The following is a 57,671-nucleotide window of genomic DNA, read 5'->3' on the forward strand; positions in this document are numbered from 1 at the left end:
TGGATGAGCCGGAGCTGCACCTCGGCGCGGACGTGCTGGTTCCGGACCTGGCGGGCTGGCGTCGGGACCGGATGCCGGAAGTCCCGGATACGCCCTACTTCACGCTGTCACCGGACTGGGTATGCGAGGTGCTGTCGCCTTCCACGGCTGCCCTGGACCGCTCGCGCAAGAAGCGCATCTACGCGCGGGAGGGCGTCGGGCACGTCTGGCTTGTGGACCCCCAGGCTCGGACGCTGGAGGTGTTCCGGCTGAGCGGGGGCCAGTGGCTCGAGCAGGGCACGTGGTCGGACAACGAGCGCGTCCGCGCCGAGCCTTTTGAGGCGCTGGAGCTGGAGCTCGGCGTGTTGTGGCTGCCGGAGGCGAAGGTGACGTGACGTCGCCTCCGCTTCAGTGCACCACGCCCCGCGCGGACATGGCCTCCTGGGGCGAGGCGGAGGGCTCGCGCATCAACTTGTCGCCCGCGGCCTGGAGGACCTGGGTGGTGGCGCCCTCGGGGTCGCGGAAGAAGGAGGGCGTCCACATCCGCACGAGCTGCCAGCCCTGGCCCTCCAGCACGCCGGTGCGGAAGAGGTCCCACTCCACGCGGTCCGCGGCCTTCGGGTAGCGCGTGCCGTCACACAGCACGCCGACGGTGACGTCGCTCGGGCGGGTGGGGTGCCGGAGCGCGACGTCCACGCAGAAGCCGTCATTGCCCCAGTGGACCTCCGAGGACACGCGGTGCTGCGTGGCCAGGTGTCCGGCCAGGGCCTGCGCGAAGGCCGAGCCCGCGTCCGTGGGCCGCACGAACACCTCCGCTGTCTCGGCGGGCCGCTGCGTCTGGGCCAGGGTGTCTTCGGGCTCGCGGCGGGCCTCCTGGGTATAGGCCGATTCCAGGGCCTCCGCGAATCGCAGGTAGGCGAAGAGCAGCCAGCCGCCGTTGGGCTGCCGGCCCGCTTCCATGGGGGGCGCGGACTGGTAGGACTCGCGCGGAATCGAGGTGACGAGGTGAATCTGCTCCCGGGCTCGCGTCACCAGCACGTTGAGCCGCCGGCCTCCGCCCGCGCTGCCCAGCGGACCGAAGCGCCGGTAGAAGCGGCCGTGCCGGTCGGGGCCGTAGGTGGTGCTGATGATGAGGTGGTCGCGCTCGTCGCCCTGGACGTTCTCCAGATTCTTCACGAAGAGCCCCTCGAACGAGCCCGAGCCCCTGCGCACGCGCGCTTCGGCCAGCCTCGACGCGAAGGATGCATCGCTGGCGGCCATCTCATCGAGGACGTCGTTGATGGTGTCTCGCTGGCTGAGGTTGAAGCACGCGATGCCAATGGACGGTGGCTGCGGCCGTGAGAGCAGTTCCTTCACCAGAGAGCCCACGGCGCGAGCCTCCACCAGGTTGGTGCGCTTCTCGTAGGTGCCGCCCACGGGGAGCAGCCGCAATGGTGCGTGGGGCACGCTGTGGGACGGGTGCGCGGGAATGGCCTGGAGCCGCTTGTCGTAGAAGTGGTCGTTGCTGAAGGCGATGAGGTCCGCGTTCTGTGAGCGGTAGTGCACGTCCAGGTAGCACTGGTCGATGTCGAGGTTGAGCGCCGCCGACAGCAGGTCCTCCACCTCGGATTGCTGCTCCTCGAAGAGGCCCTGCTCGCTTTCGGCCTCCTGCTCCGCGTTCTGCACCACGGCGGATTCGAAGAAGCGCGTGGGTGGCAACTGCTTCGGGTCACCGGCGATGACCACGCGGTGGGCGCGGGTGAGGACGGGCAGGGCCTCCTCCAACCGGCACTGCGAGGACTCGTCGAAGATGACGACGTCGAAGATGGGGCGGCGGGGGAAGATTTGCGCCACGGTCTGTGGACTGGCCATCCACACGGGGCGGACGTCGAAGAGCGGGTCGCCCCCTTCGATGCCTTGACCGGTGGCGATGACCTGACGCACGCGCAGGGCGCGCTCTCCTCGCAGCATCAGCCGTCGGCGGAGCTCCGCGCCCTGCCCGTTGAGCCGGCCGCCCGTGCCCGCGAGCAGCCGCTCGCGCTGGCGCTGCGTCCAGCGGTGAACCAGGGCGTCGCGCACGAGGACCCGCTTCTTCTCCTCCAGCACGCGGTAGTGCGAATGGGTGGTGCGCACGCGCTCGGCGTCGATGTGCTGGAGCGCCGGAGCCTCCCTCAGTCGCGCGGAGGCTTCCGCCGCCAGCGTCGCCTTCAGCACCGCGCGCCAGCCGGCCTCTGCCTCCGCGCCCTGGCGTGCCAGCCGCTCCACGGCGGATTCCAGCGCCGGAGGCATGCCCGTCAGCACCGCGCGCATGCGCAGCAGACCTTCCACGGTGGGGAGTCGTGACACCAGGGCGGTGGTGACGGATGCCAAACGCTCGCCCGAGCGCAGCCCACGCGAGCGCGAGTCGAGCCACGGCGCGGAGAAAAGCCCCGCTTCGGCGAGCCGAGCTTCCAGCCGCGCGACGGCGTCTCCTCGGGCCGCGGACAGTCGCAGGCCCGCCAGCAGTGCCGCGCGAGACCCCGCGTCCGCCGTCAGGGCCGCCCGCACCGCGTCCCGGCACGACGCGAGCAAGGGCGTGCGCTCCAACTCCTGCAGCAGCTCGAAGAGCGCCGCGTGGGTGCGAAGCGTCTGGGACAGGGACTCGTCGGTGAGTGTCGCGGTGTCGCCCGGGACGAGCGTGGTGCGGTGGTACTCGGTGAGCAGCGCGCGGGCCTTCACGCCCGTGAAGAACCGCGTGACGCGCTCCGCAGCGAGGATGCTCAGCGTCAGACCGAACTGCTGAAGCACCCGGCGCGCCCCGGCCTTCCGCGCGAAACAGAAGAACGCGTACCACTTGCGAGCGATGTCCAGGTACGAGCCCAGCGCGGCCATCGCGGTGGCCAGCACACTCAAGGCCTGGGGTTGCTCGCGGTGGACCAGCGCCAGCTCCGCGTCCAGCGGCCCCTCCGCGAGCACCTGCCGCTGTGCCGCCAGCCCGTCGAGCTGTGTCCGCGCGGCCTGGACCCCGTCCGGTGTCGCAGCGGCCCAGCGCGCGAGGATGTCCGGACGGGCCGACTCCAGCAGCGGCGCCAGTTTCTCCGCGAAGGCGGCGCGCGCCGCGCCCTCTGCCCGAGGGTCCGCGCCGAAGACGGGCACGTCCGGTGACGCGAGCGCATCCGCGTCCCGCGCCGCGCTGTCGACGGCGCTCAGGCGCTCCCGGTAGGTGGCCATCGGCGTCGCCAGGTACGTGGCGAGGTCCGTGCCCAGGGCCTCGCGCCAGGGGTTCTCTGGATAGCCCTCCTTGCCGCCGCGCTCCAGCACCTCGCGCACCTCGCGCTCGCGCGTCGTCACGTCGCTCAACCGTGCGTCGGAGAGACTCGACACGGCGGGCGTGAGCGCGGCGGGGGCTTCCACGGAGAACCACTGGCCCACCAGTTCGTGGAAGGAAGGCGCGGTGCCTCCGTCGGGGCGCTCGGAGAGGGCGCGGTCGGCGGCCGTCAGTTCGTCATGGAGGGACTGGAGCTCCGCGTCGATGCGCGACAGTTCCCTGGCCACGGCCGCGTCGGTCCGTGTCTCCGGCAGCGTGTCGAGCTGCTCGCGGATGCCCATGTAGAGGTCGCGCTGGTCCCGCTGGGCGTCATGGACGACGGCGCACAGGTGTCCCAGGCCGAGGTGGTCCAGGCGGTGCTTCACCACGTCCAGCGCGGTGCGCTTGTCGCAGACGAGCAACACGCGCTCCCCGCGCGCCAGGTGGTCGCCAATGGCATTGGCGATGGTCTGCGACTTGCCCGTGCCCGGAGGCCCATGGATGACGAGCCCCCGGCTGCTGCGTGCCAGTCGCACCGCGCGCGCCTGGCACGGGTCCGCGAGCGTGACGAGCCGCTCCTCGCCCGCTCGCTTGAGTCCCTCCAGGTTGGGCTCGCCGCCGCCGTGTCCCGGGGGCAGGCCGAGAGAAACATCCACGCGGAGGAAGCTCTCCAGCGGGCCGGAGAGGGGCTCTCCGTCCAGGAGCGCGCGCATGTCGTCCACGAGGCTCTGGTTGGACAGGGGATAAAGACCCAGCACGGCGCTGGGGAGGATGGCTGCCTGGGGCTGGGCATCGTCGCCACGCGGAATGGCGGCCAGGAGGGTTTCCGGCGCGAAGGGGGCAGGCGCGGGCAGCTCCATGGCCTTGCACACGGCGGCCACCAGTTCGTTCAGCTCGCGCCACGGGTCCTCGCCGGCTTCATCCGCGAAGAGGTCGCCCAGCCGCTGGCCCGTCTGCTGCTCCAGCCAGGCGAGCAGCGCGGTGTTGGGGGCCACGCGGTCCACGCCGGCCTCGGCGCCTTCCAGCTCCACCGACGGCACGCGGCCCTTCTTGAGCGTGAGCCGCACGGGGATGAAGGCGATGGGGGCCAGGATTCGCCGGGTGCCGAAGCCGCGCTTGTCCTTGGCTCCCGGTGGCAGGTGGAGGAGGGGAAAGCCCACGTGAAGGACGTGCGCGCCGGTGTCCTGCTCGAAGGTACGGGCGTCCTCGACGATGGTGGCCAGCTTGCGGAGCAGGTCCTGCTGTTCCTCCTCCGCGCGGGAAGGCGCGGGGGCCTCATCCGGCGGAGGCGCGTTGTCGGGACGCGCGTGGCGGGAAGGCCCTTGGGGGTTGTCCAGCGGAAGCGCGGCGTCGGAAGCCACGTCGCGGGAAGGGAAGTGGTTTTCGTCCAGTGCGTGCGCGGCCTTGGGCGCCGTGTCCAGCATGTCGTCGGCATCCGTCCCCGTGGCATCGTCGTCCTGGGCGCGAGCGGCGCGGGCCTGGGCGGAGCCCTTGCGCGGGCGAGCCTCGGGAGGCGGTGGCTTCACCACGAGCCGGGCCTGGGCCTTCTCTCCGAGCAGGGCGGCCAGCAAGGTGTGGGGCGCGGTGCCATCCAGCCGGCTCAGCGTGGCGAGGTCCACGCGCTGGCGGCTGTTGTGCGGCCGGCTGTTGAGGCTGGGGCCGGATGCGAGCGCGGCGTAGAGCCGCTCAAGCATCTTCTCAAGGACGCGGTTGCGGGGCTCGGGCGACAAGGCGGCACCTCTCGACGGGAGGGGAGGCCGCTGTCTCTATCACGCGAGGGTGGCCCTGGGCCCGGGCTTCAGCCCGCCAGCGCGGCGCCGAGCGCCTGCGCCGCGGCCTCCAGTTCCTGCGCGGGGAGGTGGTCGGAGGCGGGGGCGTCGAAGGCGGCCCGGCCCCAGAGCCGCTGCGGCGTCTGCGAATAGCGGGGGACGAGGTGCAGGTGGAAGTGGCGCAGCACATCGCCAATGGCGAAGGCGTAGGCGTGTTCGGCGCCGAGCACCTCGCGCTGGGCGCGCATGACCCGGGCGGCGAAGGGGCCGAGCTCGCTCGCCGCGTCCGGCTCCAGGTCATACCAGGCGCGCACGTGCCGGGCGCTGGAGATGACGACCCAGCCGGGCACGGGGCTGGGGCCCGCCACGCCATGCAGCACCAGTCCCGGCGCGCGCGCGATGACGCCTCCCACGGGTCGTGTCTCACCGCGCACGATGGCGCAGCCGAGACATGGGGCATTCACATCCAAGACATCCGGCATGGGCTCACGCTAGCAGTCCGGGGAAAGCCCGGGTGGGTCACGTCATCGGGTCAACGGTGACTCATGTCCATGAGGGCATACTGGGTTCTCCGAGTGATCCGTGACACACCCGGCTCCGGGCGTCTCGGCGGATGAGAACCCGCTCTGAATCAGGGGGGGGCTTCTTGACGGAACGGGCAAGTGTCGGAGAGTGTCCGGCTGACGCCTCATGAAGTGTTGAGGCGGCGATACTTGGGGACTTTTCTTTCAAGGCGGGGATGATGAAGAAGCATCTGGTAATGGCCGTGGTTCCGTTCCTGGCGTTCGGTTGTGGAGACGACCTGGTTGACGCGGACGGAGACGGAATCGCGGACGGCGTGCGCGAACCGGACACTGTGACGGTAGTGACGCCGGCCAATCCCAAGGGCACGGTGTCCGGTCAGGTGCTGAGCACGGACCTGCGGCCGCTGACCGAGGTCACGGTGGAGATGACCATCGGCAGCTCGGCGGAGCCGGTGTCGGCCGTCTCGGATGCGAAGGGCAACTTCACCTACAAGAACGTCCCGGCCGGTTCGCACGTGCTGCTGACGTTCTCCAAGGCGGGCTATGCCACGCTGCGCGCGACGGCGCAGGTTCCCTCGTCCGCGGGCAACGTCCCCATCAACAACGGCAACGCGAGCTTCGGCCCCATCACCCTGGCGCGGCTGGACGGCACGCTGAACTTCCTGGTGGTGACGCCGCAGGGCCGTCCCGCGGCGGGCGTTCGGGCGACGCTGGAGGCCACGCCGGTGGGTGCCATCTCCAACGGCGATGCGTCCTCGTCGATGGTGAGCTCCGTGGTGGTGGAGGCGACCGCGAACGAGCAGGGCCTGCTCACCTTCACGGGCATCCCGAGCGCTTCTGAGCTGGCGCGCCTGCGCAACGGCGACGGCGAGTACAAGCTGTGGGTGTCGCCCATGGACGCCAACGGTGACGGCATCCCGGAGACGGGGGGCTACGTCAGCACGTATTATGGGGCCGAGGTGGTGGCCAACAGCACCACGCGGCTCATCAGCCTGCCGTACTCGCGGCCGCAGAACGTGCCGCTGAGCATCGAGAGCAGCAACGTGGCCAGCCTCCGTGGCGGCGGCGCTGACTTCCATCCTCTTCGCAACCTGGTCCGCCCGGGCGAGCTCATCCACCTGTTCTTCAACCAGCCCATTCAGCAGGGTTCGCTGCTCGTTCGCATGACGGATGAGTACGCGCGGGAGTCGCTGGGCGTGACGGCGACCGTGAACAACGGTGGCTACAGCGCGACCATCAATCCCGGGTCCACCGTGGAGGGCAAGGAGTACAACCTGGACGTGCGCGCGGTCTCCGCGGAGGGCGGTTCGCTCTATAGCACCGTGGGTTACTTCTTCGCAGGTGCTGCGACCGGTCCGCAGCAGGCGACGGCCATCGCGGAGGCTCGCTACCAGGAGACCTCTACCGTTGGAACGCCGACCCTCAATCCGGGTGAGATCGTCTACATCAACTTCACGCACCCCATCGCGCGCACGTTCTTCTCGGGACAGGCTGTCCAGGTGTTCTTCGACGCGGATATCAACAACAGTGGTGCCCCTGGAGATGCCGTGGGGGAGGTTGGGTACCCCATCGGGTTCGACCTTTACATCGACGAGCCTACTCGTCCGGTGCAGACCCGCACGCCTGCTGAAACCCCTGTTTTCGGAATCAGGCCGTCGAACTACAGCACCCGTTATTACTTCGTGTACGCGGGTTCGGTAGCACTGACTCCCAGCACGGCTCCGCTGCAAGTGAGTTTCTCGACGTTGGGTAGCCGTGGAATCAATGGCACCTACGAGAACATCTGGGGGCAGCCCCTCTCGACGGATCTGTCCGTCCGGGGCATGGCTGTGCAGCCGCCGGTCCCGTGAGCTTGCGATACATCGGTTGATGCTGGGCTGAGCCTCAGCACTGCACCCCTATGGAGCGCGTCTCCATAGGGGTGTCGTCTTTTGAAGCTTGGAGCGCACAGGGTCGGACAGGGAGTCCATCTATCTGGACCCAGGGTCCAAGGCGTGGCGTGCCTCGGGTTGGAGCGTCCTGTTCCCGCCCTGTAAGTCATCGATTATCCAGGCCTTTGGTGGCAGCAAAGTCCACTTTTGCTGGGAACGGCTGCTGCATCCGAAAGCCAGATACATGAGATTCATCCGACTCCTGTCAGTGTGGTTCTGTTCCTTGCTTTGGGCCTGTATCAACGTGCCGGAAGTCGATGTGGTCCCCCAAACGCCTGACGCAGGTCCTGTGGCTGATGCGGGGGTGTCGACTCCCTCGGTGATGCTTGAGTTGTCGCGGACCGTGACGAATAGAGACGTCTGGGTTCGTGCCTCCGTGTTGGGGGATGCACCAGACGCCGTTGAACTGTTCGTCGACGGGAATTCGTTCGCCTTGCTGCCTCCGCCTCGCTACGAGCTGCGCTGGAGCACGGAGGCCCTGGATGAGGGAATTCATAGCTTTGCCGCGAGAGTCACCATCGGGGAACTCCGGATCATGAGCGATGCGAGCACGCTCACCGTGGACCGGACGGCACCGAGGCTTGTTTCGCAAACCCCCTTGCCGGGGGCTCAGACAGCATTGGTTCGCCATCCCATCCAGGCCGTATTCTCCGAGCCCATTGAGCCCGGCTCTGTCACGACAGACTCCGTGAAGCTCTGGTCGAATGGCAGCGAGGTGCCCGTGGAGCTGCTGCTTTCTCCAGAGCGTACTTCGCTGACGTTGCGGCCTTTGGGCTCCGCACCGGTGGATACGACGATGTCCGTGACGCTCACGGATTCGGTGACGGACGTCGCGGGAAACGCACTCATTACCCCTGTGGACTCCTGGGAGTGGACGTTCCCTGCCTATCTCGCCATGGGCGGTGGTCTTGCTGCTGAGTCTTCAGGATTTTCCACTGTGAATTTTCCGTCGCTTGGGTTCGACGCAGCGGGTAATCCCATTGTTGCGTTTGTAGATGGCGCCAGGCCTGGGAATTGGGGCGTCCATGTCAAGCGGTGGAATGGGATGTTGTGGGAACCGTTGGGAGAGGTGTTGGATGCGAATGGCGGTGAGACATATGTCTACGCATCTGTGCTCCAGGGTTCTCCGGAAGGAAACCCAGTCGTAGCCTGGACGGAAGGGACAGAGGACGGGCATATCAACGTTCATGTCCGCCGCTGGTCAGGAAGCCAGTGGACCGCTGTAGGAGGGCCTGTCGAGAGGAGCCTGTCGCAAGGAATGATCGAGGCTTTCCAGTTCAAGGCAAACGCTCGTGGCGACATGGCGATGGCTTTTCGGGAGAAGAACTCGAATCAGGAGTCCCAGGTATCCGTCTTGTCTTGGAGAGGCACTGCTTGGGTGCCGCTCGGTGGGGCCCTCAAGGTCGACTCCACATGGGACGTCTCCAATGTGGGGTTGCTGCTGGATGTGCAGGGACGTCCCATTGTCGTCTGGTCCGAGTTCAACCCGGGCTGGAGTGTCTCGAAATCGTATATCCACAGGTGGAACGGTGGTGCGTGGGAGTCCCTGGTGACGCCCATTGAAGGGCCACATCGCAGATATGGCCTGGATGGGGATGACAACCTGGTTCGGGCCGTCGCGTATACGGACATCCATGGGGCACAGGCTGATGGAGTCCAGCGATTTGATGAGGCTCAAGGATGGGTCAACCTTGGTGCGCCTGCCGGCGGCCTGTTTCCGGGGGCCACGGATGCGCTGATCGGGGGGCTTGACGTCGATACTCAGGGCCGACTGGTTGCGTTGCTGGGCGAGCCTGAGATTCCGGATGGGCCTTGGGTGACCTATCTCCGCCGCTGGGACGGCATCGCATGGGGACCGTTGGGCGGTTTGCTGCGCCCGCTGCCAGGAAGGATCCCCTCGGGTCATGGTGTTGTTGCGCTGGACGCACAGGACCAACCTGTCCTGGCCCGCATCGAGGCGGCCGAAGGCACTCCCCACCAGCGCCTCCTCTACGTCTACCGCGCCAACTACTGAGCACCCACCGATACCCCACCGCCCGCCCCACCTGTTCTCCAATGAACACGCACCGGCACTTCGGACCGTATTCGTTGAAGCGCGGGGTGGGGTGGGCACGTCGGGAGGGGCGTGTATAGATTGTTCAACGCCCGTTCCAACCCGAGAGGCGTCTGTCCCATGAAGAGCACGGCGATGACAGTCCCGGCAGAAGACATGCCAACCGCCAAGGAGTCCACGGCGGGCGGGAACAAGAAGCGCGTGCTCGTGGTGGACGACTTCGATGATGCCCGGGAGATGTACGCGGAGTACCTGGAGTTCGTCGGCTTCGAGGTGGACACCGCCCGCAACGGCGTGGAAGCGGTGGCGAAGGCCAGCGAGGGCGAGCCCGACATCATCCTGATGGACCTGTCCCTCCCCGTCATGGACGGCTGGGAGGCGACGCGGCGCATCAAGCAGGACTCCCGCACCCGGGACATCCCCGTCATGGCGCTCACCGGCCATGTGCTCGCGGGGAACGCGGAGCACGCCCGGGACGCCGGCGCGGACGAGTTCGTCGCCAAGCCCTGCCTGCCGCAGGATTTGGAGAACAAGATCCGAAACATGCTCAAGCCGAGCAAGGGGAAGGTCCGGGGCGGCTGACGCCCAAGGACAACGCCACTGCTCGGCAACGGACACTCCAGCGGCCCTGGCGTCCTGGAGTCTCCTCCCTCGCGGCCCGTTCAGTTGACCCCTGGCGGACGGATGCATAGGCACCGGGTGTGGGCTCTCCGGCCGCCTCGCCGCCTCCTGATGCGTGGACTCCTCCCCAGGAGTTCGACGAGTACCGCCTTGTGCGGGCCATCGGGCGTGGGCGCATGGGGCGGGTGTTCCTGGCCCATGACACGCTGCTCGAGCGCCCCGTCGCCGTGAAGTTCATCCCCGCCCTGGGGCCCAACGCCCTGGCGCGGTTCCTCGTGGAGGCCCGGGCGGCCGCGCGCATCCAGCACCCCAATGTCGTCACCCTCTACCGGGTGGGACAGTTGGAGGAGCAGCCCTACCTCGTCTCCGAGTTCATCCGGGGGATGAGCCTGGACCGGCTGCCCAAGCCCCAACCCTGGGAGCGCGTGCTGGCCATGGGGCGGGACCTGGCACGGGGCCTGAGCGCCGCGCACCGGCGCGGGGTGTTGCACCGGGACATCAAGCCGGGCAACGCCGTGCTCACCGAGGCTGGCGAGGTGAAGCTGCTCGACTTCGGCCTCGCGAAGCTCCTGGACCGGGCCGCGGGGGCGGGGGATGGCGCGCCGCCCGCTTCCGGGACTCCGCCGCCGGAGTTGCCTCCTGACCTGGATCCGGAGGCCAGCCCCAACCTGGGCGCGCGCTCGCTGGACGGAATCTTCCTTCCATCGCTGCCGCGCGGCTCGCTGGTGGGGACGCCGTATTACATGTCCCCGGAGGCCTGGGCGGGCGAGGCGCTGACGGCGCGCAGTGACGTGTACTCACTGGGCGTCGTCCTGTACGAGCTGTGCGCGGGCAAGGGCCCCTTCCGGGACGTACCGTGGCGCGAGCTCCCGGAGCGGGTGCGCCACCAGGATGCGCGCCCCCTGGCGCAAGCGGTGTCCGGCGTGGATGCCGGGCTCGCCGCCGTCATCGACAAGTGTCTGCGTCGCGAGCCGTCCGAGCGTTACGCCACCGCCTCACAGCTGCTCGATGCCTTGGACGCACTGACGCGAGACGACACCGTCCAAGCGGTGCCGGAGGGCAATCCCTACCGCGGCCTCCAGGCCTTCGAAGCAGAGCACCGCGCCGTCTTCTTCGGCCGCCGCCGCGAGCAGCGCGCGGTGCTGGAGCGGATGCGCTCGGAGTCCTTCCTGCTCATCACCGGTGACTCGGGCGTGGGGAAGTCCTCCCTGTGCCTCGCCGGGCTGCTCCCCGCTGTCACCGAAGGGGCCCTGGAGGACGGACGTCGCTGGCGCAGCGTGCGGCTGGTGCCGGGCCGCAGGCCCCTGGCGGCCCTGGTCGCTGCGCTCGCGCCCGTGCTGGAGACGGAAGAAGAGACCCTGGCCGAAGGCTTGCGCGCCGAGCCCACGTCCCTGGTGCGCCGGCTCCGCGTGAAGCTGGGGGTCCAGGAGGGGCTGCTCGTCTACGTGGATCAGCTCGAGGAGCTGGTGACGCTGGCGCCGCCGCCCGAGGCGGAGCTGGCGGGACAGGCCCTGGGGGCGCTCGCGGAGGGCGCCAGTGGCGTGCGCCTGCTCGCCACGGGGCGCAGTGACTTCCTCACCCGGCTGTCCGCCGTGCCCGGGCTGGGCGCGGAGGTGCCGCGCGCGCTGTACCTGCTGCGCGCCTTGTCGCCCGAGGAGACGCGGGAAGCCGTGACGGGCCCCGCCCGCGTGAAGGGTGTGCGCTTCGAATCCGACGCGCTGGTGGATGCGCTCGTCACCTCCACCCTGTCCGCGGCGGAGGGCGGCCTCCCGGTGCTCCAGTTCGCGCTGGCCGAGATGTGGGAGGCGCGCGACGCGGCGGCCGGTGTCATGACGCAGGCGGTGCTCGACTCGCTGGGCGGCGTGGAGGGCGCGCTCGCGCGGCACGCGGATGCGGCGGTGGCCCGGCTGCTACCGGACCAGCGGGTAGCGGCCCGGGGCGTGCTCCTGCGGCTCGTCACCGCGGACGGCACCCGCGCGCGGAAGACGGACCGCGAGCTGGTGGGGGACGACGCCCGCTACCGCGCCGCCCTGGAGGCGCTGGTGCACGCGCGGCTGTTGGTGGCGCGCGAGGCCCAGGAGGGCACGTCCTACGAACTCGCCCACGAGGCGCTGCTCTCCGGCTGGGGCACGCTGGCGCGCTGGCTGACCGAGGCCTCCGAGCGCCGCGAGGTCCAATCCCGGCTGGAGGCCGCCGCCGCGCACTGGGAGAAGCTGGGCTTCCCGAGCGAATCCCTCTGGGGCCCGCGTCAGCTGGAGGAGACGCAGGTGCTCGACACGGGAGAGCTCACCCGCCGCGAGCGCGACTTCCTGAAGGCCTCGCGCCGCACCATGGTGCGCAGCCGACGGACGCGGCATGCGCTGGTGGTGGGCTTCGTCATGTCCCTGGGGCTCGTCTACGGCGGGCTCAAGCTGAGGGATCGTTGGAGCCTGGACCGGCAGGTGCGCGACGAGCTGGGCCAGGCGGCCCAGGCCCTGAGCGCCGTGCGTCAGGACTGGGGCACGCTGAGCGCCGAGCGCGACGAGGCCTTCCGCCTCTACGACACCGGCCGCCGCGCCGACGCGGACCGGCACTGGAACCGGGCTGGTGCGCAAGCGGGACAGTTGCGCGGCCGTTTCGACGAAGTGGCCGGACGACTGGAGCGCGCGCTGGCGTTGGCGCCCGGCCGCGCCGACGTGCGCGAGGCCCTGGCGGACTTCCTCTACGAGCGCGCGCTGTGGGCCGAGCAGGACGAAGACGCCTCGGCGCTGCCCGCGTTGCTCCAGCGTCTGCGGCTCTATGACACGGCGGGCACGCGCTGGCGGCGCTGGAACGCCGCGGCCAGCCTCACGCTGGAGACACCTGTCCCAGGGGCGGAGTTGGAGCTGCGTCCGCTGGCGCGCGATGCGCAGGGCAAGTATCAGCTGGGAGAGCCCCTGCAAGCGGACCCGGGGCGCTGGCTGGACGCAGCGGTGGCGCCGGGCACGTACCAGATTTCCGCGCGCGCTCTCGGCTACGAGCCGGTGGTGCAGTGGGTGCTGCTGCGGCGAGGCGAGTCGCGGCGGCTCGGCGTGCCGCTGCCGCGCATGGGCAGCGTGCCGGAGGGCTTCGTCTTCGTGCCGCCGGGTGAGGTGAAGTTCGGCAGCGCGGCCGAGGCCAGCGTGCGCGAGTTCTTCAACGCCGTGCCCCTGCACGCCGTGGCCGTCCCCGCCTTCCTGATGGCCCGGCACGAGGTGACGTATGCCGATTGGCTGGCCTACGTGGAGGCGCTGCCGCCCGCGCAACGCGCACAGCGGCTGCCGCGCGTGGGCACGGGCGGCTACGCGGGGCTGCTCGCGCTGGTGCAGGTGGACGGCGTCTGGCGGCTGCGCTTCCAGCCAGGGAACGAGCCCTACATGGCGCGGGCCGGGGCGCCGCTGCGTTACGCCCGCCGTACATCGCGCGCGGAGCAGGACTGGCTGCGCTTCCCCGTCAGTGGCATCACCTTCGCGGACGCGGAGGCCTATGCCGCGTGGCTGTCGGAGAGCGGCCGAGTCCCCGGCGCCAGGCTCTGCTCGGAGCTGGAGTGGGAGCGCGCGGCGCGCGGCGTGGACGGGCGTGAGTACCCCCACGGCGACACCCTGGCTCCGGACGACGCCAACATCGACACCACCTATGGCAAGCAGCCCGGAGGCTTCGGCCCCGACGAGGTGGGCAGTCACCCCGCATCGCGCAGTCCCTTCGGCGTGGACGACATGTCCGGCAACGTGTGGGAGTGGACCCGCTCCTGGCTGGAGCCGGGCAAGGCCGTGGCGCGTGGAGGCAGCTTCGCCTTCGCGGCGACCTCGGCGCGCGCCTCCAACCGCGAGCTGCCGGAGCCGTCCCTGCGCGACGTGACGGTGGGCATGCGGGTGTGCGCGGACGTGGCATTCAACGCGCACCCCTAAGCCCGCCTGCCTGCCCTACATCCGCTCCGCGCGCTACCGGACGGAGGAACCCTGTGTCCGCCCTGACGTCTTGGGGCGGTGATGCCCAGTGGACGAAGCAAGTGCCTGCGGGTCCTCGGGCGAGTTGCTGGGCGAGGGGCCGCTGCGGACATTGATTCCGTGGTCGGGCCGGGAGGGTGGTGGGTGATGGGTGCTTGGAAGCAGACGGTGGCGGCGCTGGTCAGCACGGTGAGCATGGTGGGCTGTGCGGGGAACGTGTCGGAGGCGGAGCCGGTGGCGCTGCGCGAAGGCGTGGCGGAGCTGGCGGCGCCGAACGGCCGCAACCTGAATGGCCGCAACCTGAATGGCCGCAACCTCAACACCCCCGAGTTGGGGCAGCTGCTCGTGTCCGTGGACCTGGTGGGCGCCCGCATCGCGGCGGAGGTGGTGGGCGCGGTGCGGCTGGAGGGCAGCGTCTTCCACGGCGTCGCCTCCAGCGGCCCGGTGTCCGGCCAGGCCTTCCTGGGCGCGCGCTTCACCGGCAACCTGGACAGTGGTGACACCGTGGAGCTGCGCGTCGACGGCATCGAGCCTGGAACGGGCGCGGACGCGGACGTCTGGGCGTACCAGGTCTCCTACTACGACGCGGCGGATGCACTCTGGAAGCCCGCGTGCGCGGCGGCGGATGGCTCCGCGCTGGGCGCCATCCCCATCGCGGGCCGGTGGGACTACCGCCAGGGCGTGCCGGGCGGCGGCGCGAAGGTGGATGACGCCGCGCGCTTCACCTTCGCCTGCGAGGGTGCGGCCATCGCCAAGTGCGTGCGCTTCGGCTACCGGCCCTGGGGCACCACGGCGGACGGCCTGAGCCTGGCGGACCACCACCAGGCGTGCACTCGCATGGTCCGCGCGGACTTCTGCGGCGACGGCACGTCGCACACCACGGATGGCCAGTGGGTGAACCTCCATGACGGCGTGGACGTGCAGACGGATACGGAGGCGTGGCTGCACGAGGCCGAGTGGGATGCCGATGGCGCGCGCTGCTTCACGCAGACGACGCGCGCGGCGCAGGCCGTGAGCTGCCCGGGGCAGACGCAGCGCACCCACTGCGGCAAGTGGGCCCATTTCCAGGCCGGCACGCTCATCATGAGCGAGGTCCCTCCCGCGCAGTAGGCACCTTGGACGCTGGCGAGCCTGAGAGGGCTCGCCAGCCCGTCAGCCCGGCCCGCTTGCTGGCGGTGGACCTTGTTGTCACCGGGTACCGGGGGCAGGGGGCCGACACCATGGTTAGCCGGCTCGCCTTGGGGGGCGGGGATGGGAGACGCGCTGTGAGACGGGCTCGAATACGACAGGTCTTCGGCGGAGCCTCGGCGGGGATTCTGATGGGGCTCTGCGCCCTGTCCGGTTGCCGCAAAGGGGAGGAAGCAGCGCCCGCGCCTCAACAAGAGGAGCTGGAGGTGACGCTGGGCCAGGAGAACGTGGCCCGCGCCGAGGTGCGGCAGCTGCGCTCCGGCCCTGGCATCTCCGGCAACCTGCAGGCGCGCACGGCGGCGGCGGTGCGCGCGGAGGTGGGCGGCACCATCCTCGACATCAAGGCCCAGCAGGGTCAGGTGGTGAAGAAGGGCGAGGAGCTGGCGCGCATCGAGGACGTCACGCTGAAGGACCAGCTCATCGCGGCGTCGGCGGCGGTCCGCACGGCCCGAAGCGCGCTCCAGGTGGCCGAGGCCGAGCAGGAGCGCGCCGCGAGGCTGTCCAAGGCGGGCGTCATCACCCAGCGCGACGTCGAACAGGCGGAACTCTCCGTGGAGCAGGCCAAGGGGCAGCTCGCGGAGGCGCGCTCCCGGCATGCCCTGGCGCAGGAGCAGCTCAACCGCGCGCGTGTCGTGGCGCCCTTCGCGGGCGTGGTGAGCGAGCGGCAGGCCAGCGCGGGTGACGTCGTCCAGCCCAGCGCGCCGCTCTTCACGGTGGTGGACCCGCGCACGTTGCGCCTGGAGGCCTCCGTGCCCGCCGCTCAGCTCGAACAGGTGCAGGTGGACACGCCGGTGGAGTTCCACGTGACGGGCTACGGGGACCGCGCCTTCCGCGGCACGGTGGAGCGCATCAACCCGGTGGTGGACCCGGCCACCGGCCAGGTCCGCATCTACGTGGCCATTCCCAATACGGACCTCCAACTGCTGGCCGGCCTCTTCGCGGAGGGGCGCGTGGCCTCGAAGGGCACGCAGGCGGTCGCGATTCCCATCGACGCCATCGACGACACGGGGACCGAACCCGCCGTGCTGCGCATCCAGGAAGGACGCGTGCAGCGGGTGAGCGTCAACTTGGGCCTGCGCGACGAGGTGGCGCGGCAGGTCGAGGTCCGCTCAGGCCTGGAGGACGGCGACGTGGTGCTGCTGGGCGCCGCGCGGAGCGAGGTGGCGGAGGGCGGGCGCGTGAAGGTGTCGCCCCCTCGGCCTGACTCGAAGCCCGTGGAGGAGGCGAGGCCCGGCGTTGGCGGCTCGGAGGCACCGCCGCCTTCGTCTGGAACGCGGGAGCTCACGCCGCGTCCCGCGTCCGCGCAACCACCGGAGGAGGGCGCTGCGCCCCCGGCGCCGTGAGGCCGCGCCGTCCCACCCCTGCTCCAAGCCTGGAGTCACGTCCGTGTTCATTTCAGACTTCGCCATCAAGCGGCCCATCATCACCATCACTTCGATGCTGGCGCTGGTGGTCTTTGGTCTCGTGTCGTTGGGACTCCTGGAGACCGACGAGTTCCCCGACGTCCAGCCCCCGGTGGTGAGCGTCACCATCCTCTATCCAGGCGCATCACCCGAGACGGTGGAGCGGGAAATCCTCGAGCCCATCGAGGACGCCATCTTCGCCATCAGTGGCGTGGACCCGAAGGAGACGACGTCCATCGCCACGGACGGCCTGGCTTCCTTCACGGTGTTCTTCGACTTCGAGAAGGACATCCAGGAGGCGACGCAGGACATCCGGGACGCCATCTCCAGCAAGCGCGCGGACCTGCCGCAGGAGATGGAGGAGCCCATCCTCACGCGCTTCGATCCGGCGGACCAGCCCATCGTGTCCCTGACGCTCACCTCGGAAGGTCTGGACGTCGCGGCGCTGTCGCTGGTGGCGGACCCGAAGGTGGTGGGCGAGCTGCGCTCGGTGCCCGGCGTCGCCCAGGCGGAGGTCGTCGGTGACGTGGCGCGGGAGATGACGGTGCAGCTCAATCCCGAGGCGCTCCAGGCCGCGGGCCTGTCCGTAGCGGAGGTGGTGGCGGCGCTCCAGGCGCTGAACCTGGCGGCGCCGGTGGGCCGCATCAACGCGCCGCTGACGGAGGAGTCCATCCGCCTCAAGGGCCGCCTGGAGAAGGTGGAGGACTTCCGGAACATGGTGGTGGCCTCGCGCAACGGCCAGGCCATCCGCCTGGAGCAGGTGGCGGACGTCTTCGTCGGCGCCGAGGAGCCGCGCACGCTGGCGCTCTTCAACGGCGCCCAGGCGGTGGGCATCGACGTGCTCAAGGCCCGGGGCTACAGCACCACCGAGGTCGCGGACGCGGTGCGTGAGCGGGTGCAGGCGCTCCAGGAGCGGCTCCCCGCGGGCGTGAAGCTCGAAATCGTGCGCGACGCCGGCGTCCGCGTGGAGAGCGCCGTGCACAACGTGCAGTCCGCGCTGGTGGAAGGCGCGCTGCTCACGGTGCTGGTCGTCTTCGTCTTCCTCAATTCGTGGCGCTCCACCGTCATCACCGGTCTGGCGTTGCCGGTGAGCGTGTTGGCGTCCTTCATCAGCGTGTGGGCCTTCGGCTTCACGCTCAACACCATGTCGCTGCTGGGCCTGACGCTGGCCATCGGCATCCTCATCGACGACGCCATCGTCGTGCGAGAGAACATCGTCCGCCACGTGGAGATGGGGAAGGACCACTACACGGCGTCGCGCGAGGGCACCTCGGAAATCGGCCTCGCGGTGTCGGCGACCACCTTCTCCATCGTCGCCGTCTTCGTGCCGGTGGCCTTCATGTACGGCGTGGCCGGCCAGTGGTTCAAGCCCTTCGCCCTCACCATCGCCTGCGCCGTGCTGGTGTCGTTGTTCGTGTCCTTCTCACTGGACCCGATGCTGAGCGCGTACTGGCCGGAGCCGCCCAAGAAGGAGAACCCGGGCTTCATCACCCGGACGCTGAACCGCTTCAACGCCTGGTTCGACCGGCAGGCGGAGCGTTACACGCACGTCATCGCCTGGGCACTGGACCACCGGCTGGTGATGGCGCTGGTGGCAGTGGGCTCGCTGGTGGGCGCGCTGGTGCTCCAGGGCACCGTGGGCGGCGCGGGCTTCGTGCCGGTGAGCGACCGCGCGGAGGTGGAGCTGCTGGTGGAGACGCCGCCGGGCTCCAGCCTGGAGTACACGCGGCGCAAGGTGGACGAGGTGACGCGCACCCTGCGCGCCCACCCGGAGGTGGACTACACCTATGCCACCATCGGCGTGCCCCTGGCGCTCAGCGCGCCTGGCGTGGACCAGGCCCTGGTGTACGTGCGGCTCAATCCGAAGGCGGAGCGCGACGTGAGCCAGGACGCACTGGGCGTCCAATTCCGCGAGGAGATGAAGCGCATTGGCGGCGCCACCGCCTCCGTCTTCACCTCGGGCTTCGGCGGCGCCTTCAAGCAGCTTCAGTACGAGCTGCGCGGCCCGGACCAGCGGGTGCTCACGCAGCTGGCGCAGCAGGTCCAGAAGGAAGTCGAGCAGGTGCCCGGCGCGGTGGACGTGGGCCTGTCCACGCGAGGGCAGAAGCCGGAGCTGGAGGTGGAGCTGAACCGCGGGCTCGCCGGACAGCTGGGCGTGACGGTGGGGCAGGTGGCTCAGGTGCTGCGGCCGGCCTTCGCGGGCCTGGACGTGGGCGACTGGGTGGACCCCATTGGAGAGACGCGAGACGTCATGGTGCGGCTGGCGCCGGGAGCGCGTGACAACCCCAACGACTTGTCGCAGCTGCCCATCTCCGTGGGCGCGGCGGCGGGCGGGCCGCCCCGGCTGGTGCCGCTGGGGCAGGTGGCGGACATCCGTCAGACGCTGGGCCCGGCGCAGGTGACGCACCTGAACCGTGAGCGCGTCATCAACGTGCAGGCGAACGTGCAGGGGCGCTCGTTGTCGGAGGTGGGCGCGGACATCCAGAAGCGGTTGGACGGCGTGAAGCTGCCGCCGGGCTACACGCTGACGACGGGCGGCGAGTCCGCGGACCAGGCCGAGGTGTTCATGCGCGTGTTCATCGCGCTCGGCATGGCGCTGATGCTGATGTACCTCATCCTGGTCATCCAGTTCGGCTCCTTCCTGGACCCGGTGGCCATCCTCATCTCGCTGCCGCTGTCGCTCATCGGCGTGGTGCTGGCGCTGCTCATCACCGGTGACACGCTCAACCTCATGAGCCTCATCGGCATCATGCTGCTGATGGGAATCGTCGCGAAGAACGCCATCCTCCTCATCGACTTCGCCAAGTGGTCGCACGAGAAGGGCATGCCCTTGCGCGAGGCCCTCATCGAAGCGGGCCGCATCCGTCTGCGCCCCATCATCATGACGACCTTCGCGCTGGTGGCGGGCATGGTGCCGGTGGCCATCGGCGCGGGCGAGGGCGGCGACTTCCGCGCGCCGCTGGGACGCGCGGTGATTGGCGGCACGATGACGTCCACGCTGCTGACACTGCTGGTGATTCCCACCGTGTACGAAATCCTGGTGGACGGCCGGACGTGGTTCATCCGCATGCTGCGCAAGCTCTTCCGGATGAAGCCTCCTGAACAGCGGCCACACATTCCGGGTGGGGGCGGCGGCCGTGGAGAGCCGCGGCCCGCCCCTCAGTCGCGGCACGATTGAGGGCTCGGCAACGAACGGGCGGGCTCGGGACGACAGGACGGTTGGCGCATCGCGCCAGGGGCCATAGGGTCAGCCCCTTCCGCCATGTCTCGCGCCTTGCTGCCTGAAAATCACCACCGACTCGTCACCGAAGCCCTGGCCGCGCTCGACGTCCGCAACTGGGTGCTCAGCATCCACGACCCGAGCTTCCCCAGCCTTCCAGAAGAGGACACGGGCTGGGGCTCGCCGTACTCGAAAGGAGCGGCGCGCTTCCTCGCGTTCTCCCGGGAGCTGGGCTTCAACGGCATCCAGTTGGGGCCGCAGGGGCAGGTGACGGAGTTCAACGCCTCGCCGTATGACGGCACGCTCTTCTCGCGAAACCTCCTCAACGTGGCGCTCGCGCTGCTGGAGGCCCCCGAGCCCTGGGGCGCGCTGCTGCCACCGGGCCGCGTGGCGCAGCTCGCCGCCAGCCGTCCCTCGGCGCTGCCCCCCGGGGAGCGCTTCCGTCACGCCTTCCGCGCGCAGACCACGCTGCTGAACGAAGCGTGGCGCACCTTCCAGCAGAAGCGTGCGGCGCCGGACGCCGCTCCGTCCATCCGGGCACTGGCTTCGCGCTTCGACACCTTCCGTCAGCAGCACCGGGCCTGGCTGGTGCGGGATGCCCTCTTCGACGTGCTGTGCGAGGAGAAGCGCGAGCCGGACTGGCGGCGCTGGGCGGACTCGCTGGACGGGCGGCTGTGGAATCCCCGCCCGGAGGAGGAAGCGGCCGCCGTCGCGCGCCTGACGCAGCTGGAGCTGCGCTACGCGGACACGCTGGAGCGCTACGCCTTCTGTCAGTTCCTGGTCCATGCGCAGCACCACGGCCTGCGTGAGCGCGTGGGCGCATGGCGGCTGAAGCTGTATGGCGACCTCCAGATTGGCCTGTCGCCGCGCGACGCGTGGGCCTGGCAGGGCCTCTTCCTGCGCACCTACCTCATGGGCGCGCCGCCCAGCAGGACGAACCCGGACGGTCAGCCGTGGAACTATCCGGTGATGGACCCGGAGCAGTACTTCGAGCCGGACGACGCCCGGGCGAACGCCGGGAGCCGCAACGGGCCCGTGCTGCGCTTCATGAACGCGCGCATGGACAAGATGCTCGGCGAATACGACGGGCTGCGGCTGGACCATCCGCACGGACTGGTGTGCCCGTGGGTGTACCGCGCGGACCTGCCGGACGCGCTGTGGTCCGTGCAACATGGCGCGCGGCTCTTCTCGTCACCGGACCTGCCGGACCACCCTGAGTTGGCGCGCTTCGCGCTCGTGCGCCCGGCGCAGGTGGACCGCGCCGTGCCGCGCTACGCGGACCGCTGGGTGAAGGACCTCACGCCCGAACAGGTGCGCCGCTACAGCGTCCTCTTCGACACGGTGGTGGAGGCGTCGCGCCGCAACGGGCGGCAGGTGGGGGACTTGCTCGCGGAGGTGCTCAGCACGCTGCCGTACCCGCTGGAGCGCGTGCTGGCGCAGTACGGCCTGGGCCGCTTCCGCGTGACGCAGAAGGCGGACCTGCACGACCCGTCGGACGTGTACCGCAGTGAGAACGTGGGCCCGGATGACTGGGTGATGGTGGGCAACCACGATACGAAGTCCCTGTGGCGTCTGGTGGCGGACTGGCAATGGAAGGGCACGTTGCGCGCGCAGGCGGAGTACCTGGCGGTCCGCTTGTGCCCCGAGCCCTCGGAACGCGAGGCCTTCGCGCGCGAGTTGTCCACGAGCCCGGGACGGTTGGCGCAGGCGAAGGTGGCGGACCTGTTCGCCAGTCGCGCGCGCAACGTGATGATGTTCTTCACCGACCTGCTCGGGATGCCGGAGACGTACAACGCACCCGGCACGGTGGACGAACGCAACTGGTCCCTGCGCGTGCCCCAGGACTGGGCGCGACAGTACCGCGAGCGGCTGAAGGGGGACGCCGCGGTGAACCTGCCCGCGGTGCTCGCCATGGCGCTGCGGGCCCAGGGTGCACCGGCCCGCGCGCGGCACCAGCGCTTGCTGGAAGGACTGGACGCACTGGCCCGCGAGCTGCGGGCCGGGTGACGTGTGGTCTTCAGTGCTTCACGTCCACCACGAGGCGGGTGGGGTCGTGCAGCTCCATGACGCGGAAGTCGTTGGGTGCCTTGGTGCCCAGCACCCACGTCACCTCGGCCTCGAAGTCACACGTGCGCACCAGCTCCAGCAGGGCGGGCAGCTTGGGCTTCATCTCCAGCGCGGCCACGGTGGCGCGGCCCTGGTCGTCATGGCCGCGCGCGGGTGACAGGGTGACTTGGAGAAAGCCCTTGCCGGCCAGAGGCGTCTCGTCGCCGGAGCCACACTGGATGATGGGCTTGTCCACGTACTGGAGCTGGTAGCCGGGGACCTGCGGCCCGTCGAACTCGAACACCACGCGGTCGAAGTCGGCATGCGTGCCAGCGCGCACCGAGCGAAGCGTCACCGACTGGGCCGGGCGCCGCTTCAGCGACACCGGGGTGGTGGTCCACTCGCGGTTCTTCGGGTCCTCGGCGGGAGCGTCTCCCGCGGGGGCGTCCGAAGGCGGCTTGGTCTCACTGTCACCCATCGAGGCCGTGTGCACGGGAGGCCTGGCGGCGGCCTCGCCCTCGCGTGGAATGGTGCCCGGGGGCGGCGAGGTGGGCGGCGCTTGGACTTCGGGCTGGGGCTGCGCGCCGGTAGTGGCCGCGGCGGGCTCCTCCTTCTTGGAGCACCCGGCGAACGCCAGACACCCGGCCAACCACAGCGACGTCATCCTGCGTCCGGACCGCGTCATCATTCCCCTCCTGGCAGGGCCTGCGAGTTCAGGACTGCGGCCCATCGTCTCGCACGGGCGATGGCCCGGGGGCCAGCGTCACGACGGGAAAGCGGGCAAAGGTAACACCCGTGGACGGACCCGGAAGCGCTGGAAATTTTCACGGAGGACCGGTTGCCCCGGAGGGCCGCCGTCACCACGAATGCATGACACAGGACAGCGGGGCCGCGACTATCGTCCGCGCCGCAAGTTGTCCGCGCGGCCCCCGAACGCGCACGAACCGGAGAGCACCCTCGCATGGCCCCCCTCGACCTGACCTCTCTTCCCCGTCCCTCCAAGGACGACGCCACCGTGGGAACGATGGCGCGTGGCATCGTCGGCAGCGAAATCCTCCGCATCGCGGCGGAGATTCGCGAGCGGGCCGCCAAGGGGCAGAAGGTGTGCAACCTCACCGTGGGCGATTTCAACCCGCGCGAGTTCCCCATCCCCGACCCGCTGCGGGAGTACATCACCGCCGCGCTCCAGGCGGGCGAGACGAACTACCCGCCGTCGGATGGCGTGCTGGAGCTCCGTCAGGCCGTGCAGCGCTTCTATGAGCGCTCGCTGGGCCTGAAGTATCCGCTGGAGGGCATCGTCATCGCGGGAGGCGCGCGGCCCATCATCTACGGCACCTACCGCAGCGTGCTGGACGCGGGGGAGACGGTCGTCTACCCGGTGCCCTCGTGGAACAACAACCACTACGCGCACATGATGGACGCGAAGAGCGCGGTGGTGGTGACGGACGCCGCGCGGGGCTTCATGCCCACCGTGGAGCAGCTGGCGCCGCACCTGGGCGCCGCGCGCCTCTTGTGCCTGTGCAGCCCGCTCAACCCCACCGGCACCATGATTGAGCCGGATGCGCTGGGCGCCATCTGCGAGCGCGTCGTCGCGGAGAACCGCGAGCGCGAGAAGCAGGGCCGCAAGCCGCTCATCCTCATGTACGACCAGATTTACTGGGTGCTGAGCTTCGGCGCGGCCAGGCACGTCACGCCGGTGTCGCTGGTGCCGGAGGTGGCGCCGTACACGGTGTTCGTGGATGGCATCTCCAAGGCCTTCGCCGCCACGGGCGTGCGCGTGGGCTGGGGCGTGGGACCGCCGACCATCATCGCGCGCATGCGGGACGTGCTCGGCCACGTGGGCGCCTGGGCCCCCAAGGCGGAGCAGGTCGCGGTGGCGCGCTACCTGGACGACACCGCGGCGATGGAGACCTTCCTGGTGGGGATGCGCAAGGCCGTGGAAGCGCGGCTGGAGGCCTTGCACAAGGGGCTCACGCGCATGCGCGAGGCGGGGCTGCCGGTGCAGCACATCGCGCCGCAGGGCGCCATCTACCTGTCGGTGCGCTTCGACCTGGTGGGCAAGGGCGGCCTGCGCTCCAACAATGATATCCGCAAGCTCCTGCTGGAGAAGGCAAACCTGGGCGTGGTGCCCTTCCAGGCCTTCGGGCTGGACGCGGACACGGGTTGGTTCCGCCTGTCGGTGGGGGCCACGTCGGTGAAGGAAATCGAGGAGGCGCTGCCCCGGGTGGAGGCGGCGCTCCGCGAGGTCCTCTCCGCCGGCGCGTAATCCTTGCGACATCTTCCCGCTGCGCTCGTTCCACTATGGAGGTCCTGGGAATACGTTGCCCGGGGCCTCGTTGGGCCGCTCACGTGAATTCCTCCATGCTCAGGCGATTCGTGGACGTTCGGGACGAGGAAGTCGGCGCCGTCCGCTGGTCGTTCCTGTATTTCTTCACGCTGATGTGTGGCTATGCCATCCTCCGGCCCATCCGCAATGAGATGGGCACGGCGGGCAGCGTGAAGGGCTTGGACTGGCTCTTCACCGCCACCTTCCTGGTGATGCTCGCGGCGGTGCCAGCCTTTTCCGCGCTGGTGTCGCGTTGGCCCCGGCGGGTGGTGATTCCTCGCATCTACCGCTTCTTCCTGCTCAATCTGCTGGGCTTCTTCGTGTTGCTGAAGCTCGGGGTGGCGCGGGAGACGGTGGCGCGCGTCTTCTATGTCTGGTTGAGCGTCTACAACCTGTTCGTCGTCTCCATCTTCTGGAGCTTCATGGCGGACGTCTTCGCCAGCGGACAGAGCAAGCGGCTCTTCGGCTTCATCGCCGCGGGTGGCACCACGGGCATGCTGGTGGGGCCCTTCCTGGTGGGGCGGCTCGCCGAGCCGGTAGGTCCGGTGAATCTCATCCTCATCTCGGTGGTGCTGCTGGAGGTGAGCGCGCAGTGCGTGCGCCGGCTGAGCGGCTGGGCCCAGGACGTCCAGCAGCAGCCCGCCGCGGCGCAGGGCCCGGTGGGCGGCGGCGTGCTCGCGGGGCTGCGGCTCATCGTGACGTCGCCGTTCCTGCTGGCGCTGGGGCTCCAGGTGTTGCTCTACGCGGCGACCTCCACGTTCCTCTACTTCCAGGAGGTGCGGCTCGTCGCCGCGATGGGCAACGACGCGGCCAGCCGCACCGCCCTCTTCGGGGACATCGACTTCTACGTGCAGTTGGCCACGCTGGGGTTGCAGACGCTCGTCACGGGACGCGTCATCTCCTGGCTGGGGCTGGGGGCGGGGCTCGCCGTGGCGCCGGTGGTGACGGGCCTGGGCTTCCTGGGGCTGGCCGCCATGCCGGTGCTGACCGTGCTCATCCTGTTCAAGGCGGTGCGCGGCGCCAGCCACTACGCGCTGGAGCGGCCCTCGCGCGAGGTCCTCTTCACCACCGTGGACCGCGAGGCGCGCTACAAGTCGAAGAGCTTCATCGACACGGTGGTGTACCGCGGCAGCGACACGGTGAGCGCCTGGCTCCAGGGTGGCCTCACGAAGCTGGGCCTGAGCATGACGGGCCTGTCGCTGGCGGCGGTGCCCCTGGCCGGGCTGTGGCTGGGCGTGTCGCTGTACCTCGCGCGCCACCAGCGGCGGCAGGCGGAGCCGGTGCCGTCCGCCGCGCCCGAGGCGCCGGTGCCTGAAGAGGCCGCGGCCCGCTAGCGGTCATCCACACGCAGTCAGTCCACACACGCAGGAGGAATCCCGCATGACGCTGTCTCGCAGGAGTGTGATTCAGGGAGTGGCCGCGGCCGGCTCGCTCTGGGCCATGGGGTGCGCCACCACGGGCACGTCCGGCACCGCGTCTTCCACCCAGGGGCAGGGGGAGCAGTCCTCCGCGCCCGCCGCGCCGCTGCGCATCCTCATCCTGGGCGGCACCGCGTTCCTGGGCCCGGCGCTGGTGGAGTTCGCGCGCTCGCGCGGCCACACCGTCACGCTCTTCAACCGGGGGAAGACGAAACCGGGTCTCTTCCCGGACGTGGAGAAGCTGACGGGCGACCGCGACCCGAACAAGGGCGAGGGCCTGAAGGCGCTGGAGGGCCGCAAGTGGGACGCGGTGGTGGACACCTCCGGCTACGTGCCGCGCATCGTGCGCGCCTCCGCGGAGCTGCTGGCGCCCCACGTCCAGCACTACACCTTCGTGTCCTCCATCTCCGTCTACAAGGAGCTGTCGCGGCAGGGGCTCGACGAGACGGCCGCCGTCGCCACGGTGGAGGACACGGCGACCGAAGATGTGGAGAAGCACTACGGCGCGCTGAAGGCGCTGTGCGAGCAGGCCGCCGAGGCCGCCCTGCCGGGGCGTGTCTTCAACGTGCGGCCGGGCCTCATCGTCGGGCCGGATGACCCGTCCGACCGTTTCACCTACTGGCCCCTGCGCGTGGCCCGCGGTGGTGAGGTCCTGGCGCCCGGTGACGGCGTGGACCCGCTGCAGTTCATCGACGCGCGGGACCTGGCGGCGTTCATCATCCGCTCCGTGGAGGCCCGCACCACCGGCATCTTCAACGCCACCGGCCCCAGCCAGGACCTGCTGATGCGGGACTTCCTGGAGGCGAACAAGACGGCCCTGGGCAGCGACGCGCGGTTCACGTGGGTGGACACCGACTTCCTCACGAAGCACAAGGTGGAGGCGTGGTCGGACATGCCCGCCTGGGTGCCGCGCAACGGTGAAGAGGGCGGCATCGGCAAGGTGAGCATCGCCAAGGCGCTGGCGGCGGGCATCACGTTCCGCCCTGCCGCGGAGACGATTCGCGAAACGCTGGCCTGGTTCAAGGCGCTGCCTCCCGAGCGTCAAGCGAAGCCGCGCTCCGGCTTGTCCGCCGAGCGCGAGAAGGAAGTGCTGGCCGCGTGGCACCAGGCGCGCGGCACCGCCAACGCGGGCTGAGCGAGCCTTCGAGCGCGGGGACGGGCGGCTGGGGGCAGGTGAAGCGCCTCCTCGCACTGCCCGTCCTTGCGTCTGTGGACGCGGGTTTGACAGGAAGGGTGGGGCAGCGCGGTTTGCTGCCTGGGGGAACAACTTCGGCGCGGTGGGCTTCCGCGAGTCCCCGCGCTACGGCGACGACGCCATGCTGTCCGGCTACCCGTACCACTGCTTCGCCTCCGTGGATGCCGCCGGCAACGCGCTGTGGCTCACCCTTCACCGCGCCGTGACGGGCTCGGCGGCGCTGCTCGTGGAGTGAACACACGCGCCAGGTGCCCCGCAAAGCAACGAGGGATGCCCCGATGGACTCGGAGCATCCCTCGGATTTCGACCCATATATCGGGTTCGCCCTCCCCCTCTGGCGAGCGTGACCCCGGGTCCCCCTTCCACAGACTTTGCCGCCCCCGCGGCGCCGTCTTCCTACCCGCCCTTGGTGTGTGTCCGGAGGGCCTTGGACCCCTCCAGCGAAGCTGCGTGTGACACCTTCCCCCTACACCGCTTACGGCCCCTTCAGGTGCGCTTGCCCGGTGCCCCCAGCACCGTCACTCGGGGGAGCCGAGGCCCCCCCTTCACCTGTCCTGCTGCGTCCCAGGGCACCGCGGGCCGTGAGAGGGCCCGCAGCCGTGCCTGCGTCTGAGCGCGTCCGAACGTCTGCGGGCGCATGGACGCCACCCGCGTTACGTCCCTCGACTGGATTTGGATGGCTGCCGTCACGGCTGAATTCGCCAGGACCGCCAGCTGTGCCCGCTTCGCCCCCGCGAAGGTGGCCAGCTCCGGAATGACGATGCCCTCCAAAGCCCCCCCAGTGGCCTCGAGCCACTCCCCCCGGGAAAAGCGCCCCGGCCGTTGAGCCGTGGCCCTGCTTCCCTTGTCGCCGTGCGACACTGCACCGAGCCTCGTGTTTCCCCCAGATGCCCCCCGGCCCGGTCCATACGCGACGTGCGACATGCGTCTTCCCCCCGTTCGGTCCGCCGAAGTGACTGGCGACAAGGGCATACTGGCTCAGACCCAGGACGGAGTTTTCCGCCTCCGCGCCAATTGCTTGCGCGAGCGCGCCAGCGTGTCTGGCGTGTTTCAGTGGGTGTTGGCGGGGTGGATTTTCCGCATCTTCTCAGAGACCTGGAAGGTGGCGGGTGGGACGTGGGGCGAGCAGGCGCTACGGGTAGGGCGAGGCGGGACTCGGAGATGTCAGCCTGACACGATAGGGGAGTGGCTCACACTGCGTCTCCAGGCTCCCTCCCTGGTGGGTGGTGTGGTGGGCGGGAGGGGACAGGGCACATGAGGTGGGAAGAGATGGGCGAGACGCCCCGGGAGGACAGGCGCGGAGGCTGGGACGGTGGTGCGAAGGCGTCTCCAGGCCGCTCCTCCCTGCTGGCCGTGCTGGCGGAGAAGCCCTCCGTGGCGCGCGACATCGCGCGGGTGCTGGGGGCGAACGAACGCGGTGAGGGCTGGCTGCGCGGCAATGGCTATGTGGTGACGTGGGCCATTGGACATCTGGTGGGACTGGCGCAGCCCCATGAGATTCGCGCGGACTGGAAGAAGTGGAGCCGCGCGCTGCTGCCCATGCTCCCGGCGGACTGGCCGCTGGTCGTCTCCAAGGAGACGCGCAGCCAGTTCGAGGTGGTGAAGCAGGTGCTCAACGCGCCGGAGGTGTCCTCGGTGGTGTGCGCCACGGACGCGGGGCGCGAGGGCGAGCTCATCTTCCGGTACATCTACGACGCGGCGAAGTGCCGCAAGCCGGTCCAGCGGCTGTGGGTGTCGTCGCTGACGGAGCGGGCCATCCAGGACGGGTTCCGCCGGCTCGCGGACGGCCGTGAATACGAAGCGCTGGCCGCCGCGGCCATGGGGCGCAGCCGGGCGGACTGGCTCGTGGGGATGAACCTGTCGCGCCTGTACACCCTGGCGCACGGGGGCCACGGAGAGATGCTGAGCGTGGGCCGGGTGCAGACGCCCACGCTGGCCATGGTGGTGGAGCGCGAGCTGGCCATCCGCGACTTCGTGCCGCGTGACTACCTGGAGGTCGTGGCCACCTTCGCGCCCAAAGCCAAGGGCGTGCCGTCGGACGCGCGGTACCAGGGCACGTGGTTCCGCTCGGGGCCGGACGGCAAGCCCGTGGCGCCCCCGGGCTTCGAAGGCGTGCGCGAGGCGCGGCGGCTGGACGCGAACGGCGTGGAGGCGCAGGCCATCATCGACCGCGTGAGCGCCGGGCGGGCCGTCATCGAATCGCTGGAGGCGGAGCAGAAGAAGATGGCGCCTCCGCTCCTCTACGATTTGACGGAGCTTCAGCGGCATGCCAACCGGCTTTATGGCTTCAGCGCGCAGCGCACGCTGGAGGTGGCGCAGGCGCTCTACGAGAAGCACAAGCTGTTGAGCTATCCGCGCACCGCCAGCCGGCACCTGTCGCGCACGGTGGCGGACACGCTGCCGGAGGTGGTGAACGCCATCCGCGCGCCCTATGAGGAGGACCTGGCCGTCGGCACGGGGGCTCGGGCGCTGGGCAAGCGCTACGTGGATGACGCGAAGGTGACGGACCACCACGCCATCATCCCCACGCCCACGTCGCCGGGTGGGGTGCGGCTGTCTCCGGACGAGCAGCGCGTCTATGACCTGGTGTGCCGGCGGTTGCTCCAGGCGTGGCACGAGGACCATGTCTGGCGTGTCACCACCGTCATCACCGCGGTGACGTCGGCAGGGGCGCCGCCGGTGGTGGACCGCTTCCAGAGCACGGGCACCCAGGTGGAGCGGGTGGGCTGGAAGGTGCTGGACATTGGCGGCGGGCAGAAGGCGCCGCGTCTGAAGACGGAGGGACGCAAGGGCGAGGACGGGGAGCGGGAGCCGGACGACGAGCCCCAGAACTTGCCGTCGGGGTTGGAGCGCGCGCAGCCGCAGTCGGTGGAGGACGTGGAGGCGGTGAAGAAGCGCACGCGTCCGCCCCCGCGCTTCACGGATGCGACGCTGCTGACGGCCATGGAGTCGGCGGGGCGGGCGCTGGATGAGAAGGAGCTCGCGGACGCGATGCGCGAGACGGGCCTGGGCACGCCCGCCACCCGCGCGGCCATCATCGAGGTGCTGCTGGACCGCGAGTACCTGCGCCGTCGGGGCAAGGTGATGGAGGCCACGGAGAAGGGCATCCATCTCATCCAGGTGGTGCACCCGGATGTGAAGACGCCGGCCATGACGGGCCAGTGGGAAGCGTGGCTCCAGCGCATCGAGCGCGGAGAGGGCCAGCTCGATGAGTTCATTCGCGGCATCGAGGCGTATGTCATCGAGGTGGTGGGCCATGGCGCCACCGCGCCGCAAAGGCCTCCGCGCAACGAGGTAATGGGGGCGCCACCTGGCGCGGGTTGGGGACAGGACGGCGCGGCGACGGTGGCGAGCGGAGTGGTGGGTGCGGGAGGTGCGTTTGCGGCGCACGGCGCTGGCGCGGGAGCGCGTGGCCCTGGCGGGCAGGCTGTGTTCGCGGAGTCCTCTGTCGAGCGCTCCGCGGATGCCACGTCGGGTATGTCGGGACGTGGCCGACAGGGGGCATTCGCGGAGTCCTCTGCTGAGCGCTTGGCGGATGCTTCCGCGGGCATGCCGGGACAGGGACGCCAGGGGGCGTTCTTGGAGCCTTCGGAGCCGCTCTTCGGGACGCGGCGGAGCAGGACCTCGGCCTCCGTCGGTCGCTCGGAGCCTCGTGACGAGCCTCCGTCCTCCGCCATGTCACCGGGCGGCGGACCGGCCTCACGTCTTCCGCGAGCGGATGGCGCGGGCTGGAACGCTGGGGCCTGGGGGGACGCTGGCGCCGCTCGCGCTCCAGCGAACCGCGCGAGGACCCCGGCGTCTGCCGCGTCCACCGGGCAGCGGCCGGAGCGCGTCCGGCGTGCGCCGACGGCGCCCGAGGCGCTGCGTCCGCTGTTGAAGGAGGCGTTCGGTTTCTCGGACTTCCGGCCGTATCAGGAGGCCGTGTGCCGCGCGGCCACGGCGGGAGAGGACCTGCTGCTCGTGATGCCCACGGGCGCGGGCAAGTCGCTCTGCTACCAGTTGCCGGGTCTGGCGCGCGCGGGCACCACGCTGGTGGTGAGTCCGCTCATCGCGCTGATGGAGGACCAGGTGGCGCGGCTTCAGTCGCTCGGCTTCGCGGCGGACCGCATCCACTCCGGAAGAGACCGGGCCATGTCGCGGCAGGTGTGCGCGGACTACCTGGAGGACCGGCTCGACTTCCTGTTCATCGCGCCCGAGCGGCTCGGCGTCCCGGGCTTCGTGGAGTTCCTGGCGCGCCGCACGCCCGCGCTCATCGCGGTGGACGAGGCCCACTGCATCTCCCAATGGGGACACGACTTCCGCCCGGACTACCGGCTCCTGGGCTCGCGCCTGCCGCTGCTGCGCCCCGCGCCCGTGGTGGCCCTCACCGCCACCGCCACGCCGGACGTGCAGCGGGACATCGTCCAGCAGCTCGGCCTGCAAGGCCCCGGGGGCAAGGCGCGCACCTTCATTCACGGTTTCCGTCGCACCAACATCGCCATCGAGGTGCGGGAGCTGAACCCCGGCGCGCGCGGCGACGCCATCCAGGGCCTGCTCCAGGACGAGGAGAACCGGCCCGCGATTGTCTACGCGGCCACGCGCAAGCACGCCGAGCAGCTCGCGGACCAGCTCGCGGGCGACTTCCCCGCGGCGGCCTATCACGCGGGGCTCCAGCCTTCGGAGAGAGACAGGGTGCAGGCCGAGTTCCTCCGGGGTTCGCTGGAGGTCATCGTGGCCACCACGGCGTTCGGCATGGGCATCGACAAGGCGGACGTGCGCACCGTCATCCACGCGGCGCTCCCCGCCAGCCTGGAGGGCTACTACCAGGAGCTGGGCCGCGCGGGCCGCGATGGAAAGCCGTCGCGCGCGGTGTTGCTGCATTCGTACATCGACCGGCGCACGCACGAGTTCTTCCACCGGCGCGACTACCCGGAGGCGTACGTGCTGGAGCGGCTGTTCAAGTCCACGGCGCCGCAGCTCGAGCCCAAGGCCGTGCTCCAGGGCCGCGTGCGAGGAGACCCCGAGGTCTTCGACAAGGCACTGGAGCAGCTCTGGATTCACGGCGGCGTCGTCATGACGCCTGACGAGACGGTGATGCGCGGGAAGCCGGGCTGGTCCGCGTCGTACTCGGCCCAGCGCGATCGCAAGCTGCTGCACCTGGAGCAGATGGGGCGCTACGCGGAGGCCCATGGCTGCCGCATGAAGCAGCTCGTGGGGCACTTCGGTGACACCCAGGATTCGGGTGAGCCGTGCGGCCTGTGCGACGTCTGTGCACCAGAGGCCTGCGCCACGCTGCGCTTCGCCGAGCCGACCTCCGCGGAGCGGCACTGGCTGGAGCGCATCCTGGAGTCGCTCCAGGAGCGGGACGGACAGGCCACCGGACGGCTCCACCGCGAGCTGTTCGGAGAGTCCCTGCCACGGCGCGACTTCGAGCGGCTGGTGGGCGGACTGGTCCGCGCCGGGCTGACGCGCTTGGAGATGGACTCGTTCGACAAGGACGGGCAGGTCATCTCGTTCCAGCGCCTCGCCCTGACGGACGAGGGCCGGCGCACGCGCGCGGTGGACCCCCAGCAGGTGGTCCTGCCGTTGCCCCTGGAGAAGGCCGCGAAGCGCAAGCGGGGCAAGGGCGCGGAGAAGGGCACCGCGAAGCGGTCCTCGGCCAAGAAACGCACGGTCCGCGCGAAGGCCGGGGCCGCGACGCGGCGCACGGCATCCGAATCCCATGAGGAAGACCCGTCGACGCACTGGCGCGCGAACGCTCCCTCGAAGAGCACCGCCGGGGCGCCGCGTGCGTCCCGGAGCACGGCGGCTCCGAGTGCCTCCTCGAGCCGCCGCGCCGCGGCCGAGCCTTCTCCGAAGATGGTGGAGGCCTTGAAGGCCTGGCGGCTCGCGGAGGCGCGCAAGCGGCGCGTGCCCGCCTTCCGCATCCTCACCGACCGGGTGCTGGAGGCCATTGCGTCGGCCTGTCCGGAAAATGGCTCGGAGTTGATGGCCATCCACGGGGTGGGGCCCTCCCTCACGGAGCGCTACGGCGCGCAGATTCTTTCCCTCGTGGCGCGCAGGAGCTGAGCCCGGAAGCCCGCGAGGAAGGAGGCGTCCTTCCCACGAAGGGAAGGGCGCTTCCCTCCGCGCGCCACGGAGATTCCAGCGCAAGTCCGCGGGACGGGCGCAAGGGGCCGTGTCCGCACGCCCGCAGGAACGGAGAGCGTGCGTCCAGGCAACGAATCTTCTTCACCGCGCTGGCGGGCAGTGCAGGCGGCGTCCGCCCATCGCCACGTTGGTCCGGCCAAGCCAGCGGACTTGTGAGCGGACGCAGGGTGAAGAGGGGGGCACGCGATGGAACTGGGCTTCGAGACGATTGGAAACGCCACGCTCATCTGCCACGACCACGGTCCGGTGCTGGTGACAGACCCGTGGACGGACGGCAGCGCGTACTTCGGGAGCTGGACGCTGTCGCATGAGATTCCGGCGGCGCAGCGCGAGGCCATCCAGGCCTGTCCCTACGTGTGGCTGTCCCATGGCCACCCGGACCACCTGAGCATGGAATCGCTGGGCGCGCTGCGCTCGCGCACGCTGCTGGTGCCCAACCATTTCGGCAACCGGATGCGCGATGACTTGCGCGAGCAGGGCTTCAAGGTGCACGTGCTGGCGGACCGGGTGTGGACGCAGTTGTCACCGCGCATCCGCGTCATGTGTCTGCCGGACGTGAACCAGGACGCGGTCCTGCTGGTGGACCTGGGCGGGCGGCTGCTGGTCAACCTCAACGACGCGGGGGACCGCGGTGCCGGCCACTTCGTGCGCAAGGTGGTCAGCGGGTATCAGGAGTCGTATCTCCTGGCCCTGTCCGGGTATGGCGACGCGGACATGATCAACTTCTTCACCGAGGACGGGCAGCGCATCGAGCCCTATGCCGCGGCGAAGACGCCCGTGGGGCGGAGCATTGCCCGGCAGGCGGAGTTCTACGGGGTGCGCTACTTCGTCCCCTTCAGCTCCATGCACAAGTACCAGCGGGCCGACAGCATCTGGGCCTCCGAGTACACCACCCGGCTGGAGGACTACGGCCGGGGCTTCGAGTCGCGCACCTGCTCGCTGCTGCCCGCGTTCATCCGCCACGACTTCATCCGCGGTCAGACGGAGCGCATCCAGCCCCGGGAGCGCGTCCTGCGCCCGGTGGACCCCAAGGCCTTCGGCGACGACTGGAGCGATTCACTGGACACGGACGAGGTGACGGCGCTCACCACCTACTTCCTCGGCGTGGAGCACCTGGGGCGCACGCTCGACTTCCTGCGCTTCCGCGTGGGAGGCCGGGAGCACGTCATCGAATTCCAGAAGCGTCGCTTCCGCCGGGGCATCACCTTCGAGGTGCCACGCGGCTCGCTGATGTCGGCCGTGCGCTACCAGGTCTTCGACGACCTGCTCATCGGCAACTTCATGAAGACGACGCTGCACGGCGACTTCGGCGCGGGGCGGCTCTATCCGGACTTCAGCCCCTACGTGGCCAAGTACGCGGACAACGGGCAGGCTCGCACGCGCAACGAGCTGCGGACCTATTTCGCGGACTACCGCAAGCGCGACCCGCTGGGCTTCCTGCGCGCCAAAGTGGAGACGCATTGCGTGCGGCCCCTGCAGACGCAGTCCGCGGAGCTGCTGCGCATGCTGCTGCCCCAGGACTCGCGGGGCTACCGTGCCGCCAAGGAGACCTTCTGGCGGGTCCGCCGCGCCCTGCTCTAGAGGTACGGCGACAGCAGCCGCGCCAGCCCATCCCGCAGGCGGATGGGCAGGGCGCGCGCGTCCACCTGCTCCAACGTGAGGGGCCGCGCGTTGCGCAGCCGCGCGGCCACCACGCCCTCCAGCTGCGTGGCCAGCGCGGCGTCGTAGCACTCCACGTTGAACTCGAAGTTGAGGCGCAGCGAGCGCGGGTCCCAGTTGGCCGAGCCGATGAGCGACCACACGCCGTCCACCACCATCAGCTTCGTGTGGTCGAAGGGCGGGGCGGTGAGGAAGATGCGGCAGCCCGGCCGCAGCACCTGCCAGAGCTGCGCGTAGGCGGCCCACTGCACCAGCGGAAGATTGCCCTTCTCGGGAAGGAGGATGTCCACCTGGACGCCGCGCAGCGCCGCCACGCTCAGCGCGGTGATGAGCGCCGTGTCCGGGAGGAAGTAGGGCGTGACGATGCGCACCGACGTCCGCGCCGTGGCCAGGGCCCCCAGCAGCACCGTGCGCAGCGTCTCGAAGTCCTCGTCCGGGCCGTCCGCGATGCCCCGCGCGAGCACGGTGCCCGCTTCGGTGAGCGGCGGGAACCAGGCCTCGCCTGTCAGCCGCTCGCGCGTGGTGAAGGCCCAGTCCTCCGCGAAGGTCTCCTGGAGCTGTCCCACCAGCGGTCCTTCGACGCGGAAGTGCAGGTCCACGGCGGCGTGCTCACCGGGCCAGAAGGCCTCGCGGATGTTCATGCCGCCCGTGAAGCCCACGCGCCCGTCCACCACCAGCAGCTTGCGGTGGTTGCGCAGGTTGGCGAAGGGCAGCCGGTAGGGCATCAGCGACGGCAGGAAGCGCGCGGCGCGGACGCCGGCTCGCCGCAGCCGGCCCAGGATGGGCGGCCACGTGTAGCGCGAGCCCACCGCGTCCACCAACACCCGCACCTCCACGCCCCGCTTCACCGCCGCGCTCAGTGCCTCCACGAAGCGCCGGCCCGCCATGTCGTTGTCGAAGATGTAGCTGCACAGCGACAGCGTCGTGCGCGCCGCGTCAATCGCCTCCAGCATGGCGGGGTAGGCGTCCCGGCGGGACTCCAGCACGGTGAGGCGGTTGCCCGGCAGCAGCGGCCGTCCCACCACCGCGTCCCCCAGCCGCACCAGGGGTGCCAGGGGGGCGGCCTCGGGGTGGGGGCCGCTCACCGTCTCCGCCTTCACGGGCGCCACCTGGGACAGTGGCGGAAAGCGGCCGTGCTCTTGTTTCAGCATCAACGACCGCGCCCGCCGCCGGATGCGGTTGATGCCCAGCAGGACGTACAGCACCCCGCCCAGCACCGGCACCAGCCACGCCAGCCCCACCCAGCCCACCGCGGCCCGCACGTCCCGCTTGTGCAGCACCGCATGGGCACTGGCCACCACGCTGATGAGCACGGTCAGCGCCGCCACCACGTGGGGCCAGGCCACCTCCAACCACGCGGGGATGTCGAACAGGTGCATAGCGAACGGCGGGGCCCTCCCGTTCCGCCTATCACGCCCGCATGGAGCGCGCAGTCCTCAGCGCCCCCGGGGCGTCGGGAATCAACCCCCGCGGCCGTTGGCCCCCGTGTGCCGGCGCTGGCTGAATGAATCCGGCCCTGCTGTGTTGAAGGGGTTGACGCAGGCTGTCTGGGAATGCATCTTGCCAATGTCTGGCATTTTGCAACGGGTGGTTTTCTCCCCGGGCGCAGCGGACCTGCCCCACGGGGCAGGTGACCGATAAACAGACAGCACTGTCTGGTTTGGATGCGACACCCTCGACGGACGCGATTCCTCCGTGCTGACGCCATGTTGCCGGGCGCGCCGTCAGGGATGTTTACATTCTTTGGCTTCAAACTTGGAATATCGAAAGTCCATGCAATGTCATGAAATCTTGCTTTGTCCTCTGGGCGTCAGATTGGCGCGGCGGTTGCTCAAGGGCGGAGCGCTCCAGGCCGCGGCTGGCGGAATCGCCGGGCGGCGGGGGCGTCCCCCGAAGTAGGCGTCAGAGGAAACCCCAAGATGCTCAAGTTCCGCTCCGTTGCGCTGGTGGCTGGTGTGGCCCTTCTCGGTTCCGCGTGCGGTGGCCCGGAGGCCTCCGAGTCCGAGCAGCCGAAGATGACGTGGGAGGAGTTCCGGGCCTCGGTGTACGAGGATCCCGAGGGCAAGCTGATTTTCGACGGTGACATGGCGCTGGACAGCGAGGAGGAGCTGCGGACCTTCTTCGACAACCACGTCGCGGCGGAGACGGGGACCAGCCGGGGCGGCCTGGCCGTCTACAACACCAGCCCCACCAAGGCCGTCAGCGGGGACGTGAAGTGGAACGCCACCCAGGCGCGCAACCTCACGTACTGCGTCAGCAGCACCTTCTCCGGCAACAAGTCGCGTGTGGTGACGGCGATGAACAGCGCCACGGCGGCCTGGGAGGCCACCGCGAACGTCAACTTCACCCACGTGACCGCGCAGGACGGGTCCTGCACCGCTTCGAACAACAACGTGCTCTTCGACGTGCGTCCGGTGAACGCGGGCGGCAGCTACCTGGCGCGCGCCTTCTTCCCGAACTCGGCGCGCTCGGGCCGCAACGTGCTGGTGGACAACTCCGCCTTCGGCAGCATCTCCCCCTGGACGCTGACGGGCATCATGCGTCACGAGCTGGGCCACGTGCTGGGCTTCCGTCACGAGCACACGCGTTCCTCGGGCAGCGGCTGCTTCGAGGACAACGCGTGGCGCGCCCTGACGACGACGTATGACCGCGCGTCCGTCATGCACTACCCGCAGTGCGCTGGCACCCAGACGGGTGACCTGGTGCTCACCACCCTGGACAAGCAGGGCGCTCGCGCGCTGTACCCGTAGTCCCACGATGCGGGACCGCCGCCCTGGCCGCGCCGTGAGGCCCGGCCAGGAAGGGCGCGCTGGCTGGAGGGCACCCCTTGCTCGGGCGGGTGCCTTCCGGCCTCATCGCGTTCGCGCGCTGCCCGCCGTCAGGACGGCGCGCCGACGCCCAGCTCCTCGGTCGCGTGGGGCGACTCGAAGAAGATGAGCGTCTTCACGTGGTCCGCGTCCTCGATGTCCAGGCACTCCAATTCGCCGCTCTCGCTCTCATCCGCGTAGATGTGGTCGGGCTTGAGGATGCGGTGGGTGACCTCTCCGCCCGGCCGACCGACGATGATTTCCACGGAGCCCTTGTCGCTCCCCTTCGGTTCAAGGGCGATTTCGACCAGCGGCAGCCTGCCGGCGAGCGGCTGGTCGCCGAAGTCGGCGCTCTCCGTCTCGATGCGCACCCAGTGGTCGCGCTCCAGGTTGCTCAGCAAGGCGAGGTAGTCCCCCCAGCCTTCCCTGGGTATCTCCCGAGTGTGATGCATGTGTCTGCCCTCCGGATTCCGTTGCTCAGCAAAACCGTAAGGCTTGTGAGTGCGGGGTGTGGAACGGGCCTGCTCCCCTGGCACGTCAGCTGGCCGGAAGGCGCGCGGCTACACCCGCCGCGCCTGGACCTCGCCGGCCTCCAGCGTCAGCCGGAGCGTGCCGTCGTTTCCACGGTGGCCAAAGTGCTCGTAGGCGGCCCGCTCCAGCAAGGGGGCGAGCGTCGTGCGCAGCCCTCGCGCGCCCGTCTCCCGCTTGAGCGCGCGGGCGACCACGAACTCCCGCACCTCGGTGTCCACCTGCAGGCGCAGCCCTTCCTGCTCGAACTCGCGCTCGTAGGCACGCAGCACGTTGTGCTGGAGGATGTCGCCCAGGGTGCCCGCGTCCAGGGGCGAGAAGGAGACCAGCCGGTTGAAGCGGCCAATGAGCTCCGGGATGAAGCCGTAGCGCGCGAAGGCGGTGGTCTGTTCCAACTGCTCCTCCGTCACCCGCGTGGCGATGCTCTCCGCCCGCGCCGGGAGCGGTTCGCGGCCGAAGCCCAGGTGTTCGCTCCGGGCCAGCCCATCCGCGGTGGCGCCCAGGCCACTGAAGGCGCCGCACGCGATGAAGGTGACGCAGGCCAGCTCCATGGTGTCGGGCCGCTGGCGGCTGGTGAAGCCGAAGTCGGGCGGGAAGTCCGCGCTGGGGGCGGACAGCATGTGCAGCAGGCTGCGCTGCACGCCGAAGCCGCTGACGTCCTTCGTGGTCTGCTGGCCGGCGAAGCGGCTGTCGGAGCGGCTGGTGGCGAGCTTGTCGAACTCGTCCATGCACACCACGCCGCAGCCGGCCCAGGCCGCGTCCCGGTCCGCGGCTTCGTACAGGCGCGACAGCAGCGTGCTCACGTCGTCGCCCACGTAGCCCGTTTCGGAGAACTGCGTGGCGTCCGCCAGCACGGTGGGCACGGCGAGGATTTCGCGGAACAGCAGCTCCACGAGGAACGTCTTCCCCGAGCCGGTGGGCCCCAGGAAGAGGCAGTTCTCCCGCATGCCCGGTTCGGGGGCGAGCCCCTCCAGGAACAGGTGGCGGATGCGGCGCAGGTGCCGGTACGCCAGCACGGATGCCGCGCGGCGCGCCTCCGGCTGCCCCCGGTAGCCCAGGTCCGACAACCGCTCGTCGATTTCGCGGGGGGAGAGGACCTCAATGGCGGCGACGCGCGCGCGCACGTCCTCGTCAGGCGATTCGGGCAGCGGCTCCAGGCCAGGGTGGGGGATGCTCATTCCAGGGGACTCCAATCAGGGGCGGGTGGCCGCCGGAGGGCGCATCATCCTGGCGGGGCGCGGGGCCGACAAGGCGGGCCGCGCGCCTGCTCACGGCCGTCTTCCAGCCCGGGGTGTCGTCACGAACACCGTCGGGCGGTTCCCATTCCTTCCGGGCGCCATGCCTACCCGTGAACATCCGCCGCGCGGCGGGCGCGTCCGGCCGCACGGAGTGCTCCTCAAGGGCAGGGGTGACGCATTACAGGGTCACGCCCATGGGTCCAGCGGATGAGTCTCGGGCAGCGCGGTCGAAGGCCCCTCTCTTGGGGGCGTGGGTGGAGGCGGACGGGCGGGTGCGGTGGCGTGTCTGGGCGCCCGGCCACCAGCGCGTGGAGGTGGTGCTGCACGACGCGCAAGGCAATCCCGGCCGCGTCTTGCCGATGGCGCAGGAGCCCGGCGACTGCTTCGGCGCGGTGCTGGAAGGGCAGGGCGCGGGGCTTCGCTACAAACTGCGCGTGGACGGCGAAGGCCCCTTCCCAGACCCGTGGTCGCGTTCGCAGCCCCAGGGCGTGCATGGGCCGTCCGAAGTGGTGGTGCCCGACTTCGCCTGGACGGATGCGGGCTGGAAGGGCGTGGCGCCGCAGGCGCTGGTCATCTACGAGGTGCACGTGGGCACGGCCACGCCCGAAGGCACCTTCGAGTCGCTCATCCCGCGTCTGGCCGGCCTCAAGGAGCTGGGCGTCACCGCGCTGGAGCTGATGCCGGTGGCGTCCTTCCCGGGACGCCGCAACTGGGGCTACGACGGCGTGAGTCTGTTCGCGCCCCTGTGGGCCTACGGCGGTCCGGAGGGGCTGCGCCGGTTGGTGGACGCCGCGCACGCGCACGGGCTCGCGGTGCTGATGGACGCCGTCTACAACCACTTCGGACCGGATGGGAATTACCTGCGGGTGTATTCGCCGCACTACTTCACCGGCCGCCACCACACGCCGTGGGGCGACGCGGTGAACTACGACGGCGAAGGCAGCGCCCACGCGCGAACCCAGGTGCTGGCCAACGTGGAGATGTGGATTGCCGACTACCACCTGGACGGCCTGCGCCTGGACGCCGCGCACGCCATCATCGACGACGGCACGCCGCACCTGCTCACCGAAATCGCCGAGCGTGCGCGGGCCTGCGCGCCGGGCCGGCAGGTGCATGTCATCGCCGAGGACGAGCGCAACGAGCGGCGCCTGATGCGCCCCGCGGCGGAGGGCGGCCTGGGACTGGACGGCGTGTGGGCGGATGACTTCCACCACCAGATGCGCCGCGCCTTCGCGGGGGACAGCGAGGGCTACTACCAGGACTACACGGGCAACACGGAGGACCTGGCGCGCACGCTGAACCAGGGCTGGTTCTACGAAGGGCAGGTGTCGAAGAACCTGGGCCATGCGCGAGGCACGAAGGCGGATGGGCTGGAGCCCTGGCGCTTCGTCCACTGCATCCAGAACCATGACCAGGTGGGCAACCGTGCCTTCGGCGAGCGGCTGGGGCACGACGTGAGCCCCGCGGCCTTCCGCGCCATGAGTGGGCTGCTGCTGCTGTCTCCCTACACGCCCATGCTCTTCATGGGGCAGGAGTGGAACGCCAGCACGCCCTTCCTCTACTTCACCGAGCACAACGCGGAGCTGGGCAAGCTCGTCACGGAGGGCCGGCGCAAGGAGTTCGCCGGCTTCGCGCGCTTCGCGGGCGCGGAGGTGCCGGACCCGCAGGCGGAGGACACCTTCACCCGCTCCCGACTGGACTGGGCGGAGGCGGAGAAACCAGGGCATGCGGGCGTGCGAGCGCTCTACCGGGAGCTGCTCCGTCTGCGCGCTTCTGAGCCCGCCCTGCGCGAGACGGGGCGGGGCTCCTACGAGGCCCGGGCCCTGGGGCCGGACGCCCTGGTGCTCGAGCGGCGTGGGGGCGGCCAGCGCCTGCGGGTGTTGCTCAGCCTGCGCGGCGCGCTGGATTATCCGGTGCCCGCCGGCTCGGAGCTGGTGCTGTGGACCGAAGATGCTTGCTTCGGCGGCTCCGAAAAATTGCAGCCATTGAAGACAGACACCGTGCAGCTGAAGGGTTCGGCTCTGGCTGTGATAAGACTTCCCGCAAAAGACTGAGAAACGCGTGATGTTTCATTGCACGTTTCACTGCAGGGCGAGCGGGCATGGCTGAAAACATGCTCAAGAAATGTCGTGGGAATTCCATATCGACTCAAAGGGTATTTGGGCCCGCAGTCCGTCGTTGAGTCGGTAACACCTCTGGTCGCTCCTGAAGAAAGCCCCCGCGCGTAGGTGTGGGTGCTTGCTTCCGGGGCGGTCAGGGAATGGAAGTCCACGCGCCGCGGGGGGAACGCGGCGCTCCGGAGGGGCTCTTGGCCGCTCCGATGTGTCGCGGAAGCTCGCGGCCTCACTTGAGGTAGTCACTTGAATCGACAGCACTCGACTTCGTCCCGGGGGGGATGGAAGCGCTTCCGTACGTCTGTCACCGCGTTCTCGCTGGCTGTCGGCGCGTTCGCGACGCCCGCGCTGGCCGCTGGAGGCTTCACGTCCGCCACCGCCAGTTCCGACGACGGCAACACGCCTGCCATGGCGGTTGACGGCAACAAGGCCACGCGCTGGTCGGCCTCCGGCGCGGGCCAGTGGCTTCGCGGCGACATGGGGTCGGTGAAGCCGCTGAACGGCCTGGACATCGCCTGGTTCCGTGGCAACGAGCGCATCAACCTCTTCGACATCTCCACGTCGACGGACGGGACCACGTTCACCCGCGTCTTCGTGGGCATCTCCTCCGGGAAGACGGCTGACTTCGACCGCGTCACCTTCCCCACGGTGAACGCCCGCTACGTGCGCGTCACCTTCTACGGCAGCACCCAGACGACCTGGGGCAGCATCACGGACATGGCGGCCCTCTCCGGCGCCACCATCCCGGACCCCGACCCGGACCCGGAGAATCCGGACCCGGAGAATCCGGACCCCGGCCCGGGCCCCTCGCCCACCCAGGACAAGTTCGGCGTGTCGATGATCTACCCGACCAAGTCGGGCGGCGAGCAGTGGTTCCTGGCGGACAACGCGACGTCCGACAAGCGCTTTGACCCGCAGAACACCATCAGCCGCAACTCGGACGGCTCCTGGAAGATGAAGAACAGCAAGGTGCGCATGTCCGTCTTCACTTCAACGGGCTACAGCGCGTCCAAGATTCCGACCTATGACCGTGACGTGCTGGCCAGCCGAGGCTACATGCAGGCGGCGAACGACTGGCGGAACGTGGAGATGACGGGCTTCATCAAGGTCAACTCCGCGTCCGACAACACGGACAACTTCGCCTGGTACGCGCGTGGCGGAAAGCACAACGACAGCCACTCGGGCTGCGAGGGCAGTGCCTACAAGGGCTCGCTGCACTATGACGGCCGGGTCCGCTGGCAGAAGGAGACGTGGCACGTCTCGTACGAACAAGCGGCGTACAAGTCCGGCACGTCCGCGCTCCGCGGCCGCTGGGTGGGCTTCAAGTCGGTGATGCGCAACACCAAGGTCAACGGCAAGGACGCCGTGCGCCTGGAGATGTACCTCAACGAGAACGCCGACAAGGTCACCTGGAAGAAGGTCTACGACATGGTGGACTCGGGTAGCTGGGGTGGCGACGCCAGCCACTGCGGCGGCGGGGTGAACGCCATGCCCATCAGCTGGGGCGGCCCCATCGCGGTCTTCCGCTGGGACAGCGCCACCGACGTGGACTTCAAGTGGCTGTCCGTGCGCGAAATCCCCGCGGAGCAGTGAGCGGCTGACGGCAGTTGGCGCCCCGCCCCGGTACTCCCAGGAGTGCCGGGGTGGGGCGTTTTCAGCGCATCCGATGGGGGCCATCAACGCCGTCCGGCCTCCTGGTGGATTCCCCCTGTGGACGGGGGCCCCTCTCCCGTGTTCTGGATTCGGCCCGACATGGCCATGAACGTCCAGACCGCCACCGACACGTCCGACCGCATCTGGGAGCAGGAAATCCTCCCCGCGCTCGAGCGCTACATCCGCATCCCCAACAAGTCGCCCGCTTTCGACCCGGACTGGGTCCGCTCCGGCCACATGGAGGCCGCCGTTCAGCTCGTCGCGGACTGGTGCCTCGCGCAGGCCCAGCACCTGCCCGGCCTGGTGCTGGAGGTGGTGCGCCTCAAGGACGAGAAGGGCCGCGAGCGCACGCCGGTCATCTACATGGAGGTGCCCGGGACGAAGGGCGACGACACCGTCCTCTTGTACGGCCACCTGGACAAGCAGCCGGAGATGACGGGCTGGCGCGAGGGCCTGACGCCGTGGACGCCGGTGCGCGAGGGCGACAAGCTCTACGGGCGCGGCGGCGCGGATGACGGCTACTCCGCCTTCGCGTCGCTCACCGCCATTCGCCTGCTTCGCGAGCAGGGCCTGCCGCACGCGCGCTGCGTGGTGCTCATCGAGGCGTGCGAGGAGAGCGGCAGCTACGACTTGCCGGCCTACATCGAGGCGCTGGCGCCGCGCATCGGCAAGCCGTCGCTGGTGGTGTGTCTGGATTCCGGCTGCGCCAACTACGAGCAGCTGTGGATGACCACGTCGCTGCGCGGCATGGTGGCCGGCAACCTGCGGGTGGACGTGCTCACGGAGGGCGTGCACTCCGGGGACGCGAGCGGAATCGTCCCGTCGTCCTTCCGCGTGCTGCGGCAGGTGCTGTCGCGCGTGGAGGAGGAGGGCACGGGCAAGGTGCTGGTGGAGGCCCTGCACACGCAGATTCCGGAGGCGCGGCGCGACCAGGCCCGCGCGGCGGCCAAGGTGCTGGGCGAGGAGGTCTTCACCAAGTTCCCCTGGGTGCCCGGCATCCGCCCCGTGTCGGACGACGGCGCGGAGCTGGTGCTCAACCGGACGTGGCGCCCGGCGCTGTCCGTGACGGGCGTGGACGGCATGCCGGCGCTCAACAGCGCGGGCAACGTGCTGCGGCCCTTCACCACGGTGAAGCTGTCCATGCGCATCCCGCCGCGCGTGGACCCCAAGGCGGCCATGGAGGCGCTGACGCAGGCGCTGGTGAAGGACCCGCCGTACGGCGCGACGGTGACGTTCGAGGGTGAGAAGTCCAGCACCGGCTGGGACGCGCCGCCGCTGGCCTCCTGGCTGTCGAACGCGGTGGAGTCCGCGTCCGCCACCTACTTCGGCCGGCCGGCCATGGCCATGGGTGAGGGCGGCACCATCCCCTTCATGGGCATGCTGGGCGAGCGCTTCCCGGAGGCGCAGTTCCTCATCACCGGCCTGCTGGGCCCGGGCAGCAACGCCCACGGCCCCAACGAGTTCCTCCACATCCCCACGGGCAAGAAGCTCACCTGCTGCGTGGCCAGCGTTATCGCCGACCACTTCAAGCGGTAGGCGGCTTTCGCCGGGCCCGCTTCCCATGCCGGGGAGCGGGCGCCTCGTCCAGTGTCTCGTCGGTGAGGCGCACGGTGCGGCGGTTCCAGGAGAACGTCAGGCGCTTGCCCGTCTCCGGCCAGTCGAAGGACACCGCGCCCGTGCGGCGGTCCTTCGCCAATGACAGACGCACACCCCATTGAGGCGCCTCCAGGACGCGGTGGCGCAGGTCCTGGGCGACGGCGTCCACCGCGTCCCGCAGGGCCACGCCCAGGTTCATCAGGCCGAGCTGTTCGCCGTTCAGGATGTGCGGGGCAGGGGGCGGCGTGGACTCCAGGAACTGTTGCTCGCCCACGGGCCGGAAGGCCGCGGACGTGGGCGGCGCATCCATCATCAGCAGGGGACCGCCGTCCGCCTTGCGGAAGAAGTACGGCACGTCGTAGCGGCCCAGCTGCTCGCGCTCCTCGGGGCTGAAGCGCACGCGGCCCCGGTCGCTGGCGCCGGGCACCTGCCCTTGGGGCGCCAGCATCATGTGCTCCAGCGGCGCGTCATACGCGTCCGAGGGTTTGACGAGCACGCGGACATGGTGCCGCCGCGCCGCGTGCGCGAGGAAGGCCGTCACGCGTTCGTGCTCCATGAGCAGCTTGGTCCACACGTCGAACATGCCGCGCAGGAAGGGCAGCAGGTGGGCCGCGTAGCCCACGTGGCCCTCGGTGTCCGCCACCACGGAGCGGGCTTCCTCCCGGGCCCACGCGCGCCTTCGCGGGCGAAGCTGGAGCGCGCCGTTCCGGGCGGGGAAGAAGCACAGCAGCGGGCCGCCGGTGGTGCACCACCAGGCGCGCCACTCGAAGCCGACGTGGTGGTTGCCGCGCCGGTTCCCCTCTGGAATCAGCCCTGTCTCCGGGAGCCGGCGCACGGGACAGAAGAACAGCTCCAGGTCCACCAGGTAGGGCAGCGGCTCGCGTTGCCCGCGCCGGACGCCCACCACCAGGTTGCTGCCCAGCAGGTCCGCCGCGCCCACGGCGAAGCACGTGCCGGTGAGGGCGCCCGCGTGGTGCCAGAAGCGCGCGGCCTGGGGCGGCGGCAGCTGGCAGCCGTGGAGCTTCAGCTGGGGCGAATCGCGGAGGACGCCCCACTGGCGGGGACGTTCAATCCAGTCCTGCCAGCTGTACGCGAAGGCGTCCCTGCCTCGTCCGCGCAGGACGCGCAGGGTGGGGAGCCGCACCGCTCCCGAGGCCGCCGGAAGGTGGTTGACCCAGTCGAAGAAGGCGCGTGGGCCACGCCGCTCCGGCTCCGCCAGGAAGAGGGCCTCTCCGCTCGCGGGCCGGGGCTTGTACGCCAGCGCGCCGCCCCGGCGGAACTGGACGCGCAGGACGTGCTGCCGCCCGTTGTGCGTCTCCTCGGGGTTGGCCCAGAGCCGGGTGACGGGGCCCTCGAAGCCCGCGCGGCGGAAGACGCCGGCCTTCAGGTCGCGTACGAGCCGCTTCGCGAAGAGGCCGAAGAAGGCCAGGAACCCATCCCTCAGTCGGAGCAGCCCCGGGTGGGGCCCCTGTGCCGCCGGGGTGGCGGCGCACAATGCGAAGGCGTCCGTCAGCACCGGGCCGAACAGCGCCGCGTTGGTGAGCCGCACGACGCGCGCGCCGAACAGGCCCGGGCGCCGCCGGGCAATGGCGTCGCACCCGTCGCCCAGGGCTTCATAGAAATCCACCAGCGGCTGGAAGGCGGGCTGTGAGAGCAGGGCGCCCAGCCGCGCGGCGTCACTGGCGCCTTGGAAGGCGCGGGCCACCTGCAGCACACGCTCGGGGCCGGGTCGGACAATGGGCGGGAAGCAGCCGCTGGCCTCGGGGCCCTTGCGGACGGCCTCCAGGAGGCGGCGGGTCTGCGGGGGGAAGCGGGGTGGGGCGGCTGGAGGTGTTGGTGCAAGGGATGGCAGCACATGCGCCCTTCGCGTCATCAGTCGGCCCTGTCCCGGTCGGGCGAAAATAGAAACGCGCGACCCGGCGAGGCCGGGACGCGCGTGTGAGGCGTCCAATCAAGCGTCAGCGGCGCGTGTCCTAGACGCAGTACATATAGCGCGAGCAGGTCTTGAACGCGTTGGTGGAACCCGCGGGCTTCGTCGTCTTGTCCAGCTCCCGAAGCACCTGGGTCAGCTTCTTGGTCTGCTTGGACGCCTTCGTCTTCGTCTTCGCCTTCACCATGGGAATCCTCCACACGTTGGGGTCAGACTGCTCAAGCATGGTAAAGTGTGTAATTCGATTGAGTCAAGTTGAGATGTCTTTGCTTGCTGCGTTATCGGCCTGCCAGCTGGATGGCTCGAAATGTCAGTAGAATTTCCAGCATCCGGCGCACGCCCGCGCGCGTCGCGGGCAGCGGTTTCAAGACGCGGAGTGGCATGTCGCCTCGCGAGGGAAAAGGGTGCAAGAGTTCACCCACGCTCACCGTGCGCGCCGTGTTCAATGTCGCGACAAGTTTATTCACCGGTTGCCGAAGGCCTGAGACATGCAACGCGTTGCCGTTGGCTGAACAACACCAACCCGTGCCTGTTTTCTCCAGCAGGATGGGGAAGCTTTTATTCCCGTGAAGGATGTCTGTGTCCTTGAGGGGCCGCCGCCTCGCGGGAGGCGGTGGGGGCTCGAAGCCGCCCGCGGAGCGCCGGTTGAGCCACAGGGTCCGGATGTGGGCCTGGGTTCGTGAGTCATGGCTGCTTTCGCGCAATGTGTTCGCGGCCTGCCGCAGGGCGGCGGGCAGCTCACGCGGCAGCACGCCGTCGCCGTCGAGCACGTCCGGTACCAGCGCACGGCCACGCGCCGTGTCGCGAGCGCGTGGTGCGTTACCGCGGCCTGTGCTCACGAGGTCCTCCACGTCATAGCGGGCCTGGTGTCCGGTGACGGGGACGCCCACGTTGACGCTGGTGGCGACGTCCCGGCTCGCGCTCTCTCCGACGTGGTAGTAGCTGGCGGGCCAGTAGAGGATGTCGCCGGGCCCCACTTCCGCGGTGAATGACTCCGCCAGGTAGGGTGCGTAGTCCACCAGGGTGGTGACGGGCATGCTCCAGGGGCGCCTGGCCCAGAAGCGCATCCGCTTGCGGCCCCGGATGGCGAAGAGGAACGTGGTGAAGCGGTCCAGGTGGACGCCCACCGGACTGTGCTCGTAGTTCCCATGGAACAGCGTGGTGATGCCGCCTGACAGGGGGAGCCCCACGCGCCGCCAGAGGTCGGAGAAGAAGGCCCGCTCGCGGGACCAGAGTCCGTAGCCGTGGGAATGCAGCAGGGAGATGATGAGCGCGTAGCGACGTGTTCCCAGCGCGTCCGCGAGCCGCGAGTCGTAGCCGTCCAGCGAGCCGTCGGTGTCGCGGGGAAGCCAGGGCCCGGGGTGGACGGGCTGCCCCTGGTCGATGGTGAACTGGACGTCCGTGCGCGCCTCGAGCGCCGTGGGCGGGTCCATGGCGCCGCGCGAGGCCCCGAGCGCCGCGTCGAACACGTCCGTGTCCATGAACGGATTGACGCCCGTCGCCTGGTAGAGCACCGGCCGCCGGTTCCAGTAGCGCGTGACGAAGGTGTCCCAGTCGAACCGGCGCTGGATGTCGATGCGGGCCATCCGTCAGGCCTCCTTCGAGGGCACGCGCTCGATACCGCGCAGCGCATGAAGGGTTTCCAGCAAGGCCCGCACCTGCTCGCGTTGGGACGCGCCTCGCCCCAGGCCGCACAGGGCGCCCACCCGCACGGGGACGCCCGGCGCCAGCGCGTCCAGTACGTGCGCCGCGAAGGGGCCTGGACCGGCGAAGGCGTGGCCGTTGACGGCCCACAGCCACTGCCCCGGGCTGTCCAGCATCCGCACCACGCGGCCCGGAGGCGTCTTCCGCACGTAGGCGTCTTCTTCGAGGGGTTCGTGTGCGCGCGGTGGAGGCACCGGTTCCAGCGCGGAGGCGCTGACGCGCTGGGCCCACGCGATGCGCAGCAGTTGCCGCAGGTCCGGGCCGTGCGTCACGGCCCGCAGCGCGCTCGCGGTGTGCGCCAGTCGTGGCACGGGCGTGCGTCCACGCGTCCCGGGAAAGGGCAGGTACGGGACGGTGTCATCCGCCTCGCCCTGGGCCTCCAGGAGCTTCACCGCCAGCGCCTTCACGGCCTCCAGGAGCTCGCTGCCGCGCACCGGAATCCACAGCCGCAGCACCAGGGCGCCCTCGTCGCTCGCCTCCTCTTGCCAGACGTGGGATGGCGCATACAGCACGTCCCCCGCCTGGGCCTCCACCGTCCGGGCCTCGTGGGCGTCCTTCGTCCACTGGCGCACGCGCAGCCGCCCGTGGAGCACCGCGGTGAAGCGGGCATGGTGTTCCCGGCGCGCGGCGCCCTGCGGCGGCTCGCTGAAGCGTCCCAGCCACAGGTCGCTGATGATGGGCAGCACGGGCACGCCGACCTGCGCCAGCGCGCCGTCGACGAAGGCGCGCACTCGCTCCCACTGCGCGTAGTCCAGCATGAGCGGCTGTTCCACGAAGCACTGGAAGCCGCGCGCCGCGCCGAGCTCGCGGCCGACGCGCTGGAGATACGCGGTGGCGTCCGCGTCCTGCTCCCCGGGCAGGAGCGTGCCGGGCGCGCGCATGCGAGCGGTGTCCGCGAAGAAGCGCACGTCGGGCAGGGCGCGGAAGCGCGTGCCGAAGCGGAAGGGCGCGCTGATGGAGACGAGCCCCTGGAAGGCCTGCTCGGGCGGAATGAGCGGGGTGCCCAGCCGCAGCCGCGTGGGGGACTGCTCCCAGTGCGTGCTCGCGAAGCGGGCCCAGTCGGGTGCGTGTCTCATCGGCAGGGATTCCACCATCGAAGTCTGACGGGTGGGCGAGCGTCCAGCGGTGGATTTCTTCACGCGCATGATGCCGTGCCCCGTGCCGGCGTTCTGGTAGGAGACAGCGCTGTCCTCCATCCGAAAGGTCAGGTCCGACGATGAAACTCTATTTCAACCCCAGAAGCCGCGCGGTCATTGCCAAGTGGATGCTGGATGAGTGCGGCGCGCAGTACGAAATCGTCCCCATCGACTTCGAGAAGAAGGAGAACAAGTCGCCTGAGTTCTTGAAAATCAACCCCGCTGGGAAATTGCCAGCCTTGGTGGACGGAGACGCGCGGCTGTTCGAGAGCGCGGCCATCTGTCTCTACCTGGCGGAGAAATTCCCGGACGCGCAGCTCGCGCCGAAGCCGGGTGACAAGGACCGGGGGCGCTACCTGTCGTTGATGGTGTACTCCACGTCGCAGCTCGAGCCCTCCATGGGGGACCACCTGATGAAGCTGCCGACGGGGCCCGCGCGGGGCTGGACGGACTTCGAGACGGTGCTGAACGTCGTCGAGGGCGAGCTGGGACAGGGGCCCTACCTGTTCGGTGAACGCTTCACCGCGGCGGACGTGATGATTGGCTCGATGTTCATCTGGATGCGCATCTTCGGCAGCCGGACGGGGCGTCCCGCGCTGGAGGCCTACATCGAGCGGCTGCTGGCCCGCCCGAAGGGCATGAAGCTGGGCTGAGCGGCGCCCCGCGCGAGGTCGAAGGCCCGGACCTTCCGATGGGGGACGTGTCCGGGCCTCCTGGCGGCCCAGGTGGGCCCGTGCGTCAGTCCAGAACGCCGATGGTCTTCGCGCGCGTGACGGCGGTGCCCACGCTGACGTAGCCCTTGTACCAGGACGTGTCCTTCGTCCCCAGCTTGTCCTGCTGGAGGTGCGCGTGGGGGCCGGAGGAGTTTCCGGTGCCGCCGATGTTGCCCACCTGGCAGCGGTCACACGTGCGGTTGCGGGAGTCCGCCGTCTTGATGAAGTGCCACTGACGGAACGTCCAGCCGCTCGCCCAGGCGTGGCGGGCCTCGTTCTGGTTGCCGCTACCGTTGCCGTTGCAGACGACGCCGGTGGTGCGGATGGTCACCGCCCAGTAGAGCGAGCCCACCACGCCCGTCTCCGCGCCCCAGTAGTTGCAACGGCCGCCCGCGCCGATGTCCACCGCGCCGTGGAACTTGCCGCTGCTGTAGTTGGTCAGGGCCGTCACCGAGCCGGTGTGGGTGCCCTTGACGGTGTGCGCCGTCACGGACGCGGGGATGAGCGCCAGCGCGGCCAGCGCGGCCAGGGAGTTCTTCCAGGTGCTGCTACGCATGAGGTGTTCCTTTCAATGGACTGCCTGTCACGGAGCCTGCTGCAACCGCTGCTTCTCCCTCAGGAGCAGGCTCCACTCCTGAAGGCCCATGCCGAGAACCTGAATCCACGCGTCGGCCTCCCGCGCCAGGCGCGGGTCCATGGCGCGCAGGCGTTGGAGGTCGGGAATCGCGCCCTCGAAGCCGAGCTGCGCGACGCTCTGGAGCAGCGCCTTGCGCACGCCGTCGTCCGTCTCCTCGCGGTACATGGCGAGCAGGGACTCGCGGGCGCCTTGCATCTGCTCCGCCGGGACGCCGCCCAGCGCGTTGACGGCGGCCTTGCGCACGCTCGCGTCGTCGCTGCGCAGCAAGGGCGTGATGCGGTCCGCGGACTCGGCGCTGATTTTCTCCGTGGAGAGGTTGTCCAGGATGCGCGCCGTCACCGCCGGGTCCGTGGAGGCCACCGCGGCCGTCACCGCCGTGTCGGCCGCCGGGCCGTACTGGCCGGCGTACACGTGTGCGTTGTCCTCGATGAGGTTGGTCGCCGCCTCCTGCCGCACCTGGGGCGACTCGTCCCGCACCATGCGCTCGTACAAATCGCCGGTGCGCTCCAGCGCGCCGGTGCGCCGCATCGCCCGCAGGGTGGCGGCGCGCACGGACGGGTCCGCGTCGTGCAGCGCGCGCTGTGCCACCACGTCCATGGCCTGGGTGTCCGCTTCACGTTCCGCGCGGGCCACCAGCGCCGCCGCCAGGTGTTCGGCCATGACGGGGTCCGGCTCCCGCGCGAAGGCGTCGCGAAGCTCAGCGTCCGGCAGCGTGACGGCGGCCTCGCGCAGCAGGGTGCGCAGGTAGCGCTGGTAGGACGGTGAGCCGGAGCCCAGTCCGCGGCGGATGTCATCCATCAGCCCGCGCACGGAGCAGGTGCTGGCCCGGAGCGCGGGCCGCGCGTCGGCGGAGGCCGCGTGCGCGTTGGCGGACAGCAGGGGGAAGAGGGGCAGCGTGAGCAGTAGGCAGAGGCGTTTCATGGAAGCTCCCGTGCTCAGTCGTGACCGACGAGACAGCCGAAGGGGTCCTGGTCGGGCAGGCTGTTCCAGAGCCGGACGAAGTCGTGGAGCCCGCTCGCGTAGAGCTGTTCGAAAATCTGGTAGATGGGCTGGAAGCGCGGGTCGGCCATCGCCATGTTGGCCATGACGGGCAGGGCCTCGCGGCCGGATGCGCGCGCGGCGAAGCGGAAGAGGGCCCACCGCACGCACGTCTCCTGCTCCCGGGCGAAGGCCTGGGCGAACAGCTCCAGCACCTGCTGGTTGTCTCCGGAGATGGAGAGGTTGTGGGCGGCGGCCTCGCGTCCGTCCGGGCTGCCCTCCTGCGTGAGCACCTTCGCGTACCGCGCGCGGGTGTGCTCATCCAGCACGGGCGTGGCGTGCATGGGCGTGGACAGCGCCAGGTAGCGAATCTGCTCGTCGGGGGACTCGGTGCCGATGGCGAGCAGCGCGTCCATGTAGGGCGCGGCGTTGCCCTTCGCCTCGAAGTCGCGCTTCATGACGCGGGCGATGGTGCGCGTGGCGGCCCAGCCTGCCTCGCCGGAGACGGGGTCCTTCGCGAAGGCCGTCAGGGTGTCCAGCGCCGCCGGCTCGAAGCGCTTCTGCGTGTCCAGCGCGGACAGGATGCCCGCGCGCCGTCCGCCGTCGAGCGTGGCGTCCATGCCCTGCGCCAGCAGCTGGGTGGCCACCTGGGCGTGGTGCACCGCCTCCGAGCCACGCAGCGCCGTCAGGAGGACGTCGAACTCGTCGGGCCCCGCGGTGCGCGCCCAGGACAGCACCTGGCTCGCTCGGCCCGGGTCCTGGCCAATCAGCTCCGTCAGGCGCTCCGCCAGGTAGTCCGCGACCAGCGAATCCCCCGACGCGAGCAGCGGCGCGGCCCACGCGCGGAAGTTCTCCAGCGTCACCGCCGCGTCGAAGCGCTCCAGCTCGCGCCAGCACACGGCCTCGTCGAAGCGAGGGGGCGGCGGCTCTTCGTCGTGCGTCCCACCCGCGCCCGCGCGCCCGTCGTGGCCTCTCCCGCCGGATGTGGCCTTCTGGGACGCCGCGGCGGTGCCGCCGGCTTCGGCATCGGACGGCTCGCCATCGCCGCCACGCGACGACAGCAGCGCCACGCCTCCCACGAGCAAGGCCGCGCCCGCGAGCCACGCCAGCGCCTTGGGCACGCGACGGCCCGGAGCGCCCGGAGCGGGGGCGGCGGAACGGTGGATGGATTCTGGAGTCATGGCGCCTGGGCCTGTGAGGGGGTCCAATCCCCCTGAGGGCCCAGCGCGCGCGCCGTCTCAGAAAATCATTTCGCGCGGATTTTCCCGCGCGAGGCTCAGCGGCCCGTCTTGATGCCCAGGCCGCCGCCCTGGCCGGGATTGGCGGGCCGCTTCGTCCCGGCGGCCGGCGTGCTCGGACTGGACTTGCCGCCTCCGGCGCGCCGCAGCTCCAGGCGCAGCTCCTCGTCCGTGGCGGACACCTGCCGTGTCACGGGCTCGTAGCCGTTGAGGGCCAGCGTCACCGACACCGGGGCGGCTCCGGCCTCCAGCTCCAGGCGCAGCGGTGTCTCGCCGCGCTCCTCGCCGTTGACGCTCACCCGGGCTCCAGGGGGCTCGGTGATGACGGGCAGCTTCACGTGGCGCGCCGGCTCGGGGTCCACGTGTGGAGGCGGCTGCACTTCAGGCGCGACTTCCGGCTGGTGCGGCACGGCCACTTCCACCGGCGGACGGACCGGGGTGGCGTCCGCGGGCGAACGGAAGAAGACGATGCCCGCGCCCGCGATGAGCAGGCCCAGCCCCGCCGTGGCCACCGGGAGCCAGGGGATGCGCCGGGCCGGCTCCGGTTGCTGACGGGCCAGGGGCGCGGTGCCTCGCGTCTGCTCCTTCGGCTGCGGCGCGGCGGCGGCGTGCCGCGAGCGCGTCCCGGGGACGGCGCCATGGGGGGAGCCGCGCATGGCCCGCGACGCGGAGGAGCGCCCCGCGGGGCCCAGCAGCCCCGGCACGCCGCTGAGCGACGAGTTGGAGCGCGAGTCCAGGTCCGCGTCCTCCGCGAGCTGGTCCAGCTTCGCCGGGTCCGTCTCATGGGCGATGCGGTCCGCGTAGAGCTCCCGCAGGAAGGCGGCCAGGTGCGCGCTGCTGGAGGGCAGCCGCAGGTTGAGCGCGTAGTCCTCCAGCGCCAGCCGGAAGGCGCCGCAGTCCGGGTAGCGCTGGTCCGGCGAGGGCGCCAGCGCCTTGAGCACCACTTCGTCCAGGCCCGGTGGCAGGCGCGGGTTGAGCTGCGACGGCCGTGGCACCTGGCAGTCCTTCACCAGCCGCAGCGTCATCATGTCCGACTCGCCCTTGAAGAGGCGCTTGCCGGTGAGCAGCTCCCACATGACGACGCCCAGCGCGAACAAGTCACTGCGCGCGTCGATGGAGAGCCCGCTGGCCTGCTCCGGGGACATGTACGGGTACTTGCCCTTGAGGACGCCGGTGGCCGTGTTCTGGCTGCTGGTGGCCGCCTTCGCCACGCCGAAGTCGATGACCTTCACCCCGCCGTCGAAGCCGACCAGGATGTTTTGCGGCGACACGTCGCGGTGCACCAGCCGCAGCGGCTTGCCCTGGGCGTCACGCGCCTGGTGCGCGTAGTCGAGCCCGGCGGCCGCGTCCGCGATGATGCGGAGGATGAGTCCCACCGGCAGCGTCTTGCCTTGCGCGCGGGACGTCTTGTCCAGGCGGCGCACGTCGTCGCCCTGCACGTACTCCATCGCCAGGCAGTGGCGGCCCTCAATCTCTGTCAGGTCGAGGATGGTGATGAGGTTGGGGTGCGTCAGGCGCGCTACGAGCCCCGCCTCGTCCAGGAACATGGAGAGGAACTCATCATCCTCCGCGAGGTGGGGAAGGATGAGCTTGAGGACGACAAGTCGCTCGAACCCCGTCCCATGTTCGCGGGCCAGAAACACCTGACCCATTCCCCCAGAGGCAATCTTGCGTAGTAGCTCGTACTTACCGAATGGCACAGCCATGTGTGCCCGCCAGGATATCGCTCTTTCTTACCTCGTGGGAATTGCTCAGTCGCGAATTACCCCACAGGGTTGGGAACGAGCAGGCAGGCAGGCGTGAACGGCCTGCCCGGCTTTCCGGGGTGAGTCAGGCTTTCATTTTGTAGCCGGAGCGCAGGACGGCGTAGGTGAGCGCGGTGGCCACCACGGCGACGGCGAAGAGGATGCTCCCGCCGCCCAGGGGCGAATAGATGCTGCGGCCGAGCATGCCGTAGCGCAGCCCTTCCACCATGTAGACCATGGGGTTGAAGAGGCTGACGGTGTTCCAGGGCGCGGGCAGCTCGCGCACGGAATAGAAGACGCCGCCCAGGAAGGTGAGGGGCAGCATGACGAAGGTGGGGAAGAAGTTGATCTGCTCGAACTTCTCCGCCCACACCGCGGCGAGCATGCCCAGCACACTGAAGACGTAGGACGACAGGATGAGGAAGTACGCGGCCACTCCCGCGTGCTCCAGGCTGAAGCCGGTGAAGAAGGTGGCCACGGCCCAGGTGAGCAGACCCACCGCGAGCCCGCGCACCATGGCGCCGCCGATGAAGCCCGCCATCAACTCACCGGGCCCCAGCGGGGCCACCAGCAAGTCCACCACGGTGCCCTGAATCTTGGTGATGAACAGCGACGAGGAGCTGTTGAGGAAGGCGTTGTTCGCGATGCCGAGGAAGACGAGCCCCGGCACGATGAAGTGCAGGTACGGCAGGCCCTCCACCGTCTGGACGCGGTTGGACATGGAGACGCCGAAGACGATGAAATACAGCGTGGTGCTGATGAGGGGCGACAGGACGGTTTGCCCCGGCACGCGCATGAAGCGCCGGACCTCCTTCGCCAGAAGGGTCTTCATCCCAAGGACGTTCATGATGAGGGCTCAGGCGGCCTGCTGTGGGCGGCCACGGAGGATTTCGATGAGCACGTCTTCCATGCGAGAGCGGCGCGTCTCCACGTCGGAGATGAGCTGCCCTTCGGCGTAGAGGGCGCGGAGCAGCTCGCCGGACGGGGCGCAGCCATCGCGCTCCACGTAGGTGAGGGTGCGGCCGTCCTCGCTGAGGCGGGCGGTGAAGCGCTTGCCGGCCTCGGACAGGCCCGGCTGCGGCTGCTCGAAAGTGATGATGACGCGGCGCTCGCCGAAGCGGCGCAGCAGGGTGGCCTTGTCCTCCACCATGAGGAGGCGGCCCTCGTTGATGATGCCCACGCGGTCGGCCAGCTCCTCGGCCTCTTCCAGGTAGTGCGTGGTGAGGACGATGGTGGTGCCCTCCGAGGCGAGCTTGCGCACGTAGGTCCACAAGTCGCGGCGCAGCTCCACGTCCACGCCCGCGGTGGGCTCGTCGAGGAACACGAGGCGGGGCTTGTGCACCAGCGCCTTGGCGATGAGCAGCCGGCGCTTCATGCCACCGGACAGCGCGCGCGTGTACGCGTCCTTCTTCGCGTGCAGGTTGAGGGCGGTGAGCACCTCGTCGATGCGCGCGTCATCCGCGGGGCGGCCGTAGAAGCCCAGCTGGATGCGCAGCGATTCGGCCACGGTGAAGAAGGGGTCGAAGTTGATTTCCTGCGGCACGAGCCCGATGTCGTAGCGCGGACCCACCGGGTCCTGGTCCAGGTCCTTGCCGAAGACGCGGATGCTGCCGGAGGACTTCTTCACCAGGCCGCAGACGCTGCCAATCATCGTCGTCTTGCCCGCGCCGTTGGGGCCCAGCAAGGCGAAGATTTCACCGGGACGGATGGCGAGGTCCACGGTGTGAAGTGCCGTGAACTCTCCGTAACGCTTGGAGAGTCCCTGGAGTTCGAGGGCGGGGACGGACATGGCGCGCTTCCTGTAACACCTCCGGTCGCGCGGCGCTCGCCTTGTGTGCGGGCGCGGTGTCCGTCCCTGGCGACTCGCTATCGCAAGTCGGGCAGGGTGGCGCGTCGCGTTGTCCACCCGGTGTCATTCCCGCATGGCGACTTCCTGGAGCGTGCCCTCGCGGCACTGGAAGACCGCGAACGCATCCGCGCCCTGCTCCACGCTGGCGAGGCACCGCACGAGCGAACGCTGGCCGCCGGGGTGCTGGACGGTGCCGGCGTAGGGCCGGTGCAGGTGGCCACAGAGGACCAGCCGGGGCTGGAGCGCGTCCACCAGGAGCCGCGCGTACGCGTTGCCGACGAGGTCGTGGCTCGCGCTGCGGCGCTGTCCCTGGAAGTCGGCGGCCTCCTCGGGCGGGATGATGCCGGAGGGCCAGTCATGCAGCAGGAGTACGTCCGCGCGCCCGAGCGCCAGGACTCGCTCGACGTCCTGTTCGTTGAAGAAGGTGAAGTCCTTGTTGGACACGTCGCCCATCGAGGCCAGCGGCGGGCGGGACTTGCAGAAGGTGGCTTCGCGGTGGATGCCAGACAGGCCCGCCACGCGGAGGCCGTTCAACTCCACCACGCCGCTCCGGCCCAGGTAGTGGCAGTGCGGCGCCAGCTCGAAGCCCTCGGGGTACAGGTCGAGGTGACCGTAGGGCTCGTGGTTGCCGCCGATGAAGTAGACGGGCCAGGGGAAGCGGCGCCGTCGCTGGTGGTAGGCCTCGAAGTCCCCCAGGTGCCTGTGCTTCATGGGTGCGGCCATGGTGACCAGGTCGGCGTCGTGACGGTGGGGCTCGAAGTCGCCCACCTGGAGCACGAAGTCGAGCGGCCTTCGGCTGCGTTCCTCCCAGGCAGTGAGGTGACTCACCATCCGGTGCATGTGCCCGTGGACGTCGCCCACCACGGCGAAGAAGAACGTCTGGGAGGAGGACATGGCGGTTTCCGTTCTGGGGGCAGCGGACCAGGAGGTTCAGGCTGCAATCGCGGGCGAGGACGGGGGCGGTGCTTTGGGACTGACGGGTGGTTCGTGTGCGGGTGGCCTTAGAGGGCTCCGGCGAGCCGCGTTCGCAGGCGCCTGAGGCCTTCGTCGATGCGGTCTACTGTCACGCCGCCGTAGCCCAGCACCCAGCCATGGCGGGTGGGCGTCCCGGCGAAGTAGCGAGAGAGTTCTTCGA

39 protein-coding genes (2 of these 39 only partly in view) are annotated in these 57,671 nt (G+C 70.0%); 20 read left to right on the forward strand and 19 right to left on the reverse strand.

Annotated elements, in window-relative coordinates; genetic code table 11:
• Positions 1-374: the 3' portion of a Uma2 family endonuclease gene (locus BHS09_RS02690; RefSeq protein ID WP_140797075.1), read on the forward strand. 253 nt of this gene lie to the left of the window's left edge; 374 of the gene's 627 nt are visible here — the last part of the coding sequence; the start codon falls outside the window, past its left edge; the stop codon is at positions 372-374.
• A gap of 13 nt (positions 375-387) precedes the next feature.
• Here the strand turns inward: BHS09_RS02690 and BHS09_RS02695 are convergent, their stop codons facing one another.
• Positions 388-4,974: an AAA domain-containing protein gene (locus BHS09_RS02695; protein WP_140797076.1), complete on the reverse strand. Its 4,587-nt coding sequence runs from the start codon at positions 4,972-4,974 to the stop codon at positions 388-390.
• A 68-nt stretch (positions 4,975-5,042) separates the two neighbouring features.
• Positions 5,043-5,495: an HIT family protein gene (locus BHS09_RS02700; RefSeq protein ID WP_140797077.1), complete on the reverse strand. Its 453-nt coding sequence runs from the start codon at positions 5,493-5,495 to the stop codon at positions 5,043-5,045.
• Between the two features lie 257 nt (positions 5,496-5,752).
• Here BHS09_RS02700 and BHS09_RS02705 point away from each other — a divergent pair, with 257 nt between their 5' ends.
• The 8 genes from BHS09_RS02705 to BHS09_RS02740 all read left to right on the forward strand — a co-directional run bounded on the left by BHS09_RS02705 (position 5,753) and on the right by BHS09_RS02740 (position 21,904).
• A complete protein-coding gene (locus BHS09_RS02705; RefSeq protein ID WP_140797078.1) occupies positions 5,753-7,387 on the forward strand; it encodes a carboxypeptidase-like regulatory domain-containing protein in 1,635 nt (544 codons plus the stop codon).
• Between the two features lie 424 nt (positions 7,388-7,811).
• Positions 7,812-9,482, forward strand: coding sequence for an Ig-like domain-containing protein (locus BHS09_RS02710; RefSeq protein WP_161605119.1), 1,671 nt, complete (start codon positions 7,812-7,814; stop codon positions 9,480-9,482).
• Positions 9,483-9,641: 159 nt separating this feature from the next.
• Positions 9,642-10,103: a response regulator gene (locus BHS09_RS02715; RefSeq protein WP_174258617.1), complete on the forward strand. Its 462-nt coding sequence runs from the start codon at positions 9,642-9,644 to the stop codon at positions 10,101-10,103.
• Positions 10,104-10,222: 119 nt separating this feature from the next.
• Positions 10,223-14,047 carry an nSTAND1 domain-containing NTPase gene (locus BHS09_RS02720; RefSeq protein WP_140797080.1) on the forward strand — a complete coding sequence of 1,275 codons (3,825 nt, stop codon included), beginning with the start codon at positions 10,223-10,225 and terminating at the stop codon, positions 14,045-14,047.
• A 78-nt stretch (positions 14,048-14,125) separates the two neighbouring features.
• Positions 14,126-15,196 carry an ADYC domain-containing protein gene (locus BHS09_RS02725; protein WP_140786945.1) on the forward strand — a complete coding sequence of 357 codons (1,071 nt, stop codon included), beginning with the start codon at positions 14,126-14,128 and terminating at the stop codon, positions 15,194-15,196.
• Between the two features lie 209 nt (positions 15,197-15,405).
• On the forward strand, positions 15,406-16,617 hold the full coding sequence (locus BHS09_RS02730; protein ID WP_237077986.1) for an efflux RND transporter periplasmic adaptor subunit: 1,212 nt from the start codon (positions 15,406-15,408) through the stop codon (positions 16,615-16,617).
• A gap of 43 nt (positions 16,618-16,660) precedes the next feature.
• Positions 16,661-19,855, forward strand: coding sequence for an efflux RND transporter permease subunit (locus BHS09_RS02735; RefSeq protein ID WP_140797081.1), 3,195 nt, complete (start codon positions 16,661-16,663; stop codon positions 19,853-19,855).
• Positions 19,856-19,939: 84 nt separating this feature from the next.
• Positions 19,940-21,904 (forward strand): 4-alpha-glucanotransferase, encoded by a 1,965-nt coding sequence (locus BHS09_RS02740; protein WP_140797082.1) that lies wholly within the window; start codon positions 19,940-19,942, stop codon positions 21,902-21,904.
• A 10-nt stretch (positions 21,905-21,914) separates the two neighbouring features.
• Here the strand turns inward: BHS09_RS02740 and BHS09_RS02745 are convergent, their stop codons facing one another.
• Complete coding sequence (locus tag BHS09_RS02745; protein WP_472796583.1) at positions 21,915-22,628, reverse strand: AMIN-like domain-containing (lipo)protein; 714 nt, start codon at positions 22,626-22,628, stop codon at positions 21,915-21,917.
• Positions 22,629-22,904: 276 nt separating this feature from the next.
• Here BHS09_RS02745 and BHS09_RS02750 point away from each other — a divergent pair, with 276 nt between their 5' ends.
• The 4 genes from BHS09_RS02750 to BHS09_RS38510 all read left to right on the forward strand — a co-directional run bounded on the left by BHS09_RS02750 (position 22,905) and on the right by BHS09_RS38510 (position 27,117).
• On the forward strand, positions 22,905-24,209 hold the full coding sequence (locus BHS09_RS02750) for a pyridoxal phosphate-dependent aminotransferase (protein WP_140786955.1): 1,305 nt from the start codon (positions 22,905-22,907) through the stop codon (positions 24,207-24,209).
• A gap of 95 nt (positions 24,210-24,304) precedes the next feature.
• Positions 24,305-25,603, forward strand: a complete 1,299-nt coding sequence (locus BHS09_RS02755; RefSeq protein ID WP_237077987.1) for an NTP/NDP exchange transporter — start codon at positions 24,305-24,307, stop codon at positions 25,601-25,603.
• Between the two features lie 46 nt (positions 25,604-25,649).
• On the forward strand, positions 25,650-26,822 hold the full coding sequence (locus BHS09_RS02760; protein WP_140797084.1) for an NAD-dependent epimerase/dehydratase family protein: 1,173 nt from the start codon (positions 25,650-25,652) through the stop codon (positions 26,820-26,822).
• A 142-nt stretch (positions 26,823-26,964) separates the two neighbouring features.
• The gene (locus BHS09_RS38510) at positions 26,965-27,117 is read left to right on the forward strand and encodes a hypothetical protein (protein WP_161605120.1); all 153 of its coding nucleotides are present in this window, start codon (positions 26,965-26,967) and stop codon (positions 27,115-27,117) included.
• 251 nt (positions 27,118-27,368) lie between these two features.
• Here the strand turns inward: BHS09_RS38510 and BHS09_RS02765 are convergent, their stop codons facing one another.
• The gene (locus BHS09_RS02765; RefSeq protein WP_140786964.1) at positions 27,369-27,653 is read right to left on the reverse strand and encodes a hypothetical protein; all 285 of its coding nucleotides are present in this window, start codon (positions 27,651-27,653) and stop codon (positions 27,369-27,371) included.
• A gap of 498 nt (positions 27,654-28,151) precedes the next feature.
• Between BHS09_RS02765 and BHS09_RS02770 the strand changes: the two genes are divergently transcribed.
• Together BHS09_RS02770 and BHS09_RS02775 are read left to right on the forward strand one after the other, a co-directional pair.
• A complete protein-coding gene (locus BHS09_RS02770; RefSeq protein ID WP_140800595.1) occupies positions 28,152-32,930 on the forward strand; it encodes a DNA topoisomerase 3 in 4,779 nt (1,592 codons plus the stop codon).
• Between the two features lie 267 nt (positions 32,931-33,197).
• Positions 33,198-34,592 (forward strand): MBL fold metallo-hydrolase, encoded by a 1,395-nt coding sequence (locus tag BHS09_RS02775; protein ID WP_140786966.1) that lies wholly within the window; start codon positions 33,198-33,200, stop codon positions 34,590-34,592.
• Here BHS09_RS02775 and cls read toward each other — a convergent pair.
• Positions 34,589-36,049: a cardiolipin synthase gene (gene cls / locus BHS09_RS02780; RefSeq protein ID WP_140786968.1), complete on the reverse strand. Its 1,461-nt coding sequence runs from the start codon at positions 36,047-36,049 to the stop codon at positions 34,589-34,591. The genes BHS09_RS02775 and cls overlap by 4 nt on opposite strands.
• A gap of 540 nt (positions 36,050-36,589) precedes the next feature.
• Between cls and BHS09_RS02785 the strand changes: the two genes are divergently transcribed.
• Positions 36,590-37,420 carry a M57 family metalloprotease gene (locus tag BHS09_RS02785; RefSeq protein WP_174260484.1) on the forward strand — a complete coding sequence of 277 codons (831 nt, stop codon included), beginning with the start codon at positions 36,590-36,592 and terminating at the stop codon, positions 37,418-37,420.
• Between the two features lie 128 nt (positions 37,421-37,548).
• On the opposite strand, the gene BHS09_RS02790 is transcribed toward BHS09_RS02785, so the two are convergent.
• On the reverse strand, positions 37,549-37,929 hold the full coding sequence (locus BHS09_RS02790) for a DUF5335 family protein (RefSeq protein ID WP_174258619.1): 381 nt from the start codon (positions 37,927-37,929) through the stop codon (positions 37,549-37,551).
• 108 nt (positions 37,930-38,037) lie between these two features.
• Positions 38,038-39,183 (reverse strand): AAA family ATPase, encoded by a 1,146-nt coding sequence (locus tag BHS09_RS02795; RefSeq protein WP_174258620.1) that lies wholly within the window; start codon positions 39,181-39,183, stop codon positions 38,038-38,040.
• Positions 39,184-39,437: 254 nt separating this feature from the next.
• On the opposite strand from BHS09_RS02795, the gene treZ reads away from it, so the two are divergent.
• The 3 genes from treZ to BHS09_RS02810 all read left to right on the forward strand — a co-directional run bounded on the left by treZ (position 39,438) and on the right by BHS09_RS02810 (position 44,546).
• On the forward strand, positions 39,438-41,297 hold the full coding sequence (gene treZ / locus BHS09_RS02800; RefSeq protein ID WP_140797086.1) for a malto-oligosyltrehalose trehalohydrolase: 1,860 nt from the start codon (positions 39,438-39,440) through the stop codon (positions 41,295-41,297).
• Positions 41,298-41,603: 306 nt separating this feature from the next.
• Positions 41,604-42,950 carry a discoidin domain-containing protein gene (locus BHS09_RS02805; protein WP_140797087.1) on the forward strand — a complete coding sequence of 449 codons (1,347 nt, stop codon included), beginning with the start codon at positions 41,604-41,606 and terminating at the stop codon, positions 42,948-42,950.
• 159 nt (positions 42,951-43,109) lie between these two features.
• Positions 43,110-44,546, forward strand: coding sequence for a M20 family metallopeptidase (locus BHS09_RS02810; RefSeq protein WP_174258621.1), 1,437 nt, complete (start codon positions 43,110-43,112; stop codon positions 44,544-44,546).
• Here the strand turns inward: BHS09_RS02810 and BHS09_RS02815 are convergent.
• From BHS09_RS02815 to BHS09_RS02830, 4 genes are all read right to left on the reverse strand, one after another.
• Positions 44,536-46,461, reverse strand: coding sequence for a DUF4135 domain-containing protein (locus tag BHS09_RS02815; RefSeq protein ID WP_237080158.1), 1,926 nt, complete (start codon positions 46,459-46,461; stop codon positions 44,536-44,538). The genes BHS09_RS02810 and BHS09_RS02815 overlap by 11 nt on opposite strands.
• A gap of 118 nt (positions 46,462-46,579) precedes the next feature.
• Positions 46,580-46,723: a hypothetical protein gene (locus BHS09_RS02820; RefSeq protein WP_237080159.1), complete on the reverse strand. Its 144-nt coding sequence runs from the start codon at positions 46,721-46,723 to the stop codon at positions 46,580-46,582.
• A 91-nt stretch (positions 46,724-46,814) separates the two neighbouring features.
• Positions 46,815-48,122, reverse strand: a complete 1,308-nt coding sequence (locus BHS09_RS02825; RefSeq protein WP_140797089.1) for a JmjC domain-containing protein — start codon at positions 48,120-48,122, stop codon at positions 46,815-46,817.
• Between the two features lie 3 nt (positions 48,123-48,125).
• Entirely contained in the window at positions 48,126-49,436 is a 1,311-nt protein-coding gene (locus tag BHS09_RS02830) for a cupin domain-containing protein (RefSeq protein ID WP_140797090.1), read from the reverse strand.
• Positions 49,437-49,456: 20 nt separating this feature from the next.
• On the opposite strand from BHS09_RS02830, the gene BHS09_RS02835 reads away from it, so the two are divergent.
• Positions 49,457-50,029 (forward strand): glutathione S-transferase family protein, encoded by a 573-nt coding sequence (locus BHS09_RS02835; RefSeq protein ID WP_140786985.1) that lies wholly within the window; start codon positions 49,457-49,459, stop codon positions 50,027-50,029.
• A gap of 85 nt (positions 50,030-50,114) precedes the next feature.
• Here BHS09_RS02835 and BHS09_RS02840 read toward each other — a convergent pair whose 3' ends face one another.
• From BHS09_RS02840 to pdxR, 8 genes are all read right to left on the reverse strand, one after another.
• Positions 50,115-50,645 (reverse strand): hypothetical protein, encoded by a 531-nt coding sequence (locus BHS09_RS02840; protein ID WP_140786987.1) that lies wholly within the window; start codon positions 50,643-50,645, stop codon positions 50,115-50,117.
• A gap of 27 nt (positions 50,646-50,672) precedes the next feature.
• Complete coding sequence (locus BHS09_RS02845) at positions 50,673-51,647, reverse strand: HEAT repeat domain-containing protein (protein WP_140797091.1); 975 nt, start codon at positions 51,645-51,647, stop codon at positions 50,673-50,675.
• 14 nt (positions 51,648-51,661) lie between these two features.
• Positions 51,662-52,885, reverse strand: coding sequence for a hypothetical protein (locus BHS09_RS02850; RefSeq protein ID WP_237080160.1), 1,224 nt, complete (start codon positions 52,883-52,885; stop codon positions 51,662-51,664).
• A 95-nt stretch (positions 52,886-52,980) separates the two neighbouring features.
• Positions 52,981-54,594, reverse strand: coding sequence for a serine/threonine protein kinase (locus BHS09_RS02855; protein ID WP_237080161.1), 1,614 nt, complete (start codon positions 54,592-54,594; stop codon positions 52,981-52,983).
• A gap of 178 nt (positions 54,595-54,772) precedes the next feature.
• Positions 54,773-55,519, reverse strand: coding sequence for an ABC transporter permease (locus BHS09_RS02860; RefSeq protein ID WP_174258622.1), 747 nt, complete (start codon positions 55,517-55,519; stop codon positions 54,773-54,775).
• 24 nt (positions 55,520-55,543) lie between these two features.
• Positions 55,544-56,476: an ABC transporter ATP-binding protein gene (locus BHS09_RS02865; protein WP_140786996.1), complete on the reverse strand. Its 933-nt coding sequence runs from the start codon at positions 56,474-56,476 to the stop codon at positions 55,544-55,546.
• A gap of 123 nt (positions 56,477-56,599) precedes the next feature.
• Positions 56,600-57,430: a metallophosphoesterase gene (locus BHS09_RS02870; RefSeq protein WP_140797094.1), complete on the reverse strand. Its 831-nt coding sequence runs from the start codon at positions 57,428-57,430 to the stop codon at positions 56,600-56,602.
• A gap of 107 nt (positions 57,431-57,537) precedes the next feature.
• Positions 57,538-57,671, reverse strand: the 3' portion of a protein-coding gene (pdxR, locus tag BHS09_RS02875) for a MocR-like pyridoxine biosynthesis transcription factor PdxR (RefSeq protein WP_140797095.1). Its footprint extends 1,294 nt past the window's final position; 134 of the gene's 1,428 nt are visible here — the last part of the coding sequence; the start codon falls outside the window, past its right edge — the gene reads right to left on this strand; the stop codon is at positions 57,538-57,540.

Source organism: Myxococcus xanthus (assembly GCF_006402735.1).
GTDB lineage: Bacteria > Myxococcota > Myxococcia > Myxococcales > Myxococcaceae > Myxococcus > Myxococcus xanthus_A.

What these genes read in the sequence shown, in the direction of transcription:
- BHS09_RS02755 (WP_237077987.1), top strand. Translation starts at nt 24,305, where the DNA reads ATGCTCAGGCGATTCGTGGACGTTCGGGACGAGGAAGTCGGCGCCGTC.
- BHS09_RS02775 (WP_140786966.1), top strand. Translation starts at nt 33,198, where the DNA reads ATGGAACTGGGCTTCGAGACGATTGGAAACGCCACGCTCATCTGCCAC.
- BHS09_RS02740 (WP_140797082.1), top strand. Translation starts at nt 19,940, where the DNA reads ATGTCTCGCGCCTTGCTGCCTGAAAATCACCACCGACTCGTCACCGAA.
- BHS09_RS02785 (WP_174260484.1), top strand. Translation starts at nt 36,590, where the DNA reads ATGCTCAAGTTCCGCTCCGTTGCGCTGGTGGCTGGTGTGGCCCTTCTC.
- BHS09_RS02850 (WP_237080160.1), bottom strand. Translation starts at nt 52,885, where the DNA reads ATGACTCCAGAATCCATCCACCGTTCCGCCGCCCCCGCTCCGGGCGCT.
- BHS09_RS02865 (WP_140786996.1), bottom strand. Translation starts at nt 56,476, where the DNA reads ATGTCCGTCCCCGCCCTCGAACTCCAGGGACTCTCCAAGCGTTACGGA.
- BHS09_RS02745 (WP_472796583.1), bottom strand. Translation starts at nt 22,628, where the DNA reads ATGACGCGGTCCGGACGCAGGATGACGTCGCTGTGGTTGGCCGGGTGT.
- BHS09_RS02790 (WP_174258619.1), bottom strand. Translation starts at nt 37,929, where the DNA reads ATGCATCACACTCGGGAGATACCCAGGGAAGGCTGGGGGGACTACCTC.
- BHS09_RS02730 (WP_237077986.1), top strand. Translation starts at nt 15,406, where the DNA reads ATGGGGCTCTGCGCCCTGTCCGGTTGCCGCAAAGGGGAGGAAGCAGCG.
- BHS09_RS02760 (WP_140797084.1), top strand. Translation starts at nt 25,650, where the DNA reads ATGACGCTGTCTCGCAGGAGTGTGATTCAGGGAGTGGCCGCGGCCGGC.
- BHS09_RS02860 (WP_174258622.1), bottom strand. Translation starts at nt 55,519, where the DNA reads ATGAAGACCCTTCTGGCGAAGGAGGTCCGGCGCTTCATGCGCGTGCCG.
- BHS09_RS02705 (WP_140797078.1), top strand. Translation starts at nt 5,753, where the DNA reads ATGATGAAGAAGCATCTGGTAATGGCCGTGGTTCCGTTCCTGGCGTTC.
- BHS09_RS02715 (WP_174258617.1), top strand. Translation starts at nt 9,642, where the DNA reads ATGAAGAGCACGGCGATGACAGTCCCGGCAGAAGACATGCCAACCGCC.
- BHS09_RS02825 (WP_140797089.1), bottom strand. Translation starts at nt 48,122, where the DNA reads ATGGCCCGCATCGACATCCAGCGCCGGTTCGACTGGGACACCTTCGTC.
- cls (WP_140786968.1), bottom strand. Translation starts at nt 36,049, where the DNA reads ATGCACCTGTTCGACATCCCCGCGTGGTTGGAGGTGGCCTGGCCCCAC.
- BHS09_RS02830 (WP_140797090.1), bottom strand. Translation starts at nt 49,436, where the DNA reads ATGGAGGACAGCGCTGTCTCCTACCAGAACGCCGGCACGGGGCACGGC.
- BHS09_RS02700 (WP_140797077.1), bottom strand. Translation starts at nt 5,495, where the DNA reads ATGCCGGATGTCTTGGATGTGAATGCCCCATGTCTCGGCTGCGCCATC.
- treZ (WP_140797086.1), top strand. Translation starts at nt 39,438, where the DNA reads ATGGGTCCAGCGGATGAGTCTCGGGCAGCGCGGTCGAAGGCCCCTCTC.
- BHS09_RS02840 (WP_140786987.1), bottom strand. Translation starts at nt 50,645, where the DNA reads ATGCGTAGCAGCACCTGGAAGAACTCCCTGGCCGCGCTGGCCGCGCTG.
- BHS09_RS02820 (WP_237080159.1), bottom strand. Translation starts at nt 46,723, where the DNA reads ATGGTGAAGGCGAAGACGAAGACGAAGGCGTCCAAGCAGACCAAGAAG.
- BHS09_RS02795 (WP_174258620.1), bottom strand. Translation starts at nt 39,183, where the DNA reads ATGAGCATCCCCCACCCTGGCCTGGAGCCGCTGCCCGAATCGCCTGAC.
- BHS09_RS02845 (WP_140797091.1), bottom strand. Translation starts at nt 51,647, where the DNA reads ATGAAACGCCTCTGCCTACTGCTCACGCTGCCCCTCTTCCCCCTGCTG.
- BHS09_RS02810 (WP_174258621.1), top strand. Translation starts at nt 43,110, where the DNA reads ATGGCCATGAACGTCCAGACCGCCACCGACACGTCCGACCGCATCTGG.
- BHS09_RS02855 (WP_237080161.1), bottom strand. Translation starts at nt 54,594, where the DNA reads ATGGGTCAGGTGTTTCTGGCCCGCGAACATGGGACGGGGTTCGAGCGA.
- BHS09_RS02750 (WP_140786955.1), top strand. Translation starts at nt 22,905, where the DNA reads ATGGCCCCCCTCGACCTGACCTCTCTTCCCCGTCCCTCCAAGGACGAC.
- BHS09_RS02870 (WP_140797094.1), bottom strand. Translation starts at nt 57,430, where the DNA reads ATGTCCTCCTCCCAGACGTTCTTCTTCGCCGTGGTGGGCGACGTCCAC.
- BHS09_RS02770 (WP_140800595.1), top strand. Translation starts at nt 28,152, where the DNA reads ATGGGCGAGACGCCCCGGGAGGACAGGCGCGGAGGCTGGGACGGTGGT.
- BHS09_RS02835 (WP_140786985.1), top strand. Translation starts at nt 49,457, where the DNA reads ATGAAACTCTATTTCAACCCCAGAAGCCGCGCGGTCATTGCCAAGTGG.